The following is a 57,671-nucleotide window of genomic DNA, read 5'->3' as shown; positions in this document are numbered from 1 at the left end:
GCTGGGTTATAACACCCAGCAGATGCTTGGCCTGTTCTTTGAGATGAATACCTTTAGGTTCGAGCAGGATGGCATTCATCTGGAGCTGGTGGCCGACAGGCTGCGTGGTGAGAGTGCTGGGTTTGATATTAAAGATGCCAAGGGCAAGGTCATAGTAGAAGCGGGCCGCCGCATCATGGCGCGTCATATCAACGAACTGAAGAAGGCCAATATCACGCAGCTCACTGTGCCTCCTGAGTATGTGATAGGTAAAGTGGTTGCGCATGATGTGATCGATCAGGTCACGGGTGAAGTTCTGGCAAACGCCAACGATGAGCTCACTGGCGAGCTGTTGAACAAACTTATTAAGGCGGGCGTTCGGGAAATTCAGGCGCTTTATACCAACGATCTGGATCGCGGCCCTTATATTTCCGATACCTTGCGCATTGACCACACGCGCAGCGATTTGGATGCGCAGGTTGAAATCTATCGCATGATGCGTCCGGGCGAGCCGCCGACCAAAGATGCGGCGCAAGCCTTGTTCAATAATCTGTTCTTTAGCTTCGAACGTTACGATCTTTCGCCTGTTGGGCGCATGAAGTTTAACCGGCGCGTGGGGCGTACCGAGATTACCGGCCCCGGCGTGCTGTCCAACGAAGACATTATCGATGTCATGAAGGTCTTGATTGATATCAAGAACGGCAATGGTACCGTGGATGATATTGATCACCTTGGAAATCGCCGTATCCGCAGTGTCGGTGAGATGGTGGAGAACCAGTTCCGCGCGGGCTTGGTGCGCGTTGAGCGCGCCGTCAAAGAACGACTCAGCCTGGCTGAATCCGAAGGCTTGATGCCGCAGGAATTGATCAATGCCAAGCCCGTATCTGCAGTGATCAAGGAGTTCTTCGGTTCCAGTCAGTTGTCACAGTTCATGGATCAGAATAATCCATTGTCCGAGATAACGCACAAGCGGCGTATATCGGCGCTGGGGCCAGGTGGTTTGACGCGCGAGCGTGCCGGGTTTGAAGTGCGCGACGTGCATCCAACCCATTATGGTCGGGTATGCCCGATTGAAACGCCGGAAGGCCCTAACATTGGACTGATCAATTCGTTGGCGGCGTATGCCCGCACCAATAGTTATGGCTTCCTGGAAACGCCCTATCGCAAGGTGCTGAATGGCAAGGTGACCGATCAGATCGAGTATCTGTCGGCCATCGAAGAAGGGCAGTACATGATCGCCCAGGCCAGTGCGACGCTGGATGCGGAAGGCAACCTGATTGATGAATTGGTTTCCTGTCGTCACCAGAATGAGTTTACGCTCGCAACCCCTGACCGGGCCGAATACATGGACGTCTCGCCGAAGCAGATTGTGTCGGTGGCGGCATCGTTGATCCCGTTCCTGGAACACGATGACGCCAACCGTGCTTTGATGGGATCTAACATGCAGCGCCAGGCGGTGCCGACCTTGCTCGCCGAAAAGCCGCTGGTGGGTACTGGTATGGAACGGATCGTGGCCATTGATTCTGGTGTGACAGTTGTTGCGTTGCGTGGCGGCGTGATCAATTCTGTCGATGCTGGTCGCGTCGTGGTGCGTGTCAACGATGATGAGACGGTGCCGGGAGAGCCGGGCGTTGATATTTACAATCTGACGAAGTACACCCGTTCCAACCAGAACACCTGTATCAACCAGCGTCCGCTGGTGAATGTGGGTGATGTAGTGGCGCGCGGCGATGTGCTGGCGGATGGTCCTTCGACCGACATGGGTGAGCTGGCGCTGGGGCAGAATATGCTGGTCGCCTTCATGCCGTGGAACGGCTACAACTACGAGGATTCGATCCTGATTTCGGAGCGGGTGGTGCAGGAGGATCGCTTCACCACCATCCACATCGAAGAGCTGACTTGCGTGTCGCGTGACACCAAGCTTGGGCCTGAGGAAGTCACTGCGGATATTCCGAACGTGAGCGAGTCGGCTTTGGCCAAGCTGGACGAGTCCGGGATTATCTATATTGGTGCGGAAGTGGTGCCGGGTGACATCATGGTGGGCAAGGTGACCCCGAAGGGTGAAACCCAGTTGACCCCGGAAGAGAAGCTGTTGCGGGCTATTTTTGGTGAGAAAGCCTCCGATGTGAAAGACACTTCGCTACGTGTTCCATCCGGCATGAACGGTACGGTGATCGATGTTCAGGTGTTTACCCGTGATGGTGTGCAAAAAGATAAACGTGCTCAGGATATCGAGCGCAGCGCGCTGGAGGGAGTCAAGAAAGATCTGCATGACCAGTACCGTATCCTGGAAGACGATACCTATCAGCGTGTCGAGCAGCTATTGCTGGACAAGGTCGCGGAAGGTGGCCCCAAGGGCCTGAAGGCGGGCGGCAAGGTTGCCGCCGAGTACTTGTCAGGCATGGCGCGTGACAAGTGGTTTGAGATCCGCTTGCGCGACGAGGAGGCCAACCAGCAATTGGAACTGCTCGGCGAACAGCTTAAGCAACAGCGCAAGGACTTTGAAGCCAAACTCGAAGAAAAGCGTCTCAAGCTGATAGCGGGTGACGATCTGGCGCCCGGCGTGCTTAAAATGGTCAAGGTGTATTTGGCCGTGAAACGCCGCATTCAGCCTGGTGACAAGATGGCTGGGCGTCACGGTAACAAGGGTGTGGTGTCAATGATTGTCCCGGCTGAGGATATGCCGTACATGGCGGATGGTACGCCGGTTGACATTGTGCTGAATCCGCTGGGTGTGCCGTCGCGTATGAACGTCGGCCAGGTCCTCGAAACGCATCTTGGCTGGGCGGCGAAGGGCTTGGGTCTGAAGATTGGGCGCATGCTGGAGGCTAGAAGCAAAGTCTCCGAGGTGCGCGCCTTCCTCGGTCGTATTTATGACAGCAGCGGCAAAAAGGAAGATCTGAACTCGCTGACCGATGACGATATTGTTGCACTTAGCCAAAATCTGTCCAAAGGTGTTCCGATGGCGACACCGGTGTTTGATGGTGCGACCGAAGCGGAGATCAAGGCGATGCTGGAATTGGCCGATTTGCCACCCAGCGGGCAGACGACGCTGTTTGATGGTCGTACAGGCAATGCCTTCGATCGTCCGGTGACGGTGGGTTATATGTACATGCTCAAGTTGAACCACTTGGTGGATGACAAGATGCATGCGCGTTCCACGGGTCCCTACAGTCTGGTGACCCAGCAGCCCTTGGGCGGTAAGGCGCAGTTCGGTGGGCAGCGATTCGGTGAGATGGAGGTGTGGGCGCTGGAAGCCTATGGCGCCGCATACACCCTCCAGGAAATGCTCACCGTCAAGTCGGACGATGTCATAGGACGTACCAAGATGTACAAGAACATCGTGGATGGCGACCACCGCATGGAGGCAGCGATGCCGGAGTCCTTTAACGTGCTGATCAAAGAGATTCGGTCGTTGGCCATCGACATCGAGCTGGAGCAAAACTAAGCGCGCGGCTAATGCATAGGCAGGGAGAGGCGGCATGCTATGCGTGCGGGCTTCCTGCCCCATCCCTTATGAGTTAGGAGATACGGCATTGAAAGATTTAATGTATTTATTGAAGCAGCAAGGCCAGGTCGAAGAGTTTGATGCAATTCGCATCGGCTTGGCCTCGCCTGATAAAATCCGCACCTGGTCATTCGGCGAAGTCAAAAAACCCGAAACCATCAACTACCGCACCTTCAAGCCTGAGCGTGATGGTTTGTTCTGCGCCAAAATTTTCGGGCCGATCAAGGATTACGAATGTCTGTGCGGCAAATATAAGCGCCTAAAGCACCGCGGTGTGATCTGCGAAAAGTGTGGTGTGGAAGTGACGCTCGCCAAGGTGCGCCGCGAGCGTATGGGTCACATTGAGCTGGCCAGCCCGGTGGCCCACATTTGGTTCCTGCGCTCACTGCCTTCGCGGATGGGGTTGTTGCTGGATATGACGTTGCGCGATATCGAGCGCGTACTCTACTTCGAAGCCTTTGTGGTGATCGATCCGGGCATGACGCGCTTGGAGCGTGGTCAGTTATTGTCCGACGAAACCTATCTGGAAGCTATCGAAGAGTATGGCGATGAGTTCGATGCGCGCATGGGTGCGGAAGCCATTTATGAGTTGTTGAAGGGCATGAAGCTCAAGGATGAGATTGCCAAGCTGCGCGAAGATATCCCTGTTACCACGTCCGAGACCAAGGGCAAGAAGCTCGCCAAGCGCCTCAAGTTGATGGAGGCTTTTCTTGAGTCCGGCAACCACCCGGAATGGATGGTGCTGACGGTGCTGCCGGTGCTGCCGCCCGAATTGCGTCCGCTGGTGCCGCTGGATGGCGGGCGTTTCGCAACCTCTGATCTGAATGATTTGTACCGCCGCGTGATCAACCGCAACAACCGTTTGAAGCGTCTGCTCGATCTTAGCGCCCCAGACATTATCGTGCGCAATGAGAAGCGCATGTTGCAGGAGTCCGTGGATGCGCTGCTCGATAACGGCCGCCGTGGCAAGGCGATCACCGGCTCCAACAAGCGCCCCTTGAAGTCACTTGCCGACATGATCAAGGGTAAGCAGGGCCGTTTCCGTCAGAATTTGCTGGGTAAGCGCGTCGATTACTCGGGGCGCTCCGTGATTGTGGTGGGACCAACCCTCAAGTTGCATCAGTGCGGTTTGCCAAAGAAGATGGCGCTGGAATTGTTCAAGCCCTTTATCTTCAGCAAGCTTGAGCGCCGGGGTCTTGCAACTACGATCAAGGCTGCCAAAAAGCTGGTCGAGCGTGAAGGGCCGGAGGTCTGGGATATCCTGGAAGAGGTGATACGCGAACACCCGGTGTTATTGAACCGTGCGCCGACCCTGCACCGTCTGGGTATTCAGGCGTTTGAGCCGGTATTGATTGAAGGCAAGGCAATTCAGCTTCATCCGTTGGTGTGTACTGCGTTCAACGCAGACTTTGACGGTGACCAGATGGCGGTGCATGTGCCCCTGTCGCTTGAGGCGCAGCTTGAAGCGCGTACTCTGATGATGTCCACCAATAACGTGCTGTCGCCCGCCAATGGCGAGCCCATCATTGTGCCGTCGCAGGATGTGGTGCTTGGACTCTACTACATGTCGCGCGAAAGCATTAACGCACGCGGCGAGGGTATGATCTTTGCCGATATCTCCGAGGTGCATCGCGCCTATGAGGGCAGGCTCGTCGACCTTCAGGCCAAAATCAAAGTACGCGTCCGTGAAGTATCCATTGATGAGAACGGCGTGAGGCACGAGAGCATTCGCCGTGTCGATACCACGGTGGGGCGTGCCTTGCTGTTTGAAATTTTGCCCGATGGGATGTCCTTTGACCTGGTCAATCAGAACATGACCAAGAAGTCAATTTCGCGTCTCCTGAATGGCTGTTACCGTCAGTTGGGCTTGAAAGAGGCCGTACTTTTCGCCGATCAGCTCATGTACACCGGTTTTGCCTTTGCTACCCGTTCAGGCGTGTCCATAGGCGCGGATGACATGGTGGTTCCGGATGAGAAAGAGGCTATTATCCATGCCGCCGAGCAGGAGGTGAAAGAGATCGAAAATCAGTATGTTTCCGGTCTGGTCACCAATGGCGAGCGGTATAACAAGGTGGTGGATATCTGGTCGCATACCAACGACCAGGTGGCCAAGGCCATGATGGACAAATTGGGGTCGGACATTGTGACCGACGCCAAGGGCAACCAGGTCAAACAGCCTTCCTTTAACTCCATTTACATGATGGCTGACTCCGGGGCGCGTGGTAGCGCGGCGCAGATTCGTCAGCTGGCAGGAATGCGCGGCCTGATGGCCAAGCCTGACGGCTCCATCATCGAGACGCCCATCACGGCCAACTTCCGTGAGGGGCTGGACGTGTTGCAGTACTTTATCTCTACGCACGGTGCTCGTAAGGGTCTGGCCGATACCGCGCTGAAGACTGCAAACTCGGGATACCTGACCCGCCGTCTGGTGGACGTTGCGCAGGACTTGGTGATTTCCGAGGTTGACTGCGGCACGGTTCATGGTTTGCTGATGACCCCGTTGATCGAAGGCGGCGACGTGGTCGAACCCCTACGCGAGCGCGTTCTGGGCCGTGTTCTAGTGACCGATGTCATGACACCTGGCAAGGAACACGAAGTGGCGGTGCCGGCGGGTACGCTGCTCGATGAGCGCTGGGTGGACAGGCTCGAAGCAATGAGCGTTGATCAGGTCAAGGTGCGCTCGCCCATTAGCTGTGAGACGCGTTACGGGATTTGCGCCGCGTGTTACGGGCGTGATCTTGCGCGTGGGCATCAGGTCAACAGCGGTGAAGCGGTGGGTGTTATCGCAGCTCAGTCGATTGGTGAGCCGGGGACCCAGCTCACCATGCGTACCTTCCATATCGGTGGCGCGGCATCGCGTTCCGCGGCAGTCAACTGCGTGGAGCTGAAGACCAAAGGTAAAGTGCGTCTGCACAATATCAAGCTGGTGCGTCATACCAGCGGCAACAACGTGGCGGTATCGCGCTCCGGTGAGTTGACCATGGTCGATGATTTCGGCCGTGAACGTGAGCGGTACAAGATCCCTTACGGTGCAGTGTTGACTGTGAGCGATGGCGATATGGTCGAAGCCGGCCAAGTAGTTGCCAACTGGGATCCGCATACCCACCCCGTGGTCACCGAGGTGGAAGGCCGCCTCAAGTTCAGCGATGTTATTGACGGTATTACCGTGCAGCGTCAGACTGACGACATCACTGGCTTGAGCAGCTTGGTTGTCATTGATCCGAAGCAGCGTGGTGCGACAGCCAAGGATCTGCGCCCAATGATCAAATTGGTAGGCGCGGATGATAAGGAATTGCGTCTTGCAGGCACCGAGATCCCGGCAATCTACTTCCTGCCTGCGGGTGCCATCATTAACTTGGAAGATGGGGCAGCAGTGGGTGTGGGCGATGTTATCGCGCGTATTCCGCAAGAAACCACCAAAACCCGCGATATTACAGGTGGTTTGCCTCGCGTCGCCGATCTCTTCGAGGCGCGCAAGCCTAAAGATCCGGCGATTCTTGCCGAGACTTCGGGTACTGTAAGCTTCGGCAAGGAAACCAAAGGTAAACGTCGCCTCGTTATCACTGCCAAAGATGGTGAGCAGCATGAGGAGTTGATTCCGAAGTGGCGTCACGTGACGGTGTTCGAAGGTGAATATGTGGAACGTGGCGAAGTGATTGTGGACGGTGCGCCCGATCCGCATGACATCCTGCGCCTGCTGGGTGTTGCGCCGCTGGCTAATTACATCGTCAATGAAGTGCAGGATGTGTATCGCCTGCAGGGCGTGAAGATCAACGATAAGCACATCGAAGTCATCGTTCGTCAGATGCTGCGCAAGGTGGAAATCACCAACCCGGGCGACACAAAGTTCATCAAGGGCGAGCAGCTTGACCGGCCGCGCGTGCTCGAAGAAAACGAGCGTGTTCTGGCCGAGGGTAAGTTGCCTGCATCCTATGTAATCTTGCTGATGGGCATTACCAAGGCCTCGCTGGCGACGGAATCCTTTATCTCCGCAGCCTCCTTCCAGGAGACCACTCGCGTCTTGACGGAAGCGGCGGTGAGCGGCAAGTGTGACGATCTGCGCGGCCTGAAGGAAAACGTGATTGTCGGACGTTTGATACCGGCCGGAACAGGTTTGGCCTATCACACTGAAAGGCGCCGCAAGCGTGAGTTGTACAAGGTGGAGACAAATGTTGTTGCCAAGGCGGTGCCGCAAGCGGTTGGCAGTGAAGCGGAGGAAGTGTTCAGTACGCCTGTGTCGGGCCTGTAAATGCCTTCGCAGACATACGGGGAAGCCCGTGGGTCTGCTGTTCTACGATGATTTGAGGGGGGGGTGAACTACCCCCCCCCTTTTTTTTAGGGTCTTCGTGAAATCGAGTGGGTGAAATTTAACATGAAAACCTCCGCAAGCCTTGTGGCATCAGGCAAAATGCATCCTGCACCTGTTGCAGAAAATGGGAGGTTTTTTCAATGGCTATTTCACGCAAACCCAAACGCATTCTCGACGCATACCGATTCCCCTGTTTTCGCCCGCTGGAAAAGATACGCGGCATCTTTGGCGACTCCAAAGCACGGATCATCACGCTCGTTCGGCGCTCAAAAAAACGGCCTGCAACAGTTGCGGCAGAACGCGCTCTGGTTGGTACGACAAGAGGCTTCGACGAGTTCGCGACCTCTCCTGTGGCGACACACGTATCTATCTGGAAATCGAAATTCGACGGGTGCTTTGTCGGCACTGCGGGAAAGTGAAACGCGAACGACTCGACTTTCTCGCCGACAACCCACTCTATACAAAGCGATTTTCTTGGTATGTAGGCAGACGGTGTCGCGCCAGCACGGTGTCGGACATTGCCCGCGAATTGCTTCTGGACTGGCACACCGTCAAGGAACTGGACAAGCAATACATGACCGCGCAACTGGAACGCGCCGGAACGCCAGCACCCAAGGCCATTGGCATCGACGAAATATCGATTCGCAAAGGACATACCTATCGCATTGTAGTCAGCGACTTGATCCGTGGTCGTCCCATCTGGTTTGGCGGTGCCGACCGTTCGGAGGACAGCATGCGACAGTTCTATGACTGGCTGGGAGAGAAGAAATCCAAAGGCATTTGTCTTGCAGTGATGGATATGTGGAAGCCCTTTCGTAACGTAACCAACGAACGCGCCCCGCAGGCGGCCATCCTGTTCGACAAATTCCACATCATGAGCCATCTCGGCGATGCTCTGGATAAAGTCAGAAAGATGGAATATGCACGTCTTCAGGGCAAGGATAGGCGCTACATTAAGGGGCAGAAATACGTACTGCTTTCCAATCACGAAAATATGACACTGGACGGCAGACGTTCTTTGAAGGCTTTGCTGGCAGCGAACAAACGGCTGAACACGGCGTACCTGCTGAAAGAGTCGTTTGGCCAGTTGTGGGATTACAGGAGCGAAGCATGGGCGCGGCGTTTCTTCGAGAATTGGAAAACCAGCCTGAAGTGGCAGCGCCTGAAACCTTACGAGAAATTTGCCGAGATGATTGAGCGCCATTGGGATGGGATCGCAGCCTATTGCAAGCCAGAGAATAAAGTTTCACTCGGCTTTGTTGAGGGGCTCAACAATAAGATACGCGTAATCCAACGCCGTGCATATGGTCTGCGCGATGAAGAATATCTGCGACTAAAAATACTCACGTCTATGCTCCCGAGGCTCTAAAAAACATGAAATTTACCCACACGATCACGCGAAGAGCCTTTTTTTATGGCACGCCGAAAAAATATCTTTTCAGGTCATTCTTTACCCGCGCACTGGCCGGTTCCTGCGTCATGATACGTCCCATTTTCTACCGGTAGAAATTCCCAGTCATAACTGTTTGTGTGCAGAGTAAGTTTCAGCACGCCCCATACAGTACCGTTCCAGGCGACGCTGTTGCTGTTGCGCATGCCAAAATTGTAGAGCCTTGTCCCACCGGTGCCAACAACGAACGAGCGGATACCTCGGGTGTTGTCAGGCTCACCCTTGCCATTGAGAGGGGTGAAGCGCTCATAGTGGTGATCGTGGCCTGCAATCACGATGCTTGCGCCATGTTGATAGAGTGTTTCCCACGGCGCGGCCATCGAGCGATGGTTGCCATGCAGGCCCGAGCTGAATCGTGGATGGTGCCAAAACGCGAGCGTGCAGGTGGCTGGATGTGCGGCCAGAACTTTGTGTAGCCACTGGACTTGCTCCGAATCCGGGCCAGTGTCGATGTTGCTGTTCAGCGCCACCACATGCCACTTACCGATAGTGATGCTGTAGTAGCCCTTGCCTGGCTCCCCGGCGCGGCGACCAAAATACTCGAAGTAACCCGCCGCGCCGCGCGTGTTGTATTCGTGGTTCCCGGGGGCTGGCCACGTTCGCTCCTTGAATTTTCCCCACGCAGGTTCGTAACACTGCGCGAAATCCTTGAGGGATCCATTCTGATAGGCCAAGTCGCCGGGCGCCAGCACTGTACCCGCTGTCCGATTAATCAAGTCTGCTGTTAGCTGAGCTCCGCGCACGTTGCACTGAGCGACGTCGCCCGCGACAAGCAGCACGGGATCGGTCTGATCGGCGGTGGCCGTCTGTGCCGCGTACACGTTTGGCACGTGCTGGCACAGAAAAGTGATCACAGCCCAAGAAAGGTATGGCGGTTTCAATGACCAAGTGCAAAAAGCGCAGCGTGATGCTGCCTGAAATCGAAAGAGTCTGGTGTAAACAACTCGGCTGGGCATTTGAAGCCCAGTGACTTGCGTGGTCGGGTATTGAGTTGCCAGGCAATCGCATCCAGCTCCTCCTGCGTGAAACCACTCAAGTCACTCCCCTTGGGCAGGTACTGCCGCAACAGACCATTGGTATTCTCGTTGATGCCGCGCTGCCAGGGGCTGTGTGGATCGGCAAAATATACTTTCACCCCTGTGGTTTCTGTCAGCCGTTGGTGTGCCGCCATTTCCCTGCCTTGATCGTACGTCAACGAGAGGCGCTTTTGCGCATCAATGCGGTTGAGCACATGACTGAAGCCGGTCAACGTCGCCTCAGCAGTGGCATTTTCCATTTTTGCCAGTACCGTGAACAGCGTGGTCCGTTCCACCAGCGTACCGACAGATGAGCGATTATGCGCGCCCTTGATGAAGTCACCCTCCCAGTGGCCCGGGATCAACCGCTCTTCAATCTCAGGCGGACGGTCATGAATGCTGACCATGTCAGGAATCCGTCCGCGCCGGTCTTCGCCACGCGCACGGGGACGGCGCTTGGCATGGCCGAAACGCAACCAGCCAATCACTTCCGTGCGCAGTTCGCCACGCGGCATGGCGTAGATGGCGGTGTAGATGGTCTCATGGGAAACCTGCAAGGTAGGGGTATCTGGATGCACAAGCGCCAGTGTGCCAGCAATCTGCTCCGGTGAGTAGCCTGCTTTCAGGTGGCGCATGACTGAATCCCACAGCGTGGTTCCCAGTCGCAGGCGACCCTCAACACGCGGCTTGATCGTGCAGCCATGCGCACGTTTGTGGGCTGCCTCGGCACGATAGCCTCCCGCCACAGCCGGTCGTCCAGGGCCGCGAGGCGTTTTCGGGCGGCTCCAGCCATTGCGCCGAAGTTCACGTGAGACGGTAGAGGCTGACCGGGTTATGGACTTGGCAATTGCGGCAGGTTTGACCCCCATCTCCAGTTGCGTTTGTATCATTGCCCGCTCTTCAATACTCAATTGATCGTAGTTTTTTCCCATGCAACATTATCCCCTAAAAATGTTGCACTTGGTTTTTGAGCGCGCCTATTTATAGCGCATACTGTCCAAAAGGATATTTGCCTGTGTTTGTGTCGAGACTGTCGCGGTGTTGCGGCGCATGAATACGAGGAGCGCCGTTGAGAGCGATCAAGGCCCATCCACGAGGAATATTAGAGTTTGGCTTCTTGGACGAGTACCCAAGGTGCGACCACCACCGCCCAAAATGTCGGTTTACGCTCATGCCAGTCCTTGGCATCTTCCACCGATACGCGCGACAGTTTATCGGCCTGTATCAGGCGCTCAATGGCGGCCTTGTCATCCTTGGACATGGACGCTGCGATCTCGACCAAGTCAAGATCAACCGAAACCTTGACCACTACCCCACGGGCAAAATGCCGCTCAAGCTCATGCCATGCCAATTTCCCGGTCTCAACGTTAAGTCTGGGTCGGAGTTCTTCGTCAAAGTTGCCCATATATTGTCTGCTCAAAGATGAAAATTATACCATTCGTGAGATATGCAGATATATCGGCAATCGCAAGCACAGCCATTTTGCGATAGATTATGAACTGGTCGTTTTGGGGCTTGACTTGGCCGGGCGTTCGTTAAGTTGGAGGAAGATTCATTTAGGTCTGTTATCTTGTAATATGATATTTTCCTTGCCAGTCTATGCCGAAGGAAAAGCCGCGGTGTGTCTGCCCACTAAGTTGCCGTGTTCGGGGGCATGGGTATGACCAGGATCATTGAATTTTCAATAAACGGGAGTATGTGTGGTAAATAACGATGTATTACGAAGGCTTCGGTACGCGCTGAATATTGGCGACGAAAAAATGGTCGAGATAATAAAGTTGTCGGGTCGTGAAATTGACCAGGAAAATGTAAAAAATCTTTTGAAAAAGGAAGATGAAGAGGGTTACCTTGAGTGTGACAATAATGTCATGGAGTCTTTTTTGGATGGGTTGATTATGCTCAAGAGAGGCAAGAGCGAGCGTGGGCCGGAGAAGCATAAAGCGCCATCTTCTTTGTTGACAAATAACGATATATTGAAAAAACTCAGGGTTGCTTTCGAATTGAAAGAAGATGGTATGCATGAAGTTTTGGCGCTAGCAGGGTTTGAGGTGTCCAAGTCTGAGTTAAGCGCATTGTTTAGAAAAAAAGGACAAAAAAACTACAGGGAGTGTGGTGATCAGTTGCTCAGGAATTTTCTGAAAGGCCTTACGCTTCGTCTTGGAAGTTGATGGTGCCTTGTGAAAACTTAGGGACGTTCAATTTATGAGGCCGGACGGTGTGTTCTACTCACATTTTAGTGTTTGCGGATTCGCCAAGAGTACGAACAGGGACTCAGGGCAATGTCCATGGCAATATAGCGGCTGTGCTTCATGTATAATGATTCCATGAGTAACGACGTTCTGGTCCGTGTTGAACACCTTTTTCGCTATTACGGCGATACCTGCGCTTTGCACGATGTCACTTTTGACATCGGCAAAGGTGAGGTGCTGGGGTTGCTGGGGCCCAATGGTGCGGGCAAGTCCACTACCATGCAAATTCTCAGCGGCAATCTGGCGCCCAGTGCGGGAAGGGTGTGGATCAACGGCATTGATATCCTGGATCAACCGAAGCTCGCCAAGGCCGCGCTCGGTTACTTGCCGGATCAGCCCCCGTTGTACCGTGAGCTGACCGTCGATGAATATCTGAATTATTGTGCGCGTCTCAACCGTATCCCGCGTGACAGGCGCAGTGCCGCCGTAGGCAAGGCCAAGCAGCGCTGCGGGCTGACCGAGGTAGGCGCGCGTTTGATCGGAAATCTCTCCAAGGGTTATCAGCAGCGCGTGGGCATCGCCCAGGCGATTGTTCATACACCTGCACTGGTGATTCTCGACGAACCGACGGTGGGGCTGGACCCGATCCAGGTGCGCGAGATTCGCGCACTGATCAGGGAGTTGAGTGGCGAGCACAGCGTGATTCTCTCGACGCATATTCTGCCCGAGGTGCAGGCGACGTGTGACCGAGTGCAGATCATTAACAAGGGCAAGCTGCTGTTGAACGATAGTATCGATGGATTGCTGGCGCGCATGCAGTCTTCCAGCATGCTGGTGGCGTTGCGCAATCCTCCTCCGGTGCTGGAGTTGGAGTCGTTCCCCGGTGTCAGGTCGGTGGTGCCTCTGCCGGATGGCCGCCTGCGGTTGCACTATTTTCCCGATGCTAGCCCAGCGCAAGATCTGGTTGAACGTTCCGTGCAGCGCAATTGGGGATTGTATGAGTTGACGCCCGAGCGCATGTCACTGGAGCAGATCTTTGTCGACATCACGCGTGCGGAGCAGCATGCCGTAATTGCGGAGGAAGCAGCGTGATGGTGTTCACGATAGCGGCGCGCGAGTTGCGTAGCCTGTTTCTCTCGCCACTGGCCTGGTCCATCATGGCTGTGGTCGAATTTATTCTCGCGTATTTGTATTTGGCCCAGATCGAGACATTCATGCAGATCCAGCCGCGCCTCGCGGGGCTTGAGGGTGCGCCCGGCGTCACCGGGCTGGTCATCGCGCCGCTGTTTGGCAGTGCCGCCATCGTGCTGTTGCTGGTGGTACCCTTGGTGACGATGCGTCTGATCAGTGAGGAGCGCAGGGCGCAGACCATTAGCCTGCTGTTTTCCGCGCCAGTCTCCATGAGTGAGATCATCGTTGGAAAGTATCTTGGAATCATGGCGTTTCTACTGCTGGTGCTTGCGATGATCGCCGTGATGCCGCTGGCCCTGCTGCTGGGCGGCTCTATCGACATGGGCATGTTTCTATCTGGACTGCTCGGATTGACCTTGCTGCTGGCCAGCTTCGCTGCTGTAGGTCTGTTCATGTCCACTCTCACCGTGCAGCCTGCTATCGCCGCCGTTGGCAGTTTCGGCATGTTGCTCCTGCTGTGGGTGCTGGACTGGGCGGGCAACGCGGGGGCTGGCGTGATGGATGAAAATATCAGCAGCATACTCACCTATCTCTCCCTGCTGCGCCACTATGAGCCGCTGCTCAAAGGGGTGTTTGACAGCGCCGATATGATTTATTACCTGTTGTTTATTGTTTTCTTTCTCGGGTTGAGCGTGCGTCGTCTGGATGCCGATCGCCTGCAGCATTAATTGGCGGAAAAATCCCATGGAGGTTACACGCAAATCCCGTCGTCAAGTGCGGCTGCAAAACATCCTGTTCGTGGTGTTGTTTATGGGTGTGCTTGGCCTGCTGGCTTGGTTAAGTACGCGCTATCACTACCAAGCGGATTGGACAGCCGCGGGGCGTAACACCCTTTCCCAGGCAAGCGTGGCACTGCTCAAAGAGGTGCGGGGGCCTGTCTTGGTCACCGCCTTTGCCCGTGAGGCGGAGCCGCTACGCAAGCGTATTTCCGAAATCGTGGGCTTGTACCAGCGTCATAAAAGCGATATGCGCCTTACCTTCATTAATCCCGATGCCGAACCGGATAGGGTACGTGAACAGGGCATCACAGCTGATGGTGAAATGGTCATCCAGTACGCGGGGCGTACGGAAAAGATCAAGGATCTTGGCGAGCAGAGCCTGACCAATGCCTTGCAGCGTCTCGCGCGCGGCGGAGAACGCTGGATTGTGTTTTTGGAAGGGCATGGCGAGCGCAACCCGCATGGCCGGGCCAATCACGATCTGGGGTCGTGGATCGGACAGGTCGAAGCCAAGGGTTTCAAGGCGCAAACCATCAATCTGGCCAGCCATACGCAGATCCCCGCCAACACCACGACCTTGGTTGTCGCCGGCCCCCAGGTGGATTTTCTGCCGGGCGAGGTGAATTTAATCCAGGATTACATGGCGCACGGCGGCAATCTCCTGTGGCTTAGTGATCCCGGCTCATTGCACGGCCTGAAGCCATTGGCCCAACAGCTTGGCGTTGAATTTCTGCCCGGTGTGATAGTTGATCCCGCCACGCAGGCGTTTTCGATCAATAATCCTGCCTTTGCGTTGGTGGCCGATTATGGCGATCATCCCATCACACAGGGTTTCAACGTGGTTACTTTATTTCCCTTGGCAAACGGCCTGAAATTAACCGTGCCCGCAGGCTGGGAGGGACAGCCATTCCTGATGACGGGAGAGCGCAGCTGGTCGGAAAGCGGTAGGCTTTCCGGTGAGATCAGCTTTAATCAAGGTGGCGATGTTGCGGGGCCGCTGGCCATAGGCGTGAGCTTGAACCGTGCGGTCAAGGATACCGGCGACAAGGACATGCAGCAGCGTATTGTGGTGTTGGGAGATGGCGATTTTCTCTCCAATGCCTACCTCGGCAATGGCGGCAACCTGAACCTGGGGATGAACATCGTGAACTGGCTGTCTCATGACGATGCTTTCATCGCCATTCCCGTTAAGACCGCCCCTGACCCGTCGCTCAATTTGTCGCAAACGCACTATGCCGTTATTGGCATCGGTTTCCTCGTCGTCATTCCAGCCATGCTGGCCGGCAGCGGTTTGCTGATCTGGCTGCGGCGCCGCAAACGTTAACGGTGACGCAGGGATGAAAATAAGTTCGCGCGCTTGGGTCAATCTGGCATTGTTTATCCTGCTGGCGGGATTGGCAGTGTTCGCATTTTATGAGGCTGGCAAGGAGCCGCCAGGACAGCAATCCACTCTGACGGTTATTGATCCCGGCAAGATCAGCCAAATCCGCATTAACCACAAGGATGGCGAAATTATTAGCCTGATTAAAGATGTCCAGGGCTGGCGCCTCAATCAGCCCATCAGCGTGCCCGCCAATAGCGGAAATGTGCAGCAATTACTGGGGCTGGCACGCACATCGAGTTACGCGCAATTCGATGTGCGTGGCGTGGATATGGCAAAATACAAGCTTGATACCCCTGGCCTTTATGTGGAGTTCGATGGTCTGGAGCTTGTCTTTGGCGGTACCGAACCACTGGAAGGGCGGCGATACGTGCGGGTGGGGCAGGTCGTGCATCTGATCGACGATAGCGGCTACCGGGATGCAAACATCGCGCTGGCAGCGCTGGTGAGTCCCGCCTTACTTCCGGCAGGGTTCAAGCAGATGGAAATCAAGCTGCCTAATGCCACGATCAGCCGCGCGGAAGATGGGCGCTGGACGTCCGCACCCGCAAGGGCGGATCTTTCCGCGGATGTGATTCAGCGTCTGGTGGATGAATGGCAACGCGCCGAGGCGCACAGTGTTGAGACGTATGCCCCGGACGGCAAGGCGCTGGGTGAGATTGTGGTGCGTCTTGAGCCGACGGCAGAGCTGCGTTTTGAAATTGTTGCCAGAGAGCCGGAATTGATTCTGGCCCGCCGCGACATCGGCATGCAGTATCATTTTACCGCAGAACAGGCAAAACGCCTGTTTTTGCATGAGACTTCAAAGGGTCGTCAAGGCAACGGTCAGGATCAATAATATGCCCGAACTTCCTGAGGTCGAGACCACCCGCCGCGGCATTGCCCCCTACGTTGAGGGGCAGCGTGTCGCACGCATTATTGTTCGCAACGCCCGTCTGCGGCAGCCTGTCTCCCCGGAACTTGCCGGTGACTTGGCCGGGCAAACACTGCGTGCGGTGGAGCGGCGCGGCAAGTATCTGTTGTTGCGTTCCCCTGTGGGCAGTGTGATCATCCATTTGGGTATGTCGGGTAGCCTGCGCATCCTGCCAAGCACAACCCCTGCCGAAAAACACGATCATGTGGATATCGTGCTTGCCAGTGGCGATTGCCTGCGGCTGCGTGATCCGCGGCGCTTTGGCGCCGTGTTGTGGACGCGGGATAACCCGCTGCAGCATGCGCTGTTGCGTGACCTCGGTCCCGAGCCGTTCAGTGATGAATTTGATGGTGGTTATTTGCATCAGCGTGCCCGTAGCCGCAGCCTTGCCGTTAAGCAATTTATTATGGATAGCCATATTGTCACGGGCGTAGGTAATATTTACGCGAGTGAGACACTGTTTCTCGCCGGCATCCACCCCCTGCGAGCAGCGGGTCGCATTTCGCAACAGCGATATCAGCGCCTGGCGCTCGCCATCCAGCAGGTATTGAGCGACGCGATCGCCCAAGGCGGCACCACGCTACGCGATTTTTATAATGGCGAGGGCAAGCCGGGCTATTTTCAGCAGCAGCTCAAGGTGTATGGCAGAACAGATCAGCCTTGTGTTCGCTGTGGGCGCGCTATTGTGCAGATTAGGCAGGGACAACGTTCGACATTTTTCTGTGCGGCGTGCCAGCGATGATCTACAACAAAAAAAGATGAGGGATACAATATGATGAAAATCGACTTTCTGAAGCTGTTCAACAAAGTTATCGGCGTAGTATTCGGTGCCATGCTGCTATTCATTACGTTAGGCATGATCATTGGGGTGCTGCACCTGTTCATGTCTGTCGGTGACCTGCTGGTCGAGAAGGAGCTGGGTAAACACTACACCAAGATCATCTCCGATGTCTTGACGCTCTTCATTCTGGTCGAACTATCGCGTTCGCTGGTGGAGTACTTCCATACCCAGCGCCTGCGCATGACGTTTATCGTCGACGCCGGGATTGTGTTTGTTTTGCGGGAGTTGATGATTGGTCTGTTTGAGCACAAAATCCTGACGGAGGAGATCTACGCGCTGAGTGCCCTGATGCTGGTGCTAACCGTATTGCGTATCGGCTCGGTGGTGGTGTATCAACGCGAGAGACGGATGGCTGATATGGTGAACAAGCCTGCCGCAGCGCAAGAAAAAGCACCGGAATGATGATGGTGCCGCCAATACTTTGCCCCTTTTGGGAGTCTGGAAGTGCGAGGACAGGCTTCACGCTTCCAAAAGGTTCGCAAAAAAGTGGCGGCGCTATTGCTTGTTAGGCCGCCCTATTGGGCGGCCGGTTTGGCCGGCTGCCGTATTTTAATAATCACCCCCCCTTGTTGCAGCGCCAGCGTTTGTGTTGCAGCGCCCAATTGAGCAATGTTGCGCCCAAGCTCCCGAAAGGCGGGATTGTAGGGGTTGAAGGTAAGGTGCGTAATGCCCTTGATCGTCTTGAGCAGGGTTTCCCCGTCCTTGGCGGGCGGCGGCAACGGCAGCACGTCACGCTTGCATGCGATCATGGTGCGGGCCGGCCATTGGCTGGCGGCGCGGAAGGGCTGCTTGGTGTCCGATGCCTCCATGGCGAGCAGCTTGATGAGCTGATCTTCGGGGCTTAATTCGCCGTCTTGTATGATGCGCGCATAGCTTTTATCCGCAAGCATGAACGACATAGAAACAATCAGCATGACTATCATCACCACCCCATAACGGCCCATCATGCTGGTTTTGTTTGTGGCGATCAGGCGCGGCACCCCACGGTATAAAACCAGCACCAGCGCCAGCATGGCCCATGTGGCGTCAGCGGCGGCAAGGCCGATCAACAGGCTCAGTAGCAGCATAGTGCCCATTAGATCATTCAGTAGCGCACGTCTCTCCAGCCACAGTACCAACAGCAATAATGTAGAGGACAGGACGCCGACGATCCAGCTTGGTTCTTCCAGTGGATTGCCCAGATTCACCAGGCCCAGTGTGGCGACAGGGTTGTTCCACCACGCTATGTCGGGCCATCCCAGCCGCATGATCAAGACGATGGTCGTGATTAGGGTGGCGCCGATAAGTACATGTCTTTTCTGGCGGGCATCGGTGGGATCTTTATACCATCGCCACATCAGAGCCAGCGGGTAAGCCAGCCCGGCAGGATGCAGGGTAACGCTGGTGCCGACGGCCAAAAGTTGCAGGAAAAACCAGCCGCTCAGTGGACGTTGTGCCGCGCGATAAGTCTTGTCCAGCCAAGCGCCCAGGCCAAATATCAGAAGTAGGTAGGGACCCGCGCCAATGGCGTCAACCTGTGTGATCATGAGCGGTGAGATTGCCAGTAATGCGCTGGAAATCAGTGCGGCTTCTATGCCGCTGATTTTGCGGCTCCAGGAGTAGAGGAGTAGGATGGCAGAGAAGGCCATCATTAAGGTATATACCTTGGCCGCGATAATGCTGCCTGACCAATACAGCCCCAGCGGAATAAAAAACAATGCCCGGAAGTCAGGGAGTCCAAAAATGACAATGGGGCTGGCAATATTGTCGACGACAGACCAATTTAGCAGCAGCCCCCTGGCGGCGCCTTCATCCAGTCTGTAGGGTTCAAAGCTGACCAGACCCAGCGCTAGTATCGCGCCGCCCCAGATAATCATGGCTAACAGGCCCAGATGGCGGCCTGACATGCGGTATTGCATTGACTTTCCTTTGGAGTTTAAGTTTTCTTTTTTAGCGTAACATGTTTGGATAGATATGCGGCTTGAAGCATCTGTTCTATTATGACAGCAGCAGGACAGCAGGGTAATTTAATTAGGTAAAATTATCACTCATGGATTGGAGGGGATAGTGCTTGCATTAATATTATGTGTCATGTTATATATCCCAAAGCTTGGATAAAAAAATATAATATTCAGGCTCTAGTTATAGGGTGACTCATAAAAAGTGGAGGCGATTAAATATGATGTACTCGGCTGAAGTCTTTACTATCTACGCGATCTGGTTTACTGGGGCGTTTGTTTTTGCGGCACTTTTGGTTAAGATGAACTCCTGATCCCGCTTGATGGGGTTGAGGGCTTTCAACAAAAGAGGCGGTGTGTCGTGCGGGTGGGACCCTGCGGGTCGGCTCTGTTTATGGTTGGCGATCCCATGCTGGATCTGCCCGCCTGCCGAGCTTGAGCCGCAGGGTGATAAGAATGGTTAAATACTTGGGAGGGTGTCTTTAAGATGAAACGTGTAATAGTTTCGACTGCGGCGGTACTTATGGCGGCAATGTTGCCATCGGTAGTCATGGCAAGTGTGGCGTGGCCCAAGGGTGACGGTGATCTTGCCAATGGTAAAAAGATTTTCACGGAAGGCAAGGGCAGTGTTCCCGCGTGTAATTCATGCCACGGTCCCGAAGGGCTGGGCGACGACAACATGGGTACACCCCGCATCTCCGGTCAGTTTTATAATTTCCTCTTGAAGCAGCTGGAAGATTTCGCAACCGACAAACGTACCGACACAACCATGTTCGTCATGAATACTAACGCCAAGGGTCTGAGCGAGCAGGACCGCAAGGATGTTGCGACTTACTTGGCGAGCCTGCGCAAACATGGTGACACCAAGGTCTCCAACCTTGAAGAGTTGAAGGCCGCAGGTCAGGTGGTTGGTTTGCCGCACAAGGGTAAGTCGCTGGTCGAGTGGGGCGGGAACGAAAAGGGCATTCCTGCCTGTAAGGCATGCCACGGATATAACGGCATGGGCGCCCCGCCGGTTTTCCCCATGATTGGCCAGCAGCGTTATGTGTATCTTGTCAATCAATTGAAGAAATGGCGTGATGGTAGCCGCGCCAATGACCCGAAGGGTGCGATGCGGGCTGTCGCGCAAAAGATGTCCGATGATGACATCAATAACGCAGCTGCTTATCTGGCGATTACCTCATTCTACTCCAGCGGCAATACGCGCCACGCTTACGATCCGCACTAAACCGGCGTTCGCTGGTTTTCATCAGAGTTATCTAGGGGTGGGGATGCTTCCTCACCCTTAATTTTAAGTGGGTCGACGGAACTTCACGCCTGCGGTTTTGTCTCACTAACGTCGCCTTGTCGCTTGGTTACATTTTCTGGCGGCGCGAATCACACGCAGTGTGTCCGCGGTGCTTGGTGATTTCCGATACTTTTAAAGGCGCTAGAATCACATGAGCAAACAACGTCTCAAGTCCGGCGAAAAGATACTATTCAGTATTTTTGGCGCGTTTTTTATATTGGGGATCATCGCATTCATTGCCATGGAAGTAGTACGCTCGCGCTCCGATGCCCCGATGTTTACCGTAACCACCCACTTCGATTTCTCGCCGGTGGGGCTGGAGGGTTCCGCGATTTATCGTGAGGCTCGTTGTAACTCCTGTCATCGGGCGTTGCGCAATGGCACAAACATGGGCGCGAGTCTCGATGGCATTGGCTCCAAGCGTTCTTTACAATGGATCGAAAGTTTTTTCATTGATCCGGAAAAGACTTATGGCGGACCGACAGTCGATCATGGTTTGCCACCTAAAGAAGCTGCCTATGTATCATCGTTGCCTAAAGAGAATCTCCATAAAATCGCCGTCTTCCTTTCGGAGCTGAGAGCGGATCGCGGCTCCGCGGCTGCTGCCCAGCCCCCGAAGGAACGCTCTGGCTTTATTGATGGAATGGTGGGAGCCTTCGCACCGGAAACCTGGAAGGATAAATATCAAGATATACGCGACAAGCCACAGGGTAGTGGCCCTGTCGGAGAGGAACATCAGCACTAATGAGCAATAATGAACCTTGGCTGCATGAGAACGAAATAGAATATAAGCGTTATACATTATGGTTTTTTTATGCCTGCGTAATATATAGCTTGATTGGTTTTTCCTGGGGTGTGGTAGTAGGCATGCTGCCGGACCTGCGGGATTTTATTAATAACCGCCCCCATGCGCATTTGATCATGCTTGGTCATGGGCATATCAATTTGCTGGGCTGGGTGGAGATGGCCATTTTTGGGTCTGTGTACTTCATTGTGCCGCGCTTGGTGAAGCGGCCCATTTTTAGTCTAAAATTAGTGAAGGTTCATTTCTGGACGCACAATCTTGGGCTGTTGGGTATGGTGGTGTTTTTTGTCGCCGCAGGCACAATGGGCGGGCTGGCGAGCATGGATATGCCGCCTGACGAAGTTAAAACGATCGTAAAGCCCTTCATGATATTGGTTGGCGTGTTTGGCTCAATAGTATTGCTGGCCAATTGCATTTGGGCATACAACATCTTTCGCACATGCTCGGGATGGAAAGAGCGTCAATGAAAACGACTGGCGGTCACGGGGGCAATCATATCGGCAACCGGCGTTACGCCTTGAAGGGCAGCGCGCAGCCTCCCCTCCGGTGGACAAGCACCCTAAAGGGCACAAGTATCGCCTGTGCGTTGTTTGTTGGCTTGATGCTTGCCGGGTGTGACGGGGGAAATAACAAGGACACCCTGTTGGTCGGCCAGAAAGCGCCCAGTCTCAGGACCAAGACACTGGCGGATGTTGGGGGGGATTTTAGCAAGATCACCAGTTATCGCCAGCCCGATGAACGGATGTATCAGTATTCGATTGACGAGGCTCTTAAAACAGGGAAGCCTATTGTTCTGGAATTTGCCACGCCCGGCCATTGCACCGTGTGCGATGTGCAGTTGCAAATGTTAAAATCCCTGCTTACCAAATATGAATCTCAAGTGCTTTTCCTGCATATGGATCAATATCAAAATACCGAAGCTTTTATTGCCTTTCGCGTAAAAGGTGACCCTTGGACGTTTGTGATCGACAAAGATGGCGTGGTGCGGTCGAAACAGCCCGGACGTATGTTGTATGGTGAGCTTGAGGCGGCCATTACCCGCGTTTTGCCGGTGAAGGGTTAGTATGGCGGAATCAGAAAAGCGTTACGTCCTGGTTCAGGACCGCAAGGGCATGACCTGGGATTTGCTGCTGTACGCACCGACTGTGGTATTCCTCGTGGCGATCGCCCTTAAAGTATGGTTTGGACCGAACCAGAGTTGGGCGTATCTGTTGGTTTTTATGGCCACTTTTTTTCTACTGACAGGCGCCAACCGCATCCTAAAAACCCGCTTGATGATATTACCGGCGGCGCCGGTTGCCATTGATATCGGCAAGCAGCGTGTACGCCTGGAGTTGCGCAGCGGTACGCAGGTGGAGCTGGTGCAGGGTGTGCGGTTTTTTGCGGATTTTGCGGGTAAGAGTTTTGCCTTGACCGGGCTGGATTTGTCCGGCAAAAAGCAGCAGTATGTTTTTCACCTGGGACAGTTCGCCGACGAGTCTCAGTTCAAGGACGCCAAGTCGTTCTTGCAGGTTTATAAGTAGAAATAGACCTATAAAAAGCAGTTAGCCACAGAGTTCTCTCTGTGGCTAAAGGTTGTTTTATCCTGAACTCTTTCCCTTGATTTTGCCCCAAAGGTCATGTTCGTCAGCGCCGATAATTTCCACCTCCACGAATTCTCCTGGGCTTAGCCCCCCCGCATCTTCGATATACACCTGACCGTCAATCTCCGGCGCATCTGCGGCTGAGCGGGCGATTGCACCTTGATCCCCAACTTCGTCCACCAGTACCTTGAACGTTTTTCCGATTTTGTTTTGCAGTTTTGTGGCGCTGATTTCGGCTTGGACAGCCATGAATCGTTCCAGGCGTTCCTGTTTAATCTCTTCAGGGACCGGGTTCGGCAAAGCGTTGGCGCTAGCGCCTTCCACGGGGGAATAAGTAAAGCATCCGACACGATCCAGCTCGGCTTCATGGAGGAAATCCAGCAGATATTCGAAATCATCCTCCGTTTCCCCCGGAAAGCCGACGATGAAGGTGCTGCGTATCGTGATGTCTGGGCAAATGCTGCGCCATAGCTGTAGCCGTTTCAGAGTGTTTTCGCTGTTGGCGGGGCGTTTCATGGCCTTGAGTATGCGGGGGCTGGCATGCTGCAAGGGGGCGTCCAGGTAAGGCAGGAGTTTGCCTTCGGCCATGAGGGGAATGAGATCGTCGACATGGGGATAGGGGTATACATAATGCAGGCGTATCCATGCGCCGAGATCTCCCAGCGCATCTGCGAGCGCCGTGAGGTGGGTCTTGAGAGGCCTGCCCTTCCAGAAACCGGTGCGGTATTTTGTGTCGACGCCATAGGCGCTGGTGTCTTGCGAGATGACCAGCAATTCTCGTACACCCGCATTGACCAGATGTTCGGCTTCCTGCATGACTTCGCCTATGGGGCGGCTCACCAGGTCGCCGCGCATCGAGGGGATGATGCAAAAACTACAGCGATGGTTGCATCCCTCGGATATTTTCAGGTAGGCGTAATGTTTTGGCGTCAGCTTGATGCCCTGGGGCGGTATCAGGCTGGTGTAAGGGTCGTGTGAGGGTGGAAGGTGCTTATGCACGGCATGCATGACTTCCTGCATGGCGTGGGGGCCGGTGACGGCCAGGACGTGGGGGTGCGCCTCCCGGATAACGTCTTCGCGCGCGCCCAGACAGCCAGTGACGATGACCTTGCCATTCTCCGCCAGTGCCTCACCAATGGCGTCCAGCGATTCCGCTACCGCGCTGTCAATGAATCCGCAGGTGTTGACGACCACCAGATCGGCATCCTGATAAGAAGGCGAGATGGCATAGCCTTCGGCGCGCAACTGGGTGAGGATCTGTTCTGAATCAACGAGAGCCTTGGGGCAGCCGAGGCTGATAAAGCCAACTTTGGGTGAGGCCTGTGTCATGTTAGTTGCTCATCATTCATTACGATAGTGGGTTGCCACGGTACGCTGGGACGGTGCTGCTTTCCAGTGTGGGGCGGATTGATATGGCGTTGGATATGTGCCGGATTATACCCTTATTACTATTCGATAGCCGCATTTGTAATCAGCGGCGCTAAAATTGCATTGGAAATCATTTGGTCGGAATTTTGGCGGGAATTTAGTGCCTATGCCTGGTAGCAGTGACAAGAATGAGAGGATGCGAGGTGGCCTCATCGCCTGGATGGTGCTGCTGGTATGCTTGTTGCTGACTGTTTGGGGATGGATTGTGTCGAGGGAGAACGCCCTGGAGCATGGCCGCCTGTATTTTGACGGGCAGGCCAATGAGATGACGGGGGCTATAAAAAGCCGCATGCAGGCTTATGAGCAGGTGCTGCGTGGTGGGGCGGCTTATTTTGCTGCCTCAAGGTTTGTTGAGCGTGACGAGTGGCATACGTATGCCACAGGCTTGGATTTGGCAAGAAGCTTTCCAGGGATTCAGGGGGTCGGTTTTGCCAAGCGAGTTGCTTTGTCGGAAAGGGATGCTCATGAGCAAACCGTGCGCGCTGAGGGATTTCCTGAATATAGTATCAAGCCGCAGGGCGGCCGCCCCGAATATTATCCGATCATTTATCTAGAACCGTTTGCAGGGCGTAATCTGCGCGCGTTTGGTTTTGATATGTATTCCGAAAGTGTGAGGCGTGCCGCCATGGATCAGGCACGGGATACAGGGTTGGCTGCGATTTCGGGAAAGGTGATGCTGGTTCAGGAAACAGATCAGAATCAGCAGGCCGGCTTCCTGATGTATTTGCCTCTTTACGCCAGCGGGCAATCTAATGGCATGCCGGCCGAGCGCCGCGCGGCAATGCGGGGATTTGTCTACATTCCGTTTCGCGCTAATGATTTGATGAAGGGCATCCTGGGCCGGCAATGGCCAGATGTCAGGCTTGAAGTATTTGACGGCAAGCAGGCCACGCCAGAAGCGTGTTTGTACGGAGAGGCTCCGGAGAACCAAGAAAATTACTCTCCTCTTTTTACGCAAACAGCATCAATGGATGTGGGCGGGCATCCATGGACATTGCGGTTTTCCTCCAGCCCAACTTTTGATGCGAATATCGATCAGCAAGAATCGTGGATAATCTTGGTTGGCGGGGTGGTTTTGAGCATCCTGCTGTCAGCAGTTATTTGGATATTGTCAACTTATCGAGTGAGAGCGCTTGCTCTGGCAAGCCGCATGACAGGCGAGTTGAGGAAAAATGAGGCCGTATTGCGCGAGACAACGGCTTTGCAGCAAGCCATCCTTGATAGCGCGAATTTCGCGATCATCTCGACTGATCAGAGTGGAGTGATCAGTACTTTCAATGCCGCAGCCGAACACATGCTGGGATATGCCGCGCAAGACCTGGTAGGTAAATGCACGCCGGCTATCCTGCATGATCCTGATGAGGTTGCACGCCGTGCCCGGTTGTTGAGCGCAGAACTGGGTGCCAACATTGAGCCTGGGTTTGATGTGTTTGTCGCCAAGGCACGTCTGGGTGAGGCGGATGAAAACCAGTGGTCTTATATTCGCAAGGATGGTGGGCGTTTCAAAGTAAACTTGTCGGTGACAGCCTTACGTAACAGCCAGGGCGATGTTACAGGTTTTTTGGGGATTGCTTACGATGTTACAGAGCGTATGCGGATCGCGGATGATCTGAATAGGTTTAAACATGCCTTGGATAATACGCTCGATATGATTTTCATGTTTGAACCGGACAGTCTGCGTTTTGTTTATCTGAGCAGGGGGGCGGTGGAGAGTATGGGTTATGCGCGTGATGAGTTACTGGCCATGACGCCCTATCAAATCAAGCCGCTAATGCCGGAGCCTATATTTCGCGGTGCGATAGCGCCCATGATTTCCGGCGAGAAGCAGTCCATGCAGTTCGAAACGGTGCATCGTCACAAAGATGGTCATGACTTTCCGGTCGAAGTATTTTTGCAGTTAGTGAAAACGGAGGACGTAAAAGGATTGTTTGTCGCCATCGTGCGTGATATTACCGAGCGCAAGAAGGTCGATCTGATGAAGAATGAGTTTGTTTCCACGGTCAGCCATGAATTGCGAACCCCGCTGACCTCGATACGCGGTTCGCTTGGACTGCTCGCGGGTGGTGTGGCCGGCGAATTGCCTGCGCGAGCCAAGCCGCTGATCGATATTGCCTACAAAAACAGTGAACGGCTGGTGCATCTCATCAACGATATATTGGACATTGAAAAGATTGAGTCCGGCAAGATGACGTTCGATATGCATCCGCAAGCGTTGATGCCGCTCATCGATCTCGCGCTGGAGTCAAATCATGCCTACGGTGAGCAGTATGGCGTGAAATTTGAGTTGGTTGCGGCACTGCCGGATGTCAAGGTCAGCATAGATAGTGACCGCCTGATGCAGGTCATGTCCAACCTGCTTTCAAACGCGGCGAAGTTTTCCCCACTGAACAGCCGTGTTGATATAAGTGTGGAACGGCATGGCCCGATGATCAGGGTGTCAGTGACCGACCAAGGCTCCGGCATTCCCCCCGCCTTCCGGGACAAAATTTTTCAGAAATTTTCCCAGGCCGACACGTCCGATACACGCCAGAAGGGCGGCACCGGCTTGGGTTTGAGCATCTCGAATGCGATTATCGAGAAAATGGGCGGGCAGTTTGCGTTTGACGTGCAGCGTGATGTTGGCGCCACGTTTTATTTTGATTTGCCGGAGTGGCGGGAGGAAGGTGTGGCGGACAGTGGTAACGTTGTTTCTTCGCCTCTGCGGGTTTTGGTCTGTGAAGATGATCCCGATGTGGCAGCATTTCTCGAAGTGATGCTGAAGGGGGGCGGTTTTGATGTCGATGTTGTGCATGATGCGGCGCACGCCAAGCAGATGCTCAGCGTGAATCGCTATACCGCGATGACGCTGGATATCGGTTTGCCGGATCAGAATGGCGTGTTGTTGATCCGTGAGCTGCGTGACCAGGAGGCTACGCGGGCATTGCCTATCATTGTCATATCAGCGCAGGTCGAGCAGGCCCGTGAGGAGATGAATGGCGGTGGTTTCGCCGTGCTGGATTGGCTCAGCAAGCCAATTGATCAGGGGCGGCTTCTGGGCGCATTAAAACAAGCTGCGGAGAGCGGTGGCAATCACAGGCCGCGTATTCTGCATGTTGAGGATGACCCTGATGTCCGGCACGTGGTCTCTACCATGGCGCAAGATATTGCTGATTTTGATTATGCCGGGAATCTGCGGCAAGTGGCCGACAAGCTCGAACGGCAGCGCTATGATTTGATTATTCTTGACCTGGACTTGCCCGATGGCTCGGGCTGGGATGTGCTGCCGCTGCTCAGCATGCTGAATCCCCAGCCTCCGGTGGTGATATTTTCAGTGCAGAATGTCGCAGCCGAAGATATACACAAGACGGCCGCCGCTTTGGTGAAGTCTCAGGCCTCGAATCAGGAGCTGGTCGATACGTTGAGCGCGCTGATCAAGCAAAGTATTCAGTGAGTTCCTGATCGTTAGTCAGCATGCGCTGACGGACTGTCTGGAGTGGCAAGACTGGCGGCGATATGCGCGCCTGACGCGGCATCCACCTCCAGCCGGTTGCGCCCCAGATGTTTTGCCCGGTATAGCGCGCTGTCGGCGCGTTCAATCAAGTTGCTGGGCGTCTCGCCGGGTTTGTGCAGTGCAATGCCAGCGGAGAACGTGGGCATGGGCAGTGCCGCGTTGCCATGCATGTAGGACGATTCAGCGGCGCGTTTTTGCACCTTTCTCAGGGCGTGCATTGCGCCTTCACTGTCCGTATTAGGCAGCAGTATGGCGAACTCTTCGCCGCCGTAGCGCGTCACCATGTCGTGGTGGCGGAAGGTTGATAACACGTTGGATGCAAAGCTACGCAACACTTCATCACCCGCTGCATGGCCGAGTTTATCGTTGATGGATTTGAAGTCATCCAGGTCAATGATGGCCAGTGTGAGTGGATTGCCATAGCGCTGCACGCGCGCCACCTCGTCTTCCAGCCGACGCATAAAGGCGCGTCGGTTAGGTAGGTTCGTTAATTCATCGGTGAGGCTGAGCAGATGCACCCGGGTAAGCTCATCGTTTAGTTGCTGGGTGTCGGACTGAATGGTTTTCAGGTGATTGTGGGCGCCTGAGAGTTGCTCTCCCAATGCGCGATTGCTATCCAGGATATTTTTTGTTTCATTTACGAGCATCTGCCTGAGCGTGTTGAGAATTGTGATGCTTCCCGCCCGTTGCAATCTTCCTGAAGCGATTTCCAGGCGCACGCTGAATTCTTCATTCTGGTGGATGGCGTCCACAATTTGCCCGGCGAGGGTCTCTTGAATCTCCTGCATGCCTTTGTGCTTGGCATCGAGATGTTGGCGATAGGCTTGATCGACGCGTTGTGCGACATGCAGTGGCGCTGGGGCTTCGTGTGTTGTATGGGCACGCTCTGGGGTAGTCTCAGCAGCCTCCTCGACGTTGACGCCAAAATCTTCCAGCAGAGGACTCAATGCCTCTATCAAGGTCTCCGTGATTTCCCGATGGTTACGCCTGATATCAGTTGCATAAACCTCGATGTAGCGGCGTAAAGCGGCAAACTCGGATGCCAGTAGTGGTGGCATAAGGCGCATTTGCACCAGCTTGATATGAGTGCGCAGTAGCGAGTCGGCGGGGAGTTGTTGCGCATAAGCATTCAGCAGAGTGCCCAGCAGGCTGGCATAGGCCCGCGCGGACTCTGTGTGCGTGGCTTCGCTTTCTTCAAGAATATGTCTGATATGCTGATGAACAACGGCGCCAGTTCGGGTCCGCTTGAAATCGTCCAGCAGGAGGAGGACTTTTTGGGGTGCGGGTGATTCGGATAATTTTGATATTGTTTCCGCCGACATGGATTGCCTCTTGATGTGTGTATTCAGTCCGATGTTCCACGCCCCTTGTGGCAAGCCGGATCACATTAAAAATATAACATAAATAAGCTCTTCCATCATCCAACGCTAAAATGGCAAATGCGCAATCCATGCAAATCGGGTATGATTGAGGGCTATTTGAACAGATTTCCAACAGGTGAGTCGGATGTTTACGCAAAAAATGACCATTGCCGGTTTTGATGATGAGTTGTGGGCTGCCATGCAGGCCGAGGTGGTTCGCCAGGAAGAGCATATCGAGCTGATCGCCTCAGAGAATTATGCCAGCCCGCGCGTAATGGAGGCGCAAGGCTCTGTTTTAACAAATAAATATGCTGAAGGTTATCCCGGTAAGCGCTATTATGGCGGTTGCGAATATGTCGATAAGGCTGAGCAGCTTGCTATTGATCGTGTAAAACAACTGTTTGGCGCTGATTATGCCAATGTCCAGCCGCATTCCGGCTCCCAGGCCAATGCCGCCGTGTATATGGCGCTGCTCAATCCCGGCGATACCATCCTGGGCATGAGCCTTGCCCACGGCGGTCATCTCACTCATGGTGCCAAGGTCAATTTCTCCGGCAAGATTTACAACGCCGTGCAGTATGGTCTGGATGTCGCCACGGGCGAGATCGATTACGCACAGGTGGAGGCTCTGGCGTTGGAGCACAAGCCGAAGATGATTGTTGCCGGCTTCAGTGCCTATTCAAGAGTGGTTGACTGGCAGCGCTTCCGTGCTATTGCCGACAAGGTGGGTGCGTACCTGTTCGTCGATATGGCCCACGTAGCTGGACTGGTCGCTGCCGGGGTTTATCCCAGCCCGGTGCAGATCGCCGATATCACTACCTCGACCACGCACAAGACCTTGCGTGGCCCGCGCGGTGGCATCATTCTGGCGAAGGCCAATCCCGACATTGAAAAGAAACTCAATTCGATGATATTCCCGGGCATTCAGGGCGGCCCCCTGATGCACGTCATCGCCGCCAAGGCGGTGGCCTTCAAGGAGGCGCTGCAGCCCGAATTCAAGGTGTACCAGGCCCAGGTGGTCGCCAATGCCCGCGTCATGGCAAAGGTGATGATCGAGCGTGGCTACAAGGTGGTTTCCGGCGGCACCGATAATCATCTGTTTTTGGTCGACCTGACCGGCAAGGAAATCAGTGGGAAAGAAGCAGAAGAGGCATTGGGCGCGGCGAACATCACCGTCAACAAGAACAGCGTTCCCAATGACCCGCGCTCACCGTTCGTCACCAGCGGCATCCGTATCGGCACCCCGGCGGTGACCACCCGTGGCTTCAATGAAGCCGAGGTTCGCGTCTTGGCGGGCTGGATCTGCGATGTTCTGGATAATGTGAGTAATGCCGCTGCCATCGAGCGCGTCAAGCATCACGTGCTGGAGCTGTGCGGGCGGTTTCCCGTGTACGGCAAGTAATGCGCTGCCCCTTTTGCGGCGCTGACGACACCAAGGTCATCGACTCGCGGTTGGCGAACGAGGGTGCCGTGGTGCGCCGCCGCCGCGAGTGTCTCACCTGTGCCGAGCGCTTCACCACCTTCGAGACGGCGGAGCTGGTGATGCCGCGTATTGTGAAGCGCGATGGCAGTCGTGCTCCTTTTGATGAGGGCAAGCTGCGCGCCGGAATGTTGCGTGCGCTGGAAAAACGTCCTGTGCCCACAGAGCGGATGGACGACGCCATCAATCATATCAAACACCGCCTGAGCACTGCGGGTGATCGCGAGGTCAATTCGCGCGTGCTGGGTGAGTGGGTGATGGATGAATTGCGCCAATTGGATCAGGTTGCCTATGTGCGGTTTGCCTCGGTGTACCGCAGCTTTCAGGATGTAAATGCTTTTCGCGAGGAGATAGCGCGGCTGGAGCAGGAAGCGCCGTTGTCCTCCGAACGTTAGCAGGGCGTGCCGTGCGCACCCTTCATTAAATTTTCACCGGTATGCCGCAATTCCCTATGAATTGTCAAAGCGATTACCAATGGATGGCCCGCGCCCTTCGGCTCGCCAGGCGCGGCCTGTACGGCGCTGATCCCAACCCGCGGGTTGGGTGCGTGCTGGTGCGTGACGGCGAAATCGTCGGTGAAGGTTGGCACGAACGGGCAGGCGGCCCGCATGCGGAGGTCCACGCCCTGGCGCAGGCTGGCGAACGCGCATGCGGCGCGACTGCCTATGTGACGCTGGAGCCCTGCTGCCATCATGGCCGCACCCCGCCCTGCGCCGATGCGCTGGTTGCGGCCGGCGTGGCGCGGGTGGTGGCGGCGATGGTGGATCCTAATCCAAAGGTTGGCGGTGCGGGACTGGCGCGGCTCGTGGCGGCGGGCATCGCCGTCGAAAGTGGTCTGATGCAGGCCGAGGCCGAGGCGCTGAATCCCGGTTTTATCATGCGTATGCGCCTTGGCCAGCCGTTCGTGCGCTGCAAACTGGCGATGAGCCTGGATGGGCGCACCGCCATGGCGAACGGCGAGAGCAAATGGATCACTTCCGGCGCGGCGCGCCACGATGTTCACCATTTGCGCGCCCGCAGTTCGGCAATCATGACGGGCGTCGGCACGGTGCTGGCGGATGATCCCGCGCTGACAGCGAGGCTGGACGACGAGAGGATCCGGCAGCCGTTGCGCGTCGTGCTGGATACCCATTTGCGTACCCCGCCGCAGGCGCGTCTGCTCGATGCGCCGGGGCGCGCGCTGATTGTGACGGCCTCGCGGAATCAGGTGTTGCATGACAGGCTGGCGCGGGACAATGTTACGGTTGTAACGCTGCCTGAACAGATCAATGGCATTGATCTGCCTGCCGTGATGCGCCATCTCGCGGCACTGGAGGTCAATGAGGTCCTGCTGGAGGCGGGTCCTACGCTGAGTGGGGCCATGTTGCGGGCAGGGCTGATCGACGAGTTGATCATCTATATGGCCCCGCACCTGATGGGTGATGCTGCGCGCGGCCTGTTTCATTTGCCGGAGTTGGTGGGCATGGATCAGCGCATCGCGATGGATATCATCGACATCCGTGCAGTAGGGAAGGATTGGCGGATTACTGCTAAAGTTGTGGGAGATTCGTAGCTCATCATGTTCACAGGCATCATACAAGCCATAGGCACGGTTGCTGCCCTGGAATCCATGAGCGCCGATCTGCGTATGCGTATCGCAGCGGGAAAGCTAGACCTTTCCGCTGCACGGATCGGTGACAGCATCGCCGTGAGCGGTGTGTGTTTGACGGTGACGAGTTATACAGGTGACGGTTTCTGGGTAGACGTGTCCGGCGAGACGCTGGCATGCACCACGTTTTCCGAATTGAAGCAGGGTAGCCGAGTGAATCTGGAGCAGGCGTTGACGCCCACTACGCGCCTCGGTGGCCATCTGGTGAGCGGGCACGTGGATGGTGCGGGAACGGTGGTGAGGCGCGGGGAAGATGGGCGGTCGGTGCGTTTTACTATCAGGGCGCCGGATGCGCTGGCCAGGTACATCGCGGAAAAGGGTTCGATTTGTGTCGACGGCATCAGCCTCACGGTCAATGCCGTGAACGGCGCAGAGTTCGATCTCAATATCGTGCCTCATACCCTGAAAGAGACGACGATGGATGAATTTACCGCAGGCAGACGCGTCAATCTCGAAGTGGATGTGTTGGCCCGGTATCTTGAGCGGTTGCTACTGGGCGAGCGTGCCGCGCAGCCGGGGAGTGCGGGGATTAGCCGCGCCTTTCTGGTAGAGCATGGATTTGTTAAAAGCTGAGTTGATATGTCCGTAAGCACCACCCAAGAGATTATCGAAGACATCCGCCAAGGCAGGATGGTCATCATTATGGACGATGAGGATCGCGAGAACGAAGGCGATCTGGTAATGGCCGCGTCGTGCGTGCGCGCCGAGGATATCAATTTCATGGCGCGTTACGGGCGCGGCTTGATCTGTCTTACGCTGACGCGTGAGCGCTGCGAACAGTTGCGCTTGCCGCTGATGGTAAGCGATACCAACGACAAGCATATGACCAATTTCACCGTGTCCATCGAAGCCGCCGAGGGTGTGACGACGGGCATCTCCGCTGCCGACCGCGCCGTCACGGTGCGCGCCGCGGTGGCGCCGGATGCCAAGCCGTCGGACATTGTGCAGCCGGGGCATATCTTTCCAATCATGGCGCAACGCGGCGGCGTGCTGACGCGTGCCGGGCATACCGAGGCAGGTTGCGATCTGGCACGGATGGCGGGGCTGGAGCCGGCCTGCGTGATTGTCGAGATTCTCAACGAAGACGGCACCATGGCGCGCCGCCCCGAGCTGGAGAAGTTTGCGCTGGAGCATAAATTGAAGATCGGCACGATTGCCGATCTGATCCACTACCGGCTGGAAAATGAAAAGACCGTGGCGCGCGTCGCCGAGTGCAATCTGCCGACTGAGTATGGCATGTTCCGTCTCCTGGCCTATCAGGATGCCATAGACCAGGAGTTACATTTGGCGCTGGTGCTGGGCGAGGTGCGCGCGGAACAGCCCACGCTGGTGCGCGTGCATATGCAGGATACACTGTGCGATGTGTTTGATACGCGGCGCGATGATTGCGGCTGGCCGCTGCGCGATGCCTTGCGGCGTATAGCGCAAGAAGGCGCCGGCGTGGCAGTGATGTTGCGCAAACCGGAAAAGGGCGCTGACCTGGTGCGGCGCATCAGGGATTATCAGCTCAAAGATAAGGGTATACACTTGCCGAAACCGGCAGCGGGGATTGATTTGCGCACCTATGGCGTGGGCGCGCAGATTCTTGCCGATATAGGCGTGGGCAAGATGCGGATATTAGGCGCGCCCAAGAAGGTGCATGGGCTGGCAGGATTCGGCCTGGAAGTGATCGAGTATGTGCAATAGGCCTTGAATTGGCCCATATTTTTTAAGCAACGAGTCATAAATTATGAAAAACATCAAAACCATCGAAGGCGATTTCACTGTGCGTGGCGCGCGCTTTGCGATTGTTGCCGGGCGCTTCAACAGCTTTATTGTCGAGCACCTTGTCAATGGCGCGGTGGATGCCCTGTTGCGCCATGGCGCCACGGAGCAGGATATCGACGTGGTGTATGCGCCAGGTGCGTATGAACTGCCGCTGGTGGCGCAACGCATCGCCGCAGGCAAGCGTTACAACGCCATCATTGCCGTGGGTGCGGTGATCCGCGGCAGCACGCCACACTTCGATTATGTCGCCGGTGAATGCAGCAAGGGGTTGGCGGGCGTCGCCATGCAGCATAACCTACCGGTGGCCTTCGGCGTGCTGACTGTTGACACCATCGAGCAGGCCATTGAGCGTGCCGGCACCAAGGCAGGAAACAAGGGTGTGGACGCGGCAATGACCGCCATCGAGATGATCAATCTGTTGCAGCAGATCGATAAATCATGACGCAGCCCATAGAAGAAAAAAAGAATGCGTCCGCACGGCGCGGGCCAAGCAGATTGCACCCTGGCCACGCCCGTAGCCTGGCGCGTCACCGCGCCGTACAGGCCCTCTATCAATGGCAGGTGACCGGCCAGAATGTCAGCGACATCGACAGCCAGTTTGTTACCGAGCATGACATGAAAAAGGCCGATGTGGCCTATTTTCAGGAGTTGCTGCATCAAGTGCCCGCGCACCTGGACGAGCTGGATGCGCAATTCGCCTCCCTGCTCGACCGCCCCATTCCGGAACTCGATCCCGTGGAGCGCGCCATTCTGCGCATCGGCGTCTACGAGCTTAAATTCCGTCTTGAGATACCGTATCGGGTGATCATCAACGAAAGCGTGGATCTGGCCAAGGTATTCGGCGCCGATCAGAGCCACAAATATGTCAACGGTATACTTGATAAGGTCGCGCGCAAACTGCGCGCAACTGAAATGCAGATGAGGGCAGGGCCGAAAGGCGGATAGACCATGCCGCTATCAGAGTTCGATCTTATCAATCGCTACTTTGCCCATCATGGTGCTACGCGCTCAGATGTGGTGCTCGGCATCAGCGATGACGGCGCGGTGCTGCGTGTGCCGCCCGGCAGTGATCTGGTGGTGGCGATGGATACCATGGTCTCCGGTGTGCATTTCTTCCCCGATGCCGATCCTGCTGCGCTTGGTTACAAGGCGCTGGCCGTCAACCTCAGCGATATGGCCGCGATGGGCGCCGAACCCGCGTGGGCTACCCTTGCGCTCACCCTGCCGCAGCCCGACGAGGCCTGGCTGGCCGCCTTCAGCGCGGGTCTGCTTGCTCTGGCCGGGCAATACGGTGTGCAACTGGTCGGCGGCGACACCTGCCGTGGGCCGCTCACCCTGACCGTGCAGATGCACGGTTTTGTGCCGGAAGGCATGGCGCTGCGCCGTGCAGGTGCGCGCCCTGGCGATGTGATTTATGTCACCGGCACACTGGGTGATGCCGCCTTGGCCTTGCGTGTCCGGAGCGGCAGCGCGGAAGAGTTGTCGCACGCCCATGCCGCCTTTCTTGCCGAGCGGCTGGAGCGCCCCACGCCGCGTATCCAGGCAGGGATGGCCTTGCGCGGCATTGCATCTGCGGCTATCGACATATCCGACGGTCTGGCCGCCGATCTCGGCCACATCCTCAATGCCAGCGGCGTTGGCGCGACGGTGAAAGTCGAGCATATGCCGGTGTCCACCGCCTTCACCGTAATGGCAAAGCACAAAGAGCGGTGGAATTTGCCGCTCTCCGGCGGCGATGATTATGAGTTATGCTTTACTGTTCCCCCCGAAAAGCAGGCGGAGGCCGAACAGCGTCTCGCCCGTTTTCCCGGCGGCTGCACACGCATCGGCGTGATCGAAAGCCCGCACGGTCTGCGTAATCTGCTCAACGGTGAGGTCTTTGAGCCCACTGCCAGCGGCTACCAGCATTTTAGTGCTTGAGTGCCGTGAAAAAACCTCATGTCCCCGCCAGCATTTGGTCGAACCCCATCCATTTCGCCGCCTTCGGATTCGGCGCGGGCGCGATAAAAGTTGCCCCCGGCACCTTCGGCACGCTGGTTGGCATCCCCTTTTATCTGTTGTTGCAACACCTGCCGCTCACCGGATATCTTGCCGTCACCGCCGCATTGTTCGCGCTAGGCATCTGGCTATGCCATGTCACCACGCATGACCTCGGCGTGCATGACCACCCCGGCATCGTGTGGGATGAAATCGTAGGCTACCTCGTCACCATGGCCGCCGCCCCGCCGGGGTGGCTATGGGTGCTGATAGGATTTGGCCTGTTCCGCCTGTTCGACATCTGGAAACCTTGGCCGATTCATCTGCTTGACCGTCACGTCAGTGGCGGGATAGGGGTTATGATTGATGATGTCGTGGCGGGGGTGTATGCGTGGGTGGTGATGTATGGGGTTGTGGTGGTTGTTGGTGTGTAAGGCTCCAATGCTACGCTCTGGTGTCGCGACATCGCCCGAAATACACAATCGAATGGATAAAGTGATGAAGATTCATTTTATATTTCCCTTGGCGAGATCCAACTGGCCTCTTGTTCAGTTATTGCAAAAGGCGATTCCCGAGGCTTCATTTGATTGTGGCGGTTTGTCTGGGCTTCGCTATCAAAACCGCATTCAGTTGGCTCTTAAGCTGCCCAGATTAATATGGTTTGCATTCCGGAGCGGACGAAGGATTGCTCGGTGGGATGTGCAGCCTGATCTTGTTTGTGTCAGTTCCGATATGGAGCTGATCGGACTTGTAATAGCCCGGCTCATATCCCGAAAACGGTTTCCCATAGCCTTAATGGGATTTATATACACCACACGTGAATCAGCCATCATAAGCGCAATACGATGGCGTTACTTTAGGGCTGTGTTATCGCAAGCCTTGGGGGTGATATGCTTTTCGAAATTCGAGCAGCAGTACTATTCTGAGCTTTTTGGTTTAGAGCGCACCACGTTTATCTCAACCCTGTTTGGTGGCGTCTTTAACAAGCCGGACGACCTGGAGCCAAGCAATTCCGGGTACGTGCTGTCAGCTGGCCGCTCGGGGAGGGATTACAAGCGGCTTTGTGAGGCAGTCTCGCAGCTTCCAATACAAGCACATATCATTTGCGACTCCGCCTTCGCACTTCAGGAGGTGAAGCATCCTGCAAATGTAACGATACTCCGGCAATGCTATGGCCGTGACTACATTAAACAACTCGCTGGCGCGGATATTGTGGTGCTGCCACTTAAAAATGAAAAGACATCTTCCGGCCAGATGGTGCTTCTCGATGCGATGGCGTTAGGCAAGCCAGTAATTATTACGAAAACAGCCACAACTGTGGAGTATGGTGAGCATATGAATACCCTGTACTTCATAGAGCCTGATTCAGCTGATGAATTACGTTCCGCTATTAATTTCCTTATGGCGGATCCAAGTCTGCGATCAAGCATCGGGAATGCGGCCAGAGCACATTATGAAGCGCACCATTCGATTCAGCCTTTTGTTGGCGGTTTGGTTGGCGCAATCGAGCAGATTGTGAGCAAACATCAAGGAGCGGCCCCGGGGCTTGGGTCATCCCGTAGCTCGTAGAATGCAGGTAGAATAAAACAGTGGCAAAAGAGCCTGTCTGTATTTTCTCTCTGGTGATATCCTGTGAAAATACTCTGGTCAACCAACCCACGGCGGGATCGTCCCACTTTTCATAACTGCATCATCAAGGAGCGAGAAACATGAGCAAAGGCGTCGACAGCAAGAAGGAAACCAAGAAACAGCCGGCCAAGACCATGAAAGAAAAAAAGGCCGCAAAGAAGGCGAAGAAGGAAACTAAGGGCTTCTGAGGCAATGCCCACCCCTTGCGCGCAAGGGGTGGGCAGCGCGCAAGGCGGATAGGCAAGTTTGGCGCGTGTGCGGTATTTATCCCGAAAACGGTGATTGGCCGCTCGATTTTTAGTTAATTATTTGTTTTTCATAATCTTTATGATGGTTTGTGGGTTCGCCTGCTTGGTGGTCCCGCTACATTGTGCCCTTGACGGGTATGGGGTGGATTACGCGATTTTCAGTATTTTGGCAGTGCGGGTTTTGTCCAAAGCAAAGGCGCGCGATCAATTCTTAAAGTGCAGCAAGTCCCATGTTTATGGTAACATTTCCGGCTTATGCAAAAAGATCGGCAGGTTATCGTTAACCCCACACCAAAAAGCTCTTGGGCTTGCATGAAGCCTGTAAGGATGCCGCGTTCCCGATGAATCAATTCGCCAAAGAAGTTCTCCCCGTCAATATTGAAGAGGAGATGAAGCAGTCGTACATGGAATATGCCATGAGCGTTATCGTTGGGCGCGCGTTGCCCGATGTTCGCGATGGCCTCAAACCGGTGCACCGGCGCGTTCTGTTTGCCATGCGTGAGCTGGGTAACGACTGGAACAAATCCTACAAGAAATCGGCCCGTGTAGTGGGTGATGTCATCGGTAAATACCATCCGCACGGTGATACTGCGGTATATGACACTATCGTGCGCATGGCCCAGCCATTTTCGCTGCGTTACATGCTGGTCGATGGGCAGGGCAATTTCGGCTCGGTAGATGGCGACGCCCCGGCGGCGATGCGGTACACCGAGGTGCGCATGTCGCGCATTGCGCATGAGCTGCTCGCCGATATCGACAAAGAAACCGTCGATTTCGTCCCCAATTATGACGAATCCGAACGCGAACCCAGGGTCTTCCCCGCTCGTATCCCCAACCTGCTTATCAATGGTTCGGCGGGTATCGCGGTGGGTCTGGCGACCAACATCCCGCCGCACAATCTGACTGAGGTCGTCAACGCCTGTATTGCGCTGATTGACGACTCCAGTATCGATATCGCTGGATTGATGGAATATATCCCCGGGCCGGATTTTCCCACAGCCGCCTTTATTAACGGCGCGCGCGGCATTGTCGACGCCTACCACACCGGGCGCGGGCGCATTTATGTGCGGGCACGCAGCCATGTTGAGACTGACGACAAGAGCGGCAAGCACAGCATTATCGTCACCGAGCTGCCCTATCAGGTGAACAAGGCGATGCTGCTGGAGAAAATCGCCGATCTCGTGAAAGAGAAAAAGCTTGAGGGCATCACCGAGTTGCGCGATGAGTCCGACAAGGATGGCATGCGCATGGTGATCGAGCTGCGCCGTGGCGAAGTGGCCGAGGTGGTGCTCAATAATCTGTGGCAGCAGACCCAGATGCAAAATGTCTACGGCATCAACATGGTGGCCCTGATAGATGGGCAGCCACGCCTGCTGAACCTGAAGCAGATCCTTGAGGCCTTCATCCGCCACCGACGCGAAGTGGTGACGCGCCGTACCCTGTTTGAGTTGCGCAAGGCGCGAGAGCGCGCGCATATCCTGGAAGGGCTGGCGGTTGCGCTGGCCAATATCGACGAGATCATTGCGCTAATCAAGGCTGCACCCAGCCCCGCCGAGGCCAGGCTTGGCCTGATGCAGCGCATTTGGGCGCCGGGACTGGTGACGGAGATGCTGTCGCGCTCCGGGGCTGCCGTGTCTCGCCCCGAGGGTCTGGCGCCGGAGTTTGGCATGGATGTGGCGGGTTATCGTCTGTCCGAGGTTCAGGCCCAGGCGATCCTAGATCTGCGTCTGCACCGCCTGACCGGACTGGAGCAGGACAAGATAGTGGGTGAGTATAAAGAAATACTCATCAAAATTAATGACCTGCTTGATATTTTGGGCAGCCCCGAGCGCCTGATGCAGGTGATCCGTGACGAGTTGCTCGCCATCCGCGAGCAATACGGCGATGCGCGTCGTACCGAAATCATCACCACTCACCAGGATCTCAGCCTGGAAGACCTGATCACCGAGGAAGACGTGGTGGTTACGCTTTCTCATGCCGGTTACGCCAAGTCCCAGCCGCTCTCGATGTACCGCGCGCAAAAGCGTGGCGGCAAAGGCAAGACGGCCACCAGCATGAAGGAAGAGGATGTTATCGACAAGCTGTTCGTTGCCAGCACGCATGACACCATTCTATGTTTCTCCAGCCGTGGCAAGGTCTACTGGATGAAAGTCTACGAGCTTCCCCAGGCCAGCCGTATCGCGCGCGGCAAGCCGATGGTCAACCTGCTGCCGCTGGAAGAAGGCGAGCGCATCAACGCCATCCTGCCGGTGCGCGAGTATGAGAAAGACAAGTATGTGTTCATGGCAACCAGCAGTGGCACCGTGAAAAAGACCCCGCTTGAGGATTTCTCACGTCCGCGCACCAGCGGCATTATCGCCCTGGAGTTGTTTGGCGATGACCGCCTGGTCGGCGTGGATATCACGGACGGCACGAAGGACGTGATGTTGTTCGCCAGCAGCGGCAAGGCAGTGCGCTTCAGCGAAGACAATGTGCGCCCGATGGGCCGCACCGCGCGCGGTGTGCGCGGCATCACCCTGGCGCCGGGCCACCAGGTGATTTCGCTGATTATTTCCGGCGGAGAGGGGGATGTGCTCACCGCCACCGAAAGGGGCTACGGCAAGCGCACGCCGATCAGCGATTACCCTGTGCATGGCCGCGGTGGCCAGGGTGTAAATTCGATCCAAAGCAGCGAGCGTAACGGCGCCGTGATCGGCGCGGCGCTTGTTGGCAATGAGGATGAAGTCATGCTGATCAGCGACGGCGGCACGCTGGTGCGTACCCGCGTGAGCGAAGTGTCGGTGCTGGGACGCAATACCCAGGGCGTCAAGTTGATCAGCCTTGGCAAGGGCGAGAAGCTGGTTGTCGTTGAGAGGGTTGAAAGCCTTGCGGATGAAGGAGGCGAGGCCGGGGATCAGGCGGAGCAGTCGCCAGAGGTCGAGGACCAGGGGTCGGAATAATCAACACTCATAACAAGAGGAGCTTGTTCACAATGTCACGCATATACAATTTCAGCGCCGGACCGGCGGTGATGCCACAGGAAGTTCTCGAGAAGGCCAGGGACGAGATGCTCGACTGGCAGGGATCGGGCATGTCGGTGATGGAAATGAGCCACCGCGGTAAGGAATTTGTGTCCATTGCAGAGCAGGCCGAGGCTGATCTGCGCGAGCTGCTGGCCGTTCCCGCCAACTACAAGGTGCTGTTTCTGCAAGGTGGGGCGAGCAGTCAGTTTGCGATGGTGCCGATGAACCTTCTGCGCGGCAAAACCAAGGCGGATTATATCAATACCGGCATGTGGTCGGAAAAGGCCATTGGCGAGGCGAAGCGTTACTGTGAAGTGAACGTCGCCGCCACCTCAAAGGCGAGCAACTACTCGACGATCCCTGCGCAAACGCAGTGGCAGCTTGACGCCTCCAGCGCCTATGTTCATTACACGCCGAACGAGACCATCGGCGGTGTGGAATTCCATTGGGTGCCGCAGGTTGGTGGTGACGTGCCGCTGGTGGTAGACATGTCGTCCACGTTACTGTCGCGCCCGATTGATGTCAGCAAGTTCGGCATTATCTACGCCGGGGCGCAAAAGAACATCGGCCCGGCGGGGCTGACGGTGGTGATCGTCCGCGACGACCTGATCGGTCAGGCCATGGCCGGTACACCCATCATGTTGGATTACAAGACGCATGCCGATAACGGCTCGATGTATAACACCCCGCCGACCTACGGCTGGTACTGCGCCGGACTGGTATTCGACTGGATTAAGCGCGGCGGGGGTTTGCAAGCGATGGCCGAAGTCAATAAGCGCAAGGCGGACAAGCTGTATGCCGCTATCGACACATCTCCCTTCTACGCCAACCCGGTGGACCCGACCTGCCGTTCGTGGATGAACGTGCCATTTACCCTGGCCGACGCCAATCTCGACAAAACCTTCCTCAAAGAGGCGGAGGCTGTGGGCCTGGTGGCGCTGGCAGGTCATCGCTCGGTGGGCGGAATGCGCGCCAGTATCTACAATGCCATGCCGGAAGAAGGTGTGGATGCGCTGATTGCCTTCATGGCCGATTTTGAGAAACGCCACGGATAGTCTGATAAATTAGGGTCGAAAAAATGTTCAAAATACTGACGTTGAACAATATTTCTGCCGCAGGGCTGGAGCGGCTGCCGCGCAACAGGTATGAGGTTGCTTCCGAAATTCAGCACCCCGACGCGATCCTGCTGCGCTCGTTCAAAATGCACGATTACCCGATCGCCCCATCGGTGAAGGCGGTGGGCCGGGCCGGTGCGGGCGTCAACAATATACCCGTGGACAAGTTGAGCGCACTCGGCATTCCGGTGTTCAATGCGCCGGGCGCCAACGCCAATGCGGTGGCGGAATTGGTGCTTGCGGGTATGTTGCTGGCCTACCGCAACATCTGCCAAGCGTGGGATTTCGCGCGCCATGTCGAGGGCGACGACGCCAGTATCGACAAGCAGGTCGAGGCAGGCAAAAAAGATTTCGTCGGTTACGAGCTTCCGGGCCGCACCTTGGGCGTGATCGGCTTGGGTGCTATCGGCGTCCGTGTGGCGAATCTTGCCATCAAGCTGGGCATGAAGGTGATCGGCTTTGACCCGGCGATCACCGTGCAGGCCGCCTGGAAGCTGTCTTCCGACGTGCAACAGGCCGCCAGCGTCGATGATTTGCTGTCCAAGGTTGATTTCGTCACGTTCCACATACCGCTGATGGATGCCACGCGCAACATGCTTAGCGCCGAGCGCATCAAACTCATGAAAAAGAGGGCCGTGGTGCTCAACTTTTCGCGCAGCGGTATCGTTGATGATGTGGCGCTGGTAGAGGCGATCAACGCCGGCAAAATCTATAGCTACGTGTGTGACTTCCCTGGCAATCTGCTCAAAAACCACCCACGCGTGATTACCCTGCCACACCTCGGCGCATCTACCGAGGAGGCGGAAGATAATTGTGCGGTGATGGTGGCGGACCAGGTGAGTGATTTCCTGGAAAACGGCAACATCACCAACTCCGTGAACTTCCCTGAAGTGGTTATGCCGCGTACCGAAGGCTACCGGGTCGGTATCGCCAACGCCAACGTCCCCAACATGGTAGGGCAGATCTCCACCGCCATGGCCAAGGCCGGGTTGAATATTGTCGATCTGCTCAACAAATCCAAAGGCAATCTGGCCTATACTTTGGCCGACGTGGAGACGCCTATCCCCGAATCCGTGATCCGGGAACTCGCCGCCATTGAGGGTGTTCTGGCGGTGCGGGTTTTATAGTCGATGTAGGGTGGGTTAGGCGCGTTTTTTGTGCCGTAACCCACCAGCCGTGCCATTAGGCACTCATTAAAGTAACGGATTGTGTGTTTCGCACGCTTGGTGTGTTACGCAAAATTTACTATGACCAACAACGCACTACAAGCTATTCGCGCACGCATTGACCATCTGGATGAGCAAATTCAGATATTGATCAATGAGCGTGCCGCGTGCGCCCAGGAAGTCGCCAAGGTTAAACTGGGTGGCGAGGCCGCTGACTACTACCGCCCTGAGCGCGAGGCGCAGGTGTTGCGTAATGTGTTGGCGCGCAACACCGGCCCGTTGAGCGGCGAGGAAATGGCGCGCTTGTTCCGCGAGATCATGTCAGCTTGCCTGGCCTTGGAACAGCCTATGAAAATAGCCTTTCTCGGCCCGGAAGGCACTTTTACCCAGGCTGCCGCCCTCAAACATTTTGGCCATTCGGTACGTACCGTGTCGCATGGCGCCATTGACGAGGTGTTCCGCGATGTCGAGGCGGGGGCGTCGCATTATGGCGTTGTGCCGGTGGAAAATTCCACGGAGGGCGTGGTCAATCATACCCTCGATATGTTCATCAGCTCACCGCTCAGGGTCTGTGGCGAGGTGGAGCTGCGCATTCATCATAACCTGCTGGGCAAGATGGATGGCATCAATAGCGTTGGCAATGGCGTTAGCCGTTTGTATGTGCATCAGCAGGCCTTGGCCCAGTGTCGCGGATGGATCGAAGAGCATCTTGCCGGCGTGGAGCATGTGACCGTGAGCAGCAATGCGGAGGCCGCGCGCCGCGCCGCCCAGGATGCGGGGGCAGTGGCCATCGCAGGCGCCACGGCGGCGGAGATCTATGGACTCAATATTTTGGCGGCCAATATCGAGGATGAGCCGGACAACACTACGCGCTTTCTGGTGATCGGCACGAAATCGCCGCCGCCCAGCGGTAATGACAAAACGTCATTGCTGCTCTCGGCACGTAATCGTCCAGGGGCTTTACATCGTCTGCTTGAGCCGCTCTTCCGTCATGGCATATCCATGACGCGCATCGAGTCACGCCCGTCCCGGCGCGGCATGTGGGACTATGTGTTTTTTATTGATATCGAAGGCCATAGCCAGGATCCTGGCGTGGCCAAGGCGCTGCAGGAGCTGGGTGATGAGGCGGCAATGATGAAAGTGCTGGGTTCTTATCCAGGCGCGGTGCTTTGAATCGTAGGGTGCGCTGTGCGCACCATTACATTGTTGATGCGGTGCGTGGGACGCACCCTACATGTTTAAGAGGTTAAATCGAGACAATGATCATTATTATGAAGTCCCATGTCGCCGATGAGGAAATCCGGGCGGTGGAGAAAAAGCTGGAGTCCATGGGTATGGGTTCCAATGTGTCACGCGGCATCGAGCGCACCGTGATCGGCGCCATCGGCGATGAGCGCAAGGTGGACATGGAGGCCTTGCAAGCGCTGGGTGGCGTGGAAAATGTCATTCGCGTGATGAAGCCGTACAAGATCGTGTCGCGCGAATCCCACCCGGAAGACAGCGTTATCGACATTGGCGGCATCAAGCTCGGCGGCAATACGGTGCAGATCATCGCCGGACCTTGTTCGGTGGAAACCCAGTCGCAGATGGACAGCGCAGCGCAAAGTGTCGTTGCCGCAGGTTGCCGTCTGATGCGTGGTGGTGCGTTCAAGCCGCGCACCAGCCCTTATGCCTTTCAGGGGGCGGGCGTCGAGGGGTTGGATATGTTCCGGCGCGCGGCGGATCGGCACAACCTGCCGATAGTCACCGAGCTGATGGATGTGCGCATGCTCGACACCTTTCTCGAACACAAGGTGGATGTGATCCAGATCGGCACGCGCAATATGCAGAATTTCGACCTACTCAAGGAGGTAGGCCGCATCCAGACCCCGGTGATCCTCAAGCGTGGCATGTCGGCGACAATCTCCGAGTGGCTGATGGCGGCGGAATACATTGCTGCGGGCGGCAATCACAATATCATCTTCTGCGAGCGCGGCGTGCGCAGCTTCGAGACCTATTACCGCAACATGCTCGATGTCACCGCTATCCCGGTACTCAAGCGTGAGACCCATCTGCCGGTGATCATTGATCCCAGTCATGCCGGTGGCAAGGCGTGGATGGTGCCCGCGTTGTCGCGCGCCGCAATCGCGGCAGGCGCCGATGGACTGCTGGTGGAGATGCACCCCATGCCCGCCGAGGCCTGGTGCGATGCCGATCAGGCTCTTAGCCCGCCACAACTGATGCAATTGATGGGCGAACTGCGCGGCATCGCGCAGGTGATAGGGCGGGATTTGTAGTCACGGAGAACACGGAGGATATTCTTGATGTTTAAACCTGCGTGGTCCATGTGGCAAAAATGATGATCAAACGCCTTGCGATCATCGGTGTCGGTCTGATCGGCGGTTCGCTGGCGCGATCTGTAAAGCGGGCGGGGGTGTGCCGGGAAATCGTCGGCGGCGGGCGTGATGAGGCTCAGCTACGCAAGGCGCTGGAGCTGGGTGTTATCGACAGGTATGAGATCGATATCGCCGCTGCGGTGCATGATGCCGACATGGTTGTTGTGGCGGTGCCGTTGGGGGCGATGGAGGCGGTGTTCCGGCAAATCGCCGGGCATATCCGTCCGGATACCATCATTACTGATGTGGGTAGCGCCAAGGGCAGTGTCGTGGATGCCGCCCGCGCTGTTTTCGGCGAAGTCCCGCCGACATTCGTGCCAGGCCATCCTATTGCCGGCACTGAAAAGAGCGGTGTTGAGGCGTCGTTCACCGGCCTTTTCGAAGGGCGACGTGTGATACTCACACCTTTGCCCCACACCCAGCCGGAAGCACTGGCAAGCGTGCGTGTATTGTGGCAGCATACCGGCGCCGAAGTGGTGGAAATGGGCGTTGAGCATCACGACGAAGTGCTGGCGGCGACCAGCCATCTGCCGCATCTGCTGGCCTATGCACTGGTCGATACATTGGTGCGCATGGATGAGAGCGAGGAGATATTCCGTTTCGCCGCCGGCGGATTCCGCGATTTTACGCGTATCGCCTCCAGTGATCCGGCGATGTGGCGCGACATCTGCCTGGCGAATCGGGCGGCAGTGTTGTCTGTGCTGGAGCGTTTTATGGCGGATATCGCCTCTTTGGGCGAGGCGATTCGTGCAGGCGACAGCGAACGGATCTTGGTCACGTTTGACCGCGCCAAAACGGCGCGCGACCGGTTTTGCCGGCAAGAGAACAATGGTTGATAGGATTTACCACTTTACTTCCGCCATGATCGAATCTTTGGACTCCTGAAAAAGCATTCTCCTTGTCCTCCGTGACATTGCCACCCATTGTCCCCTTGTATGGTGATTAACATAATTGGAATCAAATGAGCGCACCGCATCCAAACACGTTTTTTGTTGCACCCGGCGGGCACCTGCAGGGCCGTCTGCGCGTCCCAGGTGATAAGTCGATCTCTCACCGCTCCATTATGCTGGGTGCGCTGGCCGAAGGCACGACCGAGATCACTGGTTTTCTGCAAGGCGATGATAGCCTGGCGACGCTCAATGCCTTTCGTGAGATGGGTGTAAATATTGAAGGTCCCCATGATGGACACGTCACTGTTCACGGTGTCGGCCTCCACGGCTTGAAGGCTCCGGCGGGTCCGCTCTATCTCGGCAATTCCGGTACCTCCATGCGCCTGCTGGCGGGGCTGCTGGCGGCCCAGCCGTTCGATGTGGTGATGACCGGCGATGAATCCCTGTCGCGCCGTCCCATGAAGCGTGTCGCCGACCCATTAAGCCTGATGGGGGCGCGCATCGAGACCAGCGAAAAAGGTACGCCACCGTTGCACGTTTGGGGCGGTGCGCATCTCAAGGGCATAGATTATGTGATGCCGGTGGCCAGCGCGCAGGTCAAGTCCTGCCTGTTGCTCGCCGGCCTCTATGCTGAAGGGGTCACTAGCGTGACCGAGCCGGCACCCACGCGGGATCATACCGAGCGCATGTTGATGGGGTTCGGTTATCCCGTTGAATGCAAAAACGGGAAAATATGTGTGGGTGGCAGCGGCGGAAAACTCATCGCGACCTCGATTGATGTGCCTGCCGATATCTCATCGGCGGCGTTTTTCATGGTGGGTGCGGCCATCGCCGAGGGTTCGGACTTGACCCTGGAGCATGTCGGAATCAATCCGACGCGCGTCGGTGTTATAAACATCTTGCGCCTGATGGGTGCGAGTATCGAAATAAGCCATCTGCGCCAATCGGGCGGCGAGCCGGTCGCCGATATCCGGGTGCGTTCCAGCCATCTGCGCGGGATAACCATCCCGCGCGATCAAGTGCCATTGGCGATAGACGAATTCCCCGCGCTGTTTATAGCAGCGGCCTGCGCAGAGGGTGAGACGGTGCTCAGCGGCGCGGAAGAGCTGCGCGTCAAGGAGAGCGATCGTATCCAGGTGATGGCCGACGGTCTTGTGGCGCTGGGGGTTGATGCCCGACCCACGCCCGATGGCATGGTGATCCGCGGCGGCGGTCTGAGCGGCGGCCGCATCAACAGCCACGGCGATCATCGCATTGCCATGGCCTTCGCCATGGCGGCATTGCGCGCCACTGGTCCGATCATGATTGATGATTGCGCCAATGTCGGCACCTCGTTCCCCGGCTTCGTCGATCTGGCGCGCGCCGCCGGTCTGGGTGTCGTCGGAGATAATCGCCAGCCATGATGCCCAAAACTCCCCCGCCAGTAATTACTATCGACGGTCCCGGCGGCTCCGGCAAAGGGACGGTGAGCCGCATCCTGGCCAAAAAGCTGGGCTGGCACTTTCTCGATAGTGGTTCTCTTTACCGTCTTGTCGGTCTGGCCGCCCAGCGCCATGCCATCGCGTTGGATAACGAGCCTGCCTTGGAAACCCTGGCGGCGCATCTTGATGTGCAGTTCGATACCGACGAGGAAGTGCAAATCCGGGTTATCCTGGAGGGGGAGGAGGTTACCGACGCCTTGCGTAGCGAGGAATGTGGCAACGATGCCTCCCGTGTGGCCGCGCTGCCTGGTGTGCGCTTTGCCCTGCTGGATCGCCAGCGCGCCTTTCTTGAGCCGCCTGGGCTGGTGGCGGATGGGCGCGATATGGGTACGGTGGTTTTTCCGGACGCCCAACTCAAGGTCTTTCTTACGGCGAGCGCCGAAGAGCGCGCAACACGCCGGTATAAACAGTTGAAAGATAAAGGTTTGGATGTTAATCTTGGCAATCTTCTAAAAGAGATTGCCGAACGTGACGTGCGTGACAGCACGCGCAGCTTCGCTCCCATGAAGGCGGCTGACGACGCTATTGTTGTCGATACGACGGGTATTGGCATTGATGCGGTCGTACAACAGCTCATGGATTTATGGCGGGGCGAGTCTTCTTGATGGAAGTTAGAAGCCGGTTTCCGGCTTATTTAGGAGCTTGATTCACTGCTGAATCAGGCGTTTATAAATCACCCGCGATCAACGCGGATCAACAGTCGTCCCAGCGTTCTTTATGGGGCAAGGTAAGAATCAATGAGCGAAAGCTTTGCACAATTATTGGAAGAGAGTCTTTTTGTAACCCGCATTCGTCCCGGTGCCATAGTAACGGCAACCGTGGTGCGTATGACACCGGATATGGTGATCGTGAACGCCGGACTGAAGTCCGAAAGCGCCATCCCCATGGAGCAGTTCTATAACGAGATGGGTGTTGCCGAAGTCGCTGTTGGCGATATCGTGGATGTCGCGCTGGAGATGATGGAAGACGGTACGGGTGAAACCCGCCTGTCGCGGGAGAAAGCCAAGCGTGCCGAATCCTGGACCCGCCTTGAGCGCGCCATGGAAGCCGGCGAGATCGTCAAGGGTATTATCAGCGGCAAGGTCAAAGGTGGATTCACCGTCGATACCAGCGGTGTACGTGCCTTCTTGCCGGGATCGCTGGTGGATGTTCGTCCGTTGCGCGACACCACCCATCTGGAAGGCAAAGAGCTCGAATTCAAAGTCGTCAAGCTTGATCGCAAACGCAATAATGTCGTGGTGTCACGCCGCGCCGTGGTTGAAAGCGAAGGCGGCGCCGTGCGCCAGGCCCTGCTGGAGAACCTGGAAGAAGGACAGATGGTCAAGGGTGTGGTCAAGAACCTCACCGACTACGGCGCATTTGTCGATTTGGGCGGCGTCGATGGTTTGCTGCACATCACCGATATGGCGTGGAAGCGTGTTAAGCATCCTTCCGAAGTCGTCAACGTGGGTGACGAGATCGACGTCAAGGTGCTCAAGTTTGACCGTGAGCGCAATCGCGTCTCGCTCGGCCTCAAGCAGATGGGCGAAGATCCTTGGGTTGATATTGCACGCCGTTATCCTGTCAGCGCCCGCCTGTTCGGCAAGATTACCAACATTGCCGATTATGGCTGCTTTGTTGAAATCGAAAGCGGTGTCGAAGGCCTGGTGCATGTCTCGGAAATGGACTGGACGAACAAAAATGTTCATCCTTCCAAGCTGGTGCATATGGGTGACGAAGTGGAAGTCACCGTGCTGGACATCGACGAAGGTCGCCGCCGCATCTCGTTGGGCATGAAACAGTGCCGTCCTAATCCCTGGGAAGAGTTCTCCGCGACTCACAACAAGGGCGATAAAGTTGCTGGGCAGATCAAATCCATCACCGACTTTGGTATCTTCGTTGGTCTCGACGGCGGTATCGACGGATTGCTGCACCTGACGGACCTTTCCTGGAATATCCCTGGCGAAGAAGCCGTGCGCAACTACAAGAAGGGCGATGAAGTCGAGGCAGTGGTGCTGGCCATTGATCCCGAGCGTGAGCGTATCTCGCTGGGCATCAAGCAGCTTGAGAAAGACCCCTTCTCTAACTTCGTTGCTGATCACGTGAAGGGCAGTATCGTCACGGGTGTGGTGAAAGAAGTGGATGCCAAGGGTGCGGTTATTGAGCTGGAAGAAGGCGTAGAAGGGCAGTTGCGTGCTTCCGAGCTGGGCCGCGAGCGTGTGGAAGATGCTCGCACAGTGCTGAAGGTGGGCGACCAGGTCGAGGCCAAATACATGGGCGTTGACCGTAAAAACCGCACCATCGTCTTGTCCGTTAAAGCCAAGGATAACGAGGAAGAGGCCGAGGTGATGCAGGAATACACCAAGGGATCCGGCGGTGCGACCACTCTGGGTGATCTCATCAAGGAAAAGATGGAAAGCAGGGCCGAATAATTAGTAAGAAGTAAATAAATGGTGTGCCAGTAATAGAGGCGCAGACACCTGCGCCTCTATTCTGTATTGAGCAAAGAGTTTATCCGTGAAGATTTCGCGTTGTGTTGCCACCTAAAGGTCGCCGAGAGCAGCGCATGGAGCAGTGGCCTGCGGGCACGGTTTTTTCACGGATAAGTTCTAAGCAGCAGTTTAGTGTGAGACGGCTTTTCCTCGGTGCGTCAGCCAATCTGGCAAACTGCTCTGGTTACGGATATCTCAAACCAAACTTTCCGTCGCGCGCGAGTCTATGGATGGACGAGGTACGACTCCAGGGAGGGAGGAGGTAGGGCCGCGCCGGTAGCGGCGGCCGAGAGCAACGCATAGAGCAGTTGCCGAATGATTCAGCCAAAAGTCTATTGGGGAGTTGAAGCATGGATATAAAAGCAATGACCAAATCCGAGTTAATCGAGGCACTTGCGCAAAAACTGAATCATTTGACCTATAAAGATGTTGAATTCTCGGTCAAGACCATCATCGAGCAAATGGCTCAGGCGCTGGCGGGTGGGGAGCGTATAGAAATTCGCGGATTTGGCAGTTTTTCCTTGCACCACCGGCCACCGCGCATGGGGAGAAACCCAAAAACCGGCGAAGCCGTTCCTCTGCCGGGTAAGTATGTGCCGCACTTTAAGCCGGGCAAGGAGTTGCGTGACCGGGTTAACAGCAGCATGGAGCAGTAGGCGGGCGATATATAGTAGAGGGTTTCAAGCACCCGCTACCCTTTGGTTGTGTTGAATGACCGTCCGTTTGCAGCCCAAAGAGACGAGTCCATGGATGGACGAGGTAGTGCAACGCATGGAGCAGTTGCCGAGGAGGGGTATGTTGCGCATTATCTATCTCATCATCTTTCTGGTAGTGCTCACAATCGGCCTGGGTTTTGCCGTTCTTAATTCTCAGCCCGTACAGCTCGACTACTATTTCGGTAGCTGGCAGCTATCCTTGTCCCTCGTGGTAGTGATCTCCCTGGTAATAGGTGCCCTTTGCGGTATTCTGGCCAGCCTGAGCGTGATCATACAATTAAAACGGGAAATTGCCGGGCTGCGCAAGGTAGCCAAGTCTACCGAGACAGAGCTTGTCAATTTACGCTCACTGCCGATCCGGGATGAGCGTTGAGCATGTCGGATTTATTGTGGCTATTGCTGCCGGTGGCGGCTGCGTCAGGCTGGTGGATGGCCAAGCAGGAAACCCGGCGCAAGCATGACGAAGGGGCAGCAGGACTTCGCCCCGATTATTTCAGGGGGCTCAATTATCTGATCAATGAGCAACCTGACAAGGCCATTGAGGTGTTTGTCAGGATGCTTGAAGTGGACTCGGATACGGTCGAAACCCATTTCGCACTGGGAAGCCTGTTTCGTCGGCGCGGAGAAGTAGACCGCGCAATACGTATCCATCAGAATCTTATCGCCAGACCAACGCTGAGTCTCGATCAGCGCAATCAGGCACTCCTGGAGCTGGGGCAGGATTATATGCGTGCCGGACTTCTTGACCGCGCCGAAGCCCTCTTTTTGGAATTGATAGAAGCCAGCGGGCAAGCCACGTCGGCGTTGCGTTTGCTGTGTGATATCTATCAGCAGGAAAAGGAATGGGACAAGGCTATAGACATGGCCCGCAAGCTTGAGGTCGCAACAGGCAAAAAGCTGAACAGTCTTATTGCCCAATATTATTGCGAAATTGCCGATCAGGCCCGCGTGCAGAAGGATGACGCACGTGCCGCACAAATGACCAAGCGCGCCTTGTCTGCTGATCCCGGTTGTGTTCGCGCCACCATTATGCAAGGTGATATGGAGAGGGGGGCAGGAGATTGCAAGGCTGCATTGCGAACCTATCAGCGTGTTGAAGCGCAGGATCCGGAGTATCTCTCCGAGGTGATTCCACCGATGCTGGGCTGCTATCACGTCTTGGACAATCCGACGGAGATGATGGACTACCTGAAGAAACTGGTGCAGAAATACCCCCGCATTGTGCCCATATCCGCGTTGGTTGAATTTTTACGCAATCAATATGGCGAACGTGATGCAATGGTGTTTGTCACGGATCATTTGCAAAAGCAACCTACGCTTACGGGATTGGTTTCGATGATCGATTTGCAACTTGCCGATAGCGATGGCAATGCGCAGTCCAGCTTGCTGATGATCAAGGAAGGGATTGAAAAACTGCTAAAGGAAAACCCCTTATACAGGTGTAATCACTGCGGCTTTTCGGGAAAATCCATACACTGGCAATGTCCTGGCTGTAAAACCTGGGGCAGCGTAAAACCGATACAGATGCAGGCCCTGCCCTGTGTGCAATCGAAGACTACCCAAAGGGCATGAATGGCAGACATGTTTGAAGTTAAGCCTCACGGGCCTCGTATTGTCGTTGCCTTGGATTGTGCCGATGCCGCTCAGGCGCTGGCGCTGGCAAGCAGGCTGGATCCCCGCCGTTGTCGTCTCAAGGTTGGAAAAGAACTGTTTACCCGCAGTGGCCCGGCGTTGGTGGAACGACTGGCGGGCAATGGCTTCGACATTTTTCTCGATCTCAAATTCCACGACATTCCCAACACCGTAGCGCAGGCCTGTGCTGCGGCTGCCGATCTTGGCGTGTGGATGGTCAATGTCCACGCCCTGGGCGGGCGGCGCATGATGGATGCGGCGCGCAATGCCGTTGAAAAAGCGCCGCAGCGCCCCTTGTTGATTGGCGTGACTGTCCTGACCAGTATGGATGAGGACGATCTGCATGAGATCGGTTTGCCGGGCACCCCGCGTGAAAATGTCCTGCGTCTTGCCGCGCTGGTGAAACAATCCGGATTGGATGGTGTTGTTTGCTCATCACTGGAAGTAGCTGATCTGCGCCAAAACCAGGGCACGGATTTTTGCCTGGTGACGCCGGGTATTCGTCCGCAAGGGGCACTGCGCGACGATCAAAAGCGCATCATGACGCCCTATGATGCCATCCGTGCCGGATCGGATTATCTCGTGATAGGACGGCCCATTACCGCATCAGAAGACCCCAATGGTGTTTTACTTACAATACAAGCGGAAATCGAAGCTGCACTTGCTGTTTGACCCCATGTAAAGTCGTGGTAACCTGCGCTCGGCCAAAGAGTGCCGTTGGAGCGCGACGGTGGGCGTCTGGTTAGCTATTGAAATAAAGTAATTGATATATGTGGAGATGTAATGTCAGATAAAAATTCAACGGACCAGCTTGACCAAGCCCATGAGACGCGGGAGGCTTTGCAGGAAGACGAAATCAGTTTGATTGATCTGTGGCGGGTGATTGTTAAAAGAAAAAAAATGATCATCGGCAGTCTGTTGCTGTCTTTGCTGTTGGTGGGGGCGTGGATAGCGATCACTAAACCTGTGTACGAAAGCCGCGCCGTGCTGGGAATAGGGCAGGTGGGACCTTTGGAGTCACCGCAGCTCCTCGTGCAGAGGCTGAAAGAAGAATACCGGATCAAGGATGACAGCGAGGGAGAGCAGAAATTCCCCTTGATCAAGGAAGCAAAAACCATGGAGAAGACGCTGGCAAATGGTATTGAAATCACCGCCCAGGCCCATAGCGCGGCCGAGGCGCAGAAATTTCTTGCGGATGTCACGACCAAGGTGCTGCGGCAACATCTGAAATTGTATGACATGGCACGGAATGAACAACAGAAACAATTGGAATCGCTAGAAAAGCAAAAGGATCAAGTCGAACAAGTGTTGATCTTGCTAAGGAGCCGGGTCACTTCGGTGGCTGGCAGCGATGCCGCGCTGGCAGGCTTGCTGGCCCTGGAGCAAGACCGGTTGCTGCAGCAGTTGCCGCAGATTGAACAGCAGCAGGCGGCAGTAAGGCTGGCGATGTCCGAATTGCAATCCAGGCCGACGATCTTGCTTAGGCAGCCGACGCTGCCTGCCAAGCCCGTCAAACCCAAACCTGCGCTTTACTTGGCGTTGGCCGCTGTTCTGGGGTTGATGCTGGGTGTTTTTGGGGCTTTTTTTGCCGAGTTTGTCGGCAAGACGCGGGCGCGGATGGCGGTTAATTAACCCACCAGCATTCGTGCCCCAAGCAGCGCAAGAAAAATAGCGAAAAACTTCTTCAAAGTATCCGCAGGCAAGGCGTGCGCGAGCCTTGCGCCCAGGGGTGCGAACAGCACACTGGCGGTGGCGATACTGGCCATTGCGGGCCAGTAGATATAGCCGCTGCTGAAGGCGGGCAGGGCGGTTTCATTCCAGCCGGTGATGACGAACCCCAGGCTGCCCGCCAGGGCGATGGGTAGGCCGCACGCGCTGGAGGTGGCCACGGCGTTGTGAATGTTGATCTTGCACCAGGTAAGGAACGGTACGGTCAGGGAGCCGCCGCCGATGCCGACGATGGCCGATACGCCGCCGATGATCCACCCTGCCAGCCCCATGCCTGATCGTCCGGGGAGCCGCCGGTGCGGCGCGGGTTTTGCGGCTAGCCCCATCTGCAAAGCCACTAGCAGCGCAAAGATACCGAAGATGCGCTTCAACACCCCTCCAGACAGCATATCGGCGAGCATAGCCCCCATCAGCGTGCCCACTACAATGCCGGGGGTGAGGCGCCAGACCACCTGCCACAACACTGCGCCGCGCTTGTGATGAGCGCGCACAGAAGATATCGAGGTCATCACGATGGTCGCCAGTGACGTGCCGAGCGCCATGTGCATGACGATAGCATCCGGCACGCCTTGGGTTGCAAAGATAAATACCAGTGCCGGGACGATGATCAGCCCGCCGCCGACGCCCAGCAGCCCGGCGAGAACCCCGGCGACCGCGCCGGTAGCAAGATAGAGGAGCAATGTCTCCAATGGGTCGTGTTAAGCCCCGCTTCCCATCATGGCGGCCATTTTTGCGGCAGTAGGGGCGAGGACTACACCGCGCTCCGTGACAATTGCGTCGATCAGTTCGGCTGGCGCAACATCGAAGGCCGGATTCCAGGCCTGTGCGCCTTCTGCTGCGACGGGATGGCCAGCGTGGGTCAGCACTTCGGCGGGCGAGCGGATCTCGATGGGGATATCCGCGCCGCTGGCGATGTTCATGTCGACGGTGGATGTGGGTGCCACCACCATGAATTTCACGCCATGATGGCGCGCCAATATGGCCAGACTGTAGGTGCCAATCTTGTTGGCGGCGTCGCCGTTGGCGGCGATGCGGTCCGCGCCGACGATCACCCAGCGCACGCCGCCCTGCTTCATCAGGTGCGCCGCCGCCCCCTCGACCAGCAGTGTTACCGGGATACGATCTTCCACCAGCTCCCAGGCGGTAAGACGCGCGCCCTGTAGCCAGGGGCGTGTCTCGTCTGCAAACACCTGGCTGATGTGGCCCGCCGCGTAGGCCGCGCGAATCACTCCCAGCGCTGTGCCGTAGCCGCCGGTAGCCAGCGATCCGGTATTGCAATGCGTCAGCACCGTGCAGCGATCCTCGATGAGGGCGGCCCCCAGCGTACCCATGCGCCGGTTGGCGGCGATGTCTTCCTCGTGGATGTGGCGCGCCTCGGCGAGCAAGGACTGGTGCGGATCACCGCTGAGGTTTGCCAGGTAGCGGCGCATCCGCTCCAGGGCCCAGAACAGATTGACGGCGGTGGGGCGGGAGCGCGCAAGCAGTTCCAGGTCGGCCTCGATGTCTTGTTTCCACGTAGCGGGGGAGTGCGCATAACGGTCACGTGCTGCCAGCACCACGCCATAGGCTGCGGTGACGCCTATCGCGGGTGCGCCGCGCACCACCATGTCCGTGATGGCCTGCGCCGTGCTTGCGGCATCCTCTATCACGAGATATTCGCGCCGGTGCGGCAGCACGCGTTGATCCAGCAGCTTCAGTGCGTCGTCATGCCATTCCACGGCGCGGATCGAGTCATAATGATTGTTCGACATGTGTATTGAAAACCGATGAGTTGAGAAGCGTCCATGATACCGGCGCGCCACGTGTCGAGCAAAGAAAAACGCGAAGTCGATCCTTTGAAGTAGATGCACTCTCGCACACTTTCCGGTATTGTCTTGGTCTTACTCTGGCGTTATTGAAAAAGGATCACGCATGACCGATACATCACCCTTAATCGAGGCTCAACAACGTTTTGCCGCCGCAGTGCCATTTCGCACCTTGGGTGCGGAACGCTGCGCGCTCTCTGCGTCGTTGGGGCGGACCCTGTTCAGCGATCTCGTCGCGCCAGAGGATTCCCCGCCTTATCATCGTGTCATTGTCGAGGGTTTTGTGGTCAATGCGGCGGATACCCATGAAGCCTCCGAGTCCAATCCCGTGTCATTTTCGATCATTGGAGAGGTGAAGCCTGGGGATAGCACCTTCCCCGCTACTGCGCCGGGTCAGGCGTTGGCGGTATCCACTGGCAGTATTGTGTCCGATGGCGCACTTTCCGTGGTGCGGATGTGGGAGGCCACGCGGCAGGGCGATAGTTTCACCATCACCCGCCCTTTCCCTCCGCGCTTTTTTATTGAAGATCAGGGCTGTGATATCAAGAAGGGTGCTGTGGTACTGAGCGCCGGGACGGTGCTTGACCCCATGAATCTGGGAACGGTTGCCAGCCTTGGTATCGACACCGTGGACGTGGCGCGCGCACCCAGGGTGGCGGTGTTTTCCTCCGGCGATGAGGTGATTCCCTCTACTGAGCCCATGCACCCCGGCGCAATCCGCGACAGCAATTCCGTGATGCTGGCGGCGGCGATTAGTCAGGCTGGGGGCGTTCCAGTGTTTGGTGGTATCATGCGGGACGATTTTGATGGTTTTGTTGCGGCCGCCACGCAGGCATTGAAGGATGCCGACATGCTGGTGATCTCGGGCGGCACTGCGGTGGGCGGGCGTGATTTTATCTCAGACCTGGTGCGGGCGCTCGGAGAACTGCTGGTGGACGGCGTGCCGATGCGCTCGGGACGTCCCCTGATCATGGGCGTAGCCCATGGCAAACCCATCGTCTGCGTGGCAGGCCATCCGCCCGAGGCGCTGCGTGGTTTCAAGCTGTTTGGCGTGGCCGCGATCAACAAGCTGCTGGGCCGGACAGAGGATCTGCCGCTGGATGCCTAAACGCAAAAGCATCTGAACCAAGTATCTTGGCAATGGTCTGACTTC

At 56.1% G+C, this 57,671-nt stretch carries 49 protein-coding genes (1 of these 49 running past the window's edge); 41 read left to right on the top strand and 8 right to left on the bottom strand.

Features of this window, described 5'->3' with window-relative positions; genetic code table 11:
- The 3 genes from rpoB to M3A44_01730 all read left to right on the top strand — a co-directional run.
- Positions 1-3,427 carry the 3' portion of a DNA-directed RNA polymerase subunit beta gene (gene rpoB / locus M3A44_01740; protein ID MEQ6340390.1) on the top strand. 653 nt of this gene lie to the left of the window's left edge, so 3,427 of the gene's 4,080 nt are visible here — the last part of the coding sequence; its start codon lies beyond the left edge, outside the window; it ends in the stop codon at positions 3,425-3,427.
- A gap of 88 nt (positions 3,428-3,515) precedes the next feature.
- A complete protein-coding gene (gene rpoC / locus M3A44_01735) occupies positions 3,516-7,736 on the top strand; it encodes a DNA-directed RNA polymerase subunit beta' (GenBank protein ID MEQ6340389.1) in 4,221 nt (1,406 codons plus the stop codon).
- A 142-nt stretch (positions 7,737-7,878) separates the two neighbouring features.
- Positions 7,879-9,165 carry an ISL3 family transposase gene (locus M3A44_01730; protein MEQ6340388.1) on the top strand — a complete coding sequence of 429 codons (1,287 nt, stop codon included), beginning with the start codon at positions 7,879-7,881 and terminating at the stop codon, positions 9,163-9,165.
- Between the two features lie 74 nt (positions 9,166-9,239).
- On the opposite strand, the gene M3A44_01725 is transcribed toward M3A44_01730, so the two are convergent.
- From M3A44_01725 to M3A44_01715, 3 genes are all read right to left on the bottom strand, one after another.
- On the bottom strand, positions 9,240-10,076 hold the full coding sequence (locus tag M3A44_01725) for a metallophosphoesterase (protein ID MEQ6340387.1): 837 nt from the start codon (positions 10,074-10,076) through the stop codon (positions 9,240-9,242).
- Positions 10,077-10,123: 47 nt separating this feature from the next.
- Positions 10,124-11,194 (bottom strand): IS30 family transposase, encoded by a 1,071-nt coding sequence (locus M3A44_01720; GenBank protein MEQ6340386.1) that lies wholly within the window; start codon positions 11,192-11,194, stop codon positions 10,124-10,126.
- 170 nt (positions 11,195-11,364) lie between these two features.
- Entirely contained in the window at positions 11,365-11,667 is a 303-nt protein-coding gene (locus M3A44_01715) for a DUF2288 domain-containing protein (protein ID MEQ6340385.1), read from the bottom strand.
- Positions 11,668-11,962: 295 nt separating this feature from the next.
- Here M3A44_01715 and M3A44_01710 point away from each other — a divergent pair, with 295 nt between their 5' ends.
- The 7 genes from M3A44_01710 to M3A44_01680 all read left to right on the top strand — a co-directional run bounded on the left by M3A44_01710 (position 11,963) and on the right by M3A44_01680 (position 17,898).
- The gene (locus tag M3A44_01710) at positions 11,963-12,430 is read left to right on the top strand and encodes a DUF1456 family protein (protein ID MEQ6340384.1); all 468 of its coding nucleotides are present in this window, start codon (positions 11,963-11,965) and stop codon (positions 12,428-12,430) included.
- Positions 12,431-12,586: 156 nt separating this feature from the next.
- A complete protein-coding gene (locus M3A44_01705; protein ID MEQ6340383.1) occupies positions 12,587-13,543 on the top strand; it encodes an ABC transporter ATP-binding protein in 957 nt (318 codons plus the stop codon).
- A complete protein-coding gene (locus M3A44_01700; protein ID MEQ6340382.1) occupies positions 13,540-14,310 on the top strand; it encodes an ABC transporter permease subunit in 771 nt (256 codons plus the stop codon). Before M3A44_01705 ends, M3A44_01700 begins: the two co-directional genes overlap by 4 nt.
- Before the next feature lie 16 nt (positions 14,311-14,326).
- Positions 14,327-15,685, top strand: a complete 1,359-nt coding sequence (locus tag M3A44_01695; protein MEQ6340381.1) for a GldG family protein — start codon at positions 14,327-14,329, stop codon at positions 15,683-15,685.
- 13 nt (positions 15,686-15,698) lie between these two features.
- Entirely contained in the window at positions 15,699-16,580 is an 882-nt protein-coding gene (locus M3A44_01690) for a DUF4340 domain-containing protein (GenBank protein ID MEQ6340380.1), read from the top strand.
- A gap of 1 nt (position 16,581) precedes the next feature.
- Entirely contained in the window at positions 16,582-17,397 is an 816-nt protein-coding gene (gene mutM / locus M3A44_01685) for a bifunctional DNA-formamidopyrimidine glycosylase/DNA-(apurinic or apyrimidinic site) lyase (GenBank protein ID MEQ6340379.1), read from the top strand.
- Positions 17,398-17,427: 30 nt separating this feature from the next.
- Positions 17,428-17,898, top strand: a complete 471-nt coding sequence (locus tag M3A44_01680) for a phosphate-starvation-inducible PsiE family protein (protein MEQ6340378.1) — start codon at positions 17,428-17,430, stop codon at positions 17,896-17,898.
- Between the two features lie 113 nt (positions 17,899-18,011).
- Here the strand turns inward: M3A44_01680 and M3A44_01675 are convergent, their stop codons facing one another.
- Positions 18,012-19,394, bottom strand: coding sequence for a hypothetical protein (locus tag M3A44_01675; protein MEQ6340377.1), 1,383 nt, complete (start codon positions 19,392-19,394; stop codon positions 18,012-18,014).
- A 526-nt stretch (positions 19,395-19,920) separates the two neighbouring features.
- Between M3A44_01675 and M3A44_01670 the strand changes: the two genes are divergently transcribed.
- The 5 genes from M3A44_01670 (at position 19,921) to M3A44_01650 (ending at position 23,049) form a co-directional block, all read left to right on the top strand.
- The gene (locus M3A44_01670; protein MEQ6340376.1) at positions 19,921-20,661 is read left to right on the top strand and encodes a c-type cytochrome; all 741 of its coding nucleotides are present in this window, start codon (positions 19,921-19,923) and stop codon (positions 20,659-20,661) included.
- Positions 20,662-20,872: 211 nt separating this feature from the next.
- On the top strand, positions 20,873-21,466 hold the full coding sequence (locus tag M3A44_01665) for a cytochrome c (protein ID MEQ6340375.1): 594 nt from the start codon (positions 20,873-20,875) through the stop codon (positions 21,464-21,466).
- Positions 21,466-21,993 carry a cbb3-type cytochrome c oxidase subunit I gene (locus M3A44_01660; protein ID MEQ6340374.1) on the top strand — a complete coding sequence of 176 codons (528 nt, stop codon included), beginning with the start codon at positions 21,466-21,468 and terminating at the stop codon, positions 21,991-21,993. Before M3A44_01665 ends, M3A44_01660 begins: the two co-directional genes overlap by 1 nt.
- 50 nt (positions 21,994-22,043) lie before the next feature.
- Positions 22,044-22,589, top strand: coding sequence for a thioredoxin family protein (locus M3A44_01655; GenBank protein MEQ6340373.1), 546 nt, complete (start codon positions 22,044-22,046; stop codon positions 22,587-22,589).
- Position 22,590: 1 nt separating this feature from the next.
- The gene (locus M3A44_01650) at positions 22,591-23,049 is read left to right on the top strand and encodes a hypothetical protein (protein MEQ6340372.1); all 459 of its coding nucleotides are present in this window, start codon (positions 22,591-22,593) and stop codon (positions 23,047-23,049) included.
- 57 nt (positions 23,050-23,106) lie between these two features.
- On the opposite strand, the gene rimO is transcribed toward M3A44_01650, so the two are convergent.
- Positions 23,107-24,438, bottom strand: a complete 1,332-nt coding sequence (gene rimO, locus M3A44_01645) for a 30S ribosomal protein S12 methylthiotransferase RimO (protein MEQ6340371.1) — start codon at positions 24,436-24,438, stop codon at positions 23,107-23,109.
- Positions 24,439-24,643: 205 nt separating this feature from the next.
- Between rimO and M3A44_01640 the strand changes: the two genes are divergently transcribed.
- Positions 24,644-27,967: a CHASE domain-containing protein gene (locus tag M3A44_01640; GenBank protein MEQ6340370.1), complete on the top strand. Its 3,324-nt coding sequence runs from the start codon at positions 24,644-24,646 to the stop codon at positions 27,965-27,967.
- Between the two features lie 11 nt (positions 27,968-27,978).
- Here M3A44_01640 and M3A44_01635 read toward each other — a convergent pair whose 3' ends face one another.
- On the bottom strand, positions 27,979-29,349 hold the full coding sequence (locus M3A44_01635) for a diguanylate cyclase (protein ID MEQ6340369.1): 1,371 nt from the start codon (positions 29,347-29,349) through the stop codon (positions 27,979-27,981).
- A gap of 184 nt (positions 29,350-29,533) precedes the next feature.
- On the opposite strand from M3A44_01635, the gene M3A44_01630 reads away from it, so the two are divergent.
- The 24 genes from M3A44_01630 (at position 29,534) to M3A44_01515 (ending at position 54,617) form a co-directional block, all read left to right on the top strand.
- Positions 29,534-30,790 (top strand): serine hydroxymethyltransferase, encoded by a 1,257-nt coding sequence (locus M3A44_01630; GenBank protein MEQ6340368.1) that lies wholly within the window; start codon positions 29,534-29,536, stop codon positions 30,788-30,790.
- Positions 30,790-31,263: a transcriptional regulator NrdR gene (gene nrdR, locus M3A44_01625; GenBank protein MEQ6340367.1), complete on the top strand. Its 474-nt coding sequence runs from the start codon at positions 30,790-30,792 to the stop codon at positions 31,261-31,263. The genes M3A44_01630 and nrdR overlap by 1 nt, the downstream gene beginning before the upstream one ends.
- An 83-nt stretch (positions 31,264-31,346) precedes the next feature.
- The gene (gene ribD, locus M3A44_01620; protein ID MEQ6340366.1) at positions 31,347-32,420 is read left to right on the top strand and encodes a bifunctional diaminohydroxyphosphoribosylaminopyrimidine deaminase/5-amino-6-(5-phosphoribosylamino)uracil reductase RibD; all 1,074 of its coding nucleotides are present in this window, start codon (positions 31,347-31,349) and stop codon (positions 32,418-32,420) included.
- Between the two features lie 6 nt (positions 32,421-32,426).
- A complete protein-coding gene (locus M3A44_01615; protein ID MEQ6340365.1) occupies positions 32,427-33,089 on the top strand; it encodes a riboflavin synthase in 663 nt (220 codons plus the stop codon).
- A gap of 6 nt (positions 33,090-33,095) precedes the next feature.
- Positions 33,096-34,202, top strand: coding sequence for a bifunctional 3,4-dihydroxy-2-butanone-4-phosphate synthase/GTP cyclohydrolase II (gene ribBA, locus M3A44_01610; GenBank protein ID MEQ6340364.1), 1,107 nt, complete (start codon positions 33,096-33,098; stop codon positions 34,200-34,202).
- Positions 34,203-34,245: 43 nt separating this feature from the next.
- Positions 34,246-34,725: a 6,7-dimethyl-8-ribityllumazine synthase gene (ribE, locus tag M3A44_01605; GenBank protein ID MEQ6340363.1), complete on the top strand. Its 480-nt coding sequence runs from the start codon at positions 34,246-34,248 to the stop codon at positions 34,723-34,725.
- Positions 34,722-35,228 (top strand): transcription antitermination factor NusB, encoded by a 507-nt coding sequence (nusB, locus tag M3A44_01600; protein MEQ6340362.1) that lies wholly within the window; start codon positions 34,722-34,724, stop codon positions 35,226-35,228. The genes ribE and nusB overlap by 4 nt, the downstream gene beginning before the upstream one ends.
- 3 nt (positions 35,229-35,231) lie before the next feature.
- Complete coding sequence (gene thiL / locus M3A44_01595; protein ID MEQ6340361.1) at positions 35,232-36,203, top strand: thiamine-phosphate kinase; 972 nt, start codon at positions 35,232-35,234, stop codon at positions 36,201-36,203.
- Positions 36,200-36,694, top strand: coding sequence for a phosphatidylglycerophosphatase A (locus M3A44_01590; protein MEQ6340360.1), 495 nt, complete (start codon positions 36,200-36,202; stop codon positions 36,692-36,694). The genes thiL and M3A44_01590 overlap by 4 nt, the downstream gene beginning before the upstream one ends.
- A 64-nt stretch (positions 36,695-36,758) precedes the next feature.
- Positions 36,759-37,829: a glycosyltransferase family 4 protein gene (locus tag M3A44_01585; protein MEQ6340359.1), complete on the top strand. Its 1,071-nt coding sequence runs from the start codon at positions 36,759-36,761 to the stop codon at positions 37,827-37,829.
- Positions 37,830-38,478: 649 nt separating this feature from the next.
- On the top strand, positions 38,479-41,076 hold the full coding sequence (gene gyrA / locus M3A44_01580) for a DNA gyrase subunit A (protein ID MEQ6340358.1): 2,598 nt from the start codon (positions 38,479-38,481) through the stop codon (positions 41,074-41,076).
- 32 nt (positions 41,077-41,108) lie between these two features.
- Positions 41,109-42,194 (top strand): 3-phosphoserine/phosphohydroxythreonine transaminase, encoded by a 1,086-nt coding sequence (gene serC / locus M3A44_01575; protein MEQ6340357.1) that lies wholly within the window; start codon positions 41,109-41,111, stop codon positions 42,192-42,194.
- Between the two features lie 23 nt (positions 42,195-42,217).
- On the top strand, positions 42,218-43,381 hold the full coding sequence (locus M3A44_01570; GenBank protein ID MEQ6340356.1) for a phosphoglycerate dehydrogenase: 1,164 nt from the start codon (positions 42,218-42,220) through the stop codon (positions 43,379-43,381).
- A 120-nt stretch (positions 43,382-43,501) separates the two neighbouring features.
- Positions 43,502-44,593, top strand: coding sequence for a prephenate dehydratase (pheA, locus tag M3A44_01565; protein ID MEQ6340355.1), 1,092 nt, complete (start codon positions 43,502-43,504; stop codon positions 44,591-44,593).
- An 86-nt stretch (positions 44,594-44,679) separates the two neighbouring features.
- Complete coding sequence (gene aroF / locus M3A44_01560; GenBank protein ID MEQ6340354.1) at positions 44,680-45,696, top strand: 3-deoxy-7-phosphoheptulonate synthase; 1,017 nt, start codon at positions 44,680-44,682, stop codon at positions 45,694-45,696.
- 62 nt (positions 45,697-45,758) lie between these two features.
- The gene (locus M3A44_01555; GenBank protein ID MEQ6340353.1) at positions 45,759-46,631 is read left to right on the top strand and encodes a prephenate dehydrogenase/arogenate dehydrogenase family protein; all 873 of its coding nucleotides are present in this window, start codon (positions 45,759-45,761) and stop codon (positions 46,629-46,631) included.
- A gap of 125 nt (positions 46,632-46,756) precedes the next feature.
- Positions 46,757-48,088 carry a 3-phosphoshikimate 1-carboxyvinyltransferase gene (gene aroA / locus M3A44_01550; protein ID MEQ6340352.1) on the top strand — a complete coding sequence of 444 codons (1,332 nt, stop codon included), beginning with the start codon at positions 46,757-46,759 and terminating at the stop codon, positions 48,086-48,088.
- Positions 48,085-48,771 (top strand): (d)CMP kinase, encoded by a 687-nt coding sequence (cmk, locus tag M3A44_01545; protein ID MEQ6340351.1) that lies wholly within the window; start codon positions 48,085-48,087, stop codon positions 48,769-48,771. The genes aroA and cmk overlap by 4 nt, the downstream gene beginning before the upstream one ends.
- 132 nt (positions 48,772-48,903) lie before the next feature.
- Entirely contained in the window at positions 48,904-50,577 is a 1,674-nt protein-coding gene (gene rpsA / locus M3A44_01540) for a 30S ribosomal protein S1 (protein ID MEQ6340350.1), read from the top strand.
- 425 nt (positions 50,578-51,002) lie between these two features.
- Positions 51,003-51,293, top strand: coding sequence for an integration host factor subunit beta (locus M3A44_01535; GenBank protein MEQ6340349.1), 291 nt, complete (start codon positions 51,003-51,005; stop codon positions 51,291-51,293).
- 55 nt (positions 51,294-51,348) lie between these two features.
- The gene (locus M3A44_01530; protein ID MEQ6340348.1) at positions 51,349-51,726 is read left to right on the top strand and encodes a LapA family protein; all 378 of its coding nucleotides are present in this window, start codon (positions 51,349-51,351) and stop codon (positions 51,724-51,726) included.
- A gap of 2 nt (positions 51,727-51,728) precedes the next feature.
- Positions 51,729-52,925 carry a lipopolysaccharide assembly protein LapB gene (gene lapB, locus M3A44_01525; GenBank protein MEQ6340347.1) on the top strand — a complete coding sequence of 399 codons (1,197 nt, stop codon included), beginning with the start codon at positions 51,729-51,731 and terminating at the stop codon, positions 52,923-52,925.
- A 9-nt stretch (positions 52,926-52,934) separates the two neighbouring features.
- On the top strand, positions 52,935-53,657 hold the full coding sequence (gene pyrF, locus M3A44_01520) for an orotidine-5'-phosphate decarboxylase (protein MEQ6340346.1): 723 nt from the start codon (positions 52,935-52,937) through the stop codon (positions 53,655-53,657).
- A 111-nt stretch (positions 53,658-53,768) separates the two neighbouring features.
- Positions 53,769-54,617 carry a Wzz/FepE/Etk N-terminal domain-containing protein gene (locus M3A44_01515; protein MEQ6340345.1) on the top strand — a complete coding sequence of 283 codons (849 nt, stop codon included), beginning with the start codon at positions 53,769-53,771 and terminating at the stop codon, positions 54,615-54,617.
- Here the strand turns inward: M3A44_01515 and M3A44_01510 are convergent.
- On the bottom strand, positions 54,614-55,402 hold the full coding sequence (locus tag M3A44_01510; protein ID MEQ6340344.1) for a sulfite exporter TauE/SafE family protein: 789 nt from the start codon (positions 55,400-55,402) through the stop codon (positions 54,614-54,616). The genes M3A44_01515 and M3A44_01510 overlap by 4 nt on opposite strands.
- A 9-nt stretch (positions 55,403-55,411) precedes the next feature.
- Positions 55,412-56,464 carry an S-methyl-5-thioribose-1-phosphate isomerase gene (gene mtnA, locus M3A44_01505; GenBank protein ID MEQ6340343.1) on the bottom strand — a complete coding sequence of 351 codons (1,053 nt, stop codon included), beginning with the start codon at positions 56,462-56,464 and terminating at the stop codon, positions 55,412-55,414.
- 160 nt (positions 56,465-56,624) lie between these two features.
- Between mtnA and M3A44_01500 the strand changes: the two genes are divergently transcribed.
- Positions 56,625-57,626: a molybdopterin molybdotransferase MoeA gene (locus tag M3A44_01500; protein ID MEQ6340342.1), complete on the top strand. Its 1,002-nt coding sequence runs from the start codon at positions 56,625-56,627 to the stop codon at positions 57,624-57,626.
- The last annotated feature ends 45 nt before the right edge of the window (positions 57,627-57,671 follow it).

It is taken from the genome of Gammaproteobacteria bacterium, from assembly GCA_040183005.1.
Classification (GTDB): domain Bacteria; phylum Pseudomonadota; class Gammaproteobacteria.
Note: the sequence above shows the minus strand (reverse complement) of the source record. Positions and strands in the feature narration are given on the sequence as shown.

Excerpts from the sequence above, each read along its gene's own strand:
- cmk (MEQ6340351.1), top strand. The coding sequence starts at position 48,085 with ATGATGCCCAAAACTCCCCCGCCAGTAATTACTATCGACGGTCCCGGC.
- mtnA (MEQ6340343.1), bottom strand. The coding sequence starts at position 56,464 with ATGTCGAACAATCATTATGACTCGATCCGCGCCGTGGAATGGCATGAC.
- M3A44_01570 (MEQ6340356.1), top strand. The coding sequence starts at position 42,218 with ATGTTCAAAATACTGACGTTGAACAATATTTCTGCCGCAGGGCTGGAG.
- M3A44_01705 (MEQ6340383.1), top strand. The coding sequence starts at position 12,587 with ATGAGTAACGACGTTCTGGTCCGTGTTGAACACCTTTTTCGCTATTAC.
- M3A44_01615 (MEQ6340365.1), top strand. The coding sequence starts at position 32,427 with ATGTTCACAGGCATCATACAAGCCATAGGCACGGTTGCTGCCCTGGAA.
- lapB (MEQ6340347.1), top strand. The coding sequence starts at position 51,729 with ATGTCGGATTTATTGTGGCTATTGCTGCCGGTGGCGGCTGCGTCAGGC.
- M3A44_01555 (MEQ6340353.1), top strand. The coding sequence starts at position 45,759 with ATGATCAAACGCCTTGCGATCATCGGTGTCGGTCTGATCGGCGGTTCG.
- M3A44_01530 (MEQ6340348.1), top strand. The coding sequence starts at position 51,349 with ATGACCGTCCGTTTGCAGCCCAAAGAGACGAGTCCATGGATGGACGAG.
- nusB (MEQ6340362.1), top strand. The coding sequence starts at position 34,722 with ATGACGCAGCCCATAGAAGAAAAAAAGAATGCGTCCGCACGGCGCGGG.
- M3A44_01635 (MEQ6340369.1), bottom strand. The coding sequence starts at position 29,349 with ATGTCGGCGGAAACAATATCAAAATTATCCGAATCACCCGCACCCCAA.
- rpsA (MEQ6340350.1), top strand. The coding sequence starts at position 48,904 with ATGAGCGAAAGCTTTGCACAATTATTGGAAGAGAGTCTTTTTGTAACC.
- M3A44_01670 (MEQ6340376.1), top strand. The coding sequence starts at position 19,921 with ATGAAACGTGTAATAGTTTCGACTGCGGCGGTACTTATGGCGGCAATG.
- M3A44_01665 (MEQ6340375.1), top strand. The coding sequence starts at position 20,873 with ATGAGCAAACAACGTCTCAAGTCCGGCGAAAAGATACTATTCAGTATT.
- M3A44_01680 (MEQ6340378.1), top strand. The coding sequence starts at position 17,428 with ATGATGAAAATCGACTTTCTGAAGCTGTTCAACAAAGTTATCGGCGTA.
- M3A44_01500 (MEQ6340342.1), top strand. The coding sequence starts at position 56,625 with ATGACCGATACATCACCCTTAATCGAGGCTCAACAACGTTTTGCCGCC.
- mutM (MEQ6340379.1), top strand. The coding sequence starts at position 16,582 with ATGCCCGAACTTCCTGAGGTCGAGACCACCCGCCGCGGCATTGCCCCC.
- M3A44_01585 (MEQ6340359.1), top strand. The coding sequence starts at position 36,759 with ATGAAGATTCATTTTATATTTCCCTTGGCGAGATCCAACTGGCCTCTT.
- M3A44_01515 (MEQ6340345.1), top strand. The coding sequence starts at position 53,769 with ATGTCAGATAAAAATTCAACGGACCAGCTTGACCAAGCCCATGAGACG.
- pheA (MEQ6340355.1), top strand. The coding sequence starts at position 43,502 with ATGACCAACAACGCACTACAAGCTATTCGCGCACGCATTGACCATCTG.
- M3A44_01640 (MEQ6340370.1), top strand. The coding sequence starts at position 24,644 with ATGCCTGGTAGCAGTGACAAGAATGAGAGGATGCGAGGTGGCCTCATC.
- ribD (MEQ6340366.1), top strand. The coding sequence starts at position 31,347 with ATGGCCCGCGCCCTTCGGCTCGCCAGGCGCGGCCTGTACGGCGCTGAT.
- M3A44_01715 (MEQ6340385.1), bottom strand. The coding sequence starts at position 11,667 with ATGGGCAACTTTGACGAAGAACTCCGACCCAGACTTAACGTTGAGACC.
- M3A44_01660 (MEQ6340374.1), top strand. The coding sequence starts at position 21,466 with ATGAGCAATAATGAACCTTGGCTGCATGAGAACGAAATAGAATATAAG.
- M3A44_01675 (MEQ6340377.1), bottom strand. The coding sequence starts at position 19,394 with ATGCAATACCGCATGTCAGGCCGCCATCTGGGCCTGTTAGCCATGATT.
- M3A44_01695 (MEQ6340381.1), top strand. The coding sequence starts at position 14,327 with ATGGAGGTTACACGCAAATCCCGTCGTCAAGTGCGGCTGCAAAACATC.
- M3A44_01720 (MEQ6340386.1), bottom strand. The coding sequence starts at position 11,194 with ATGGGAAAAAACTACGATCAATTGAGTATTGAAGAGCGGGCAATGATA.
- aroF (MEQ6340354.1), top strand. The coding sequence starts at position 44,680 with ATGATCATTATTATGAAGTCCCATGTCGCCGATGAGGAAATCCGGGCG.
- pyrF (MEQ6340346.1), top strand. The coding sequence starts at position 52,935 with ATGTTTGAAGTTAAGCCTCACGGGCCTCGTATTGTCGTTGCCTTGGAT.
- M3A44_01630 (MEQ6340368.1), top strand. The coding sequence starts at position 29,534 with ATGTTTACGCAAAAAATGACCATTGCCGGTTTTGATGATGAGTTGTGG.
- aroA (MEQ6340352.1), top strand. The coding sequence starts at position 46,757 with ATGAGCGCACCGCATCCAAACACGTTTTTTGTTGCACCCGGCGGGCAC.
- serC (MEQ6340357.1), top strand. The coding sequence starts at position 41,109 with ATGTCACGCATATACAATTTCAGCGCCGGACCGGCGGTGATGCCACAG.
- M3A44_01535 (MEQ6340349.1), top strand. The coding sequence starts at position 51,003 with ATGACCAAATCCGAGTTAATCGAGGCACTTGCGCAAAAACTGAATCAT.
- ribE (MEQ6340363.1), top strand. The coding sequence starts at position 34,246 with ATGAAAAACATCAAAACCATCGAAGGCGATTTCACTGTGCGTGGCGCG.
- nrdR (MEQ6340367.1), top strand. The coding sequence starts at position 30,790 with ATGCGCTGCCCCTTTTGCGGCGCTGACGACACCAAGGTCATCGACTCG.
- M3A44_01650 (MEQ6340372.1), top strand. The coding sequence starts at position 22,591 with ATGGCGGAATCAGAAAAGCGTTACGTCCTGGTTCAGGACCGCAAGGGC.
- ribBA (MEQ6340364.1), top strand. The coding sequence starts at position 33,096 with ATGTCCGTAAGCACCACCCAAGAGATTATCGAAGACATCCGCCAAGGC.
- M3A44_01690 (MEQ6340380.1), top strand. The coding sequence starts at position 15,699 with ATGAAAATAAGTTCGCGCGCTTGGGTCAATCTGGCATTGTTTATCCTG.
- thiL (MEQ6340361.1), top strand. The coding sequence starts at position 35,232 with ATGCCGCTATCAGAGTTCGATCTTATCAATCGCTACTTTGCCCATCAT.
- rimO (MEQ6340371.1), bottom strand. The coding sequence starts at position 24,438 with ATGACACAGGCCTCACCCAAAGTTGGCTTTATCAGCCTCGGCTGCCCC.
- gyrA (MEQ6340358.1), top strand. The coding sequence starts at position 38,479 with ATGAATCAATTCGCCAAAGAAGTTCTCCCCGTCAATATTGAAGAGGAG.